The organism is Mesorhizobium sp. WSM4819 (genome assembly GCF_055811215.1).
In genome coordinates, this window is the sequence record NZ_JBVVQO010000048.1 from 1 (window position 1) to 47,088 (window position 47,088).

The 47,088-nt window shown below is 60.0% G+C and carries 40 protein-coding genes and 12 pseudogenes; 34 read left to right on the plus strand and 18 right to left on the minus strand.

Annotated features, from left to right (window positions below):
- Positions 1–22: 22 nt before the first annotated feature.
- From AC0L18_RS29050 to AC0L18_RS29070, 5 genes and pseudogenes are all read right to left on the minus strand, one after another.
- Positions 23–624: pseudogene (locus AC0L18_RS29050) on the minus strand (ATP-binding protein); the annotation flags it as partial.
- A 5-nt stretch (positions 625–629) separates the two neighbouring features.
- Positions 630–731: pseudogene (locus tag AC0L18_RS29055) on the minus strand (monooxygenase); the annotation flags it as partial.
- 119 nt (positions 732–850) lie between these two features.
- A complete protein-coding gene (locus AC0L18_RS29060; protein WP_473495243.1) occupies positions 851–2,083 on the minus strand; it encodes a sensor histidine kinase in 1,233 nt (410 codons plus the stop codon).
- 3 nt (positions 2,084–2,086) lie between these two features.
- Positions 2,087–2,779 carry a response regulator gene (locus AC0L18_RS29065; protein ID WP_473495244.1) on the minus strand — a complete coding sequence of 231 codons (693 nt, stop codon included), beginning with the start codon at positions 2,777–2,779 and terminating at the stop codon, positions 2,087–2,089.
- A 43-nt stretch (positions 2,780–2,822) separates the two neighbouring features.
- Positions 2,823–3,236 carry a Spy/CpxP family protein refolding chaperone gene (locus AC0L18_RS29070; RefSeq protein WP_473495245.1) on the minus strand — a complete coding sequence of 138 codons (414 nt, stop codon included), beginning with the start codon at positions 3,234–3,236 and terminating at the stop codon, positions 2,823–2,825.
- A gap of 397 nt (positions 3,237–3,633) precedes the next feature.
- Between AC0L18_RS29070 and AC0L18_RS29075 the strand changes: the two genes are divergently transcribed.
- From AC0L18_RS29075 to AC0L18_RS29095, 5 genes and pseudogenes are all read left to right on the plus strand, one after another.
- Positions 3,634–3,840: a helix-turn-helix domain-containing protein gene (locus AC0L18_RS29075; protein ID WP_473495246.1), complete on the plus strand. Its 207-nt coding sequence runs from the start codon at positions 3,634–3,636 to the stop codon at positions 3,838–3,840.
- A 13-nt stretch (positions 3,841–3,853) separates the two neighbouring features.
- A complete protein-coding gene (locus AC0L18_RS29080; protein ID WP_473495247.1) occupies positions 3,854–4,057 on the plus strand; it encodes a hypothetical protein in 204 nt (67 codons plus the stop codon).
- Positions 4,058–4,095: 38 nt separating this feature from the next.
- Positions 4,096–4,311 (plus strand): annotated as a pseudogene (locus tag AC0L18_RS29085) (IS3 family transposase); the annotation flags it as partial.
- A 618-nt stretch (positions 4,312–4,929) separates the two neighbouring features.
- Complete coding sequence (locus tag AC0L18_RS29090) at positions 4,930–6,177, plus strand: M16 family metallopeptidase (protein ID WP_473495277.1); 1,248 nt, start codon at positions 4,930–4,932, stop codon at positions 6,175–6,177.
- A 430-nt stretch (positions 6,178–6,607) separates the two neighbouring features.
- Positions 6,608–7,477, plus strand: a pseudogene (locus tag AC0L18_RS29095) (aldehyde dehydrogenase family protein); the annotation flags it as partial.
- Here AC0L18_RS29095 and AC0L18_RS29100 read toward each other — a convergent pair.
- Both AC0L18_RS29100 and AC0L18_RS29105 read right to left on the minus strand, forming a co-directional pair.
- Positions 7,445–7,714 carry a hypothetical protein gene (locus AC0L18_RS29100; protein ID WP_473495248.1) on the minus strand — a complete coding sequence of 90 codons (270 nt, stop codon included), beginning with the start codon at positions 7,712–7,714 and terminating at the stop codon, positions 7,445–7,447. The pseudogene AC0L18_RS29095 and the gene AC0L18_RS29100 overlap by 33 nt on opposite strands.
- Positions 7,711–7,980, minus strand: a pseudogene (locus tag AC0L18_RS29105) (conjugal transfer protein TraB); the annotation flags it as partial. The gene AC0L18_RS29100 and the pseudogene AC0L18_RS29105, both read right to left, overlap by 4 nt.
- A 433-nt stretch (positions 7,981–8,413) precedes the next feature.
- On the opposite strand from AC0L18_RS29105, the pseudogene AC0L18_RS29110 reads away from it, so the two are divergent.
- The 4 genes and pseudogenes from AC0L18_RS29110 (at position 8,414) to AC0L18_RS29125 (ending at position 9,962) form a co-directional block, all read left to right on the plus strand.
- Positions 8,414–8,869: pseudogene (locus tag AC0L18_RS29110) on the plus strand (GMC family oxidoreductase N-terminal domain-containing protein).
- Between the two features lie 85 nt (positions 8,870–8,954).
- Positions 8,955–9,191, plus strand: a complete 237-nt coding sequence (locus AC0L18_RS29115) for a GMC family oxidoreductase N-terminal domain-containing protein (RefSeq protein WP_473495249.1) — start codon at positions 8,955–8,957, stop codon at positions 9,189–9,191.
- A gap of 35 nt (positions 9,192–9,226) precedes the next feature.
- Positions 9,227–9,382: a GMC oxidoreductase gene (locus AC0L18_RS29120; protein WP_473495250.1), complete on the plus strand. Its 156-nt coding sequence runs from the start codon at positions 9,227–9,229 to the stop codon at positions 9,380–9,382.
- Positions 9,383–9,611: 229 nt separating this feature from the next.
- Positions 9,612–9,962: an aldehyde dehydrogenase family protein gene (locus AC0L18_RS29125; protein WP_473495278.1), complete on the plus strand. Its 351-nt coding sequence runs from the start codon at positions 9,612–9,614 to the stop codon at positions 9,960–9,962.
- A gap of 431 nt (positions 9,963–10,393) precedes the next feature.
- On the opposite strand, the gene AC0L18_RS29130 is transcribed toward AC0L18_RS29125, so the two are convergent.
- The 3 genes and pseudogenes from AC0L18_RS29130 to AC0L18_RS29140 all read right to left on the minus strand — a co-directional run.
- Entirely contained in the window at positions 10,394–10,633 is a 240-nt protein-coding gene (locus AC0L18_RS29130) for a hypothetical protein (RefSeq protein WP_473495251.1), read from the minus strand.
- Between the two features lie 67 nt (positions 10,634–10,700).
- Complete coding sequence (locus tag AC0L18_RS29135; RefSeq protein ID WP_473495252.1) at positions 10,701–12,860, minus strand: S46 family peptidase; 2,160 nt, start codon at positions 12,858–12,860, stop codon at positions 10,701–10,703.
- A gap of 775 nt (positions 12,861–13,635) precedes the next feature.
- A pseudogene (locus tag AC0L18_RS29140) lies at positions 13,636–14,248 on the minus strand (transposase); the annotation flags it as partial.
- Positions 14,249–14,945: 697 nt separating this feature from the next.
- Here AC0L18_RS29140 and AC0L18_RS29145 point away from each other — a divergent pair.
- From AC0L18_RS29145 to AC0L18_RS29165, 5 genes and pseudogenes are all read left to right on the plus strand, one after another.
- Positions 14,946–15,109: pseudogene (locus AC0L18_RS29145) on the plus strand (ArsA-related P-loop ATPase); the annotation flags it as partial.
- A 134-nt stretch (positions 15,110–15,243) separates the two neighbouring features.
- Entirely contained in the window at positions 15,244–15,591 is a 348-nt protein-coding gene (locus tag AC0L18_RS29150; RefSeq protein WP_473495253.1) for a hypothetical protein, read from the plus strand.
- A gap of 356 nt (positions 15,592–15,947) precedes the next feature.
- Positions 15,948–16,355, plus strand: coding sequence for a hypothetical protein (locus AC0L18_RS29155; RefSeq protein WP_473495254.1), 408 nt, complete (start codon positions 15,948–15,950; stop codon positions 16,353–16,355).
- 152 nt (positions 16,356–16,507) lie between these two features.
- Positions 16,508–17,017, plus strand: coding sequence for an NYN domain-containing protein (locus AC0L18_RS29160; protein WP_473495255.1), 510 nt, complete (start codon positions 16,508–16,510; stop codon positions 17,015–17,017).
- 174 nt (positions 17,018–17,191) lie between these two features.
- Positions 17,192–17,422 (plus strand): antitoxin Xre/MbcA/ParS toxin-binding domain-containing protein, encoded by a 231-nt coding sequence (locus tag AC0L18_RS29165; protein WP_473495256.1) that lies wholly within the window; start codon positions 17,192–17,194, stop codon positions 17,420–17,422.
- A gap of 194 nt (positions 17,423–17,616) precedes the next feature.
- Here AC0L18_RS29165 and AC0L18_RS29170 read toward each other — a convergent pair whose 3' ends face one another.
- The 3 genes from AC0L18_RS29170 to AC0L18_RS29180 form a co-directional block, all read right to left on the minus strand.
- Positions 17,617–17,745 carry a hypothetical protein gene (locus tag AC0L18_RS29170; protein WP_473495257.1) on the minus strand — a complete coding sequence of 43 codons (129 nt, stop codon included), beginning with the start codon at positions 17,743–17,745 and terminating at the stop codon, positions 17,617–17,619.
- A gap of 113 nt (positions 17,746–17,858) precedes the next feature.
- Positions 17,859–18,332 (minus strand): transposase, encoded by a 474-nt coding sequence (locus AC0L18_RS29175; RefSeq protein ID WP_473495279.1) that lies wholly within the window; start codon positions 18,330–18,332, stop codon positions 17,859–17,861.
- Positions 18,233–18,490 carry a transposase gene (locus AC0L18_RS29180; RefSeq protein WP_473495258.1) on the minus strand — a complete coding sequence of 86 codons (258 nt, stop codon included), beginning with the start codon at positions 18,488–18,490 and terminating at the stop codon, positions 18,233–18,235. Before AC0L18_RS29180 ends, AC0L18_RS29175 begins: the two co-directional genes overlap by 100 nt.
- 27 nt (positions 18,491–18,517) lie before the next feature.
- Between AC0L18_RS29180 and AC0L18_RS29185 the strand changes: the two genes are divergently transcribed.
- From AC0L18_RS29185 to AC0L18_RS29195, 3 genes and pseudogenes are all read left to right on the plus strand, one after another.
- Positions 18,518–18,781, plus strand: a complete 264-nt coding sequence (locus AC0L18_RS29185; RefSeq protein WP_473495259.1) for a hypothetical protein — start codon at positions 18,518–18,520, stop codon at positions 18,779–18,781.
- Between the two features lie 660 nt (positions 18,782–19,441).
- A pseudogene (locus tag AC0L18_RS29190) lies at positions 19,442–20,070 on the plus strand (transposase); the annotation flags it as partial.
- 168 nt (positions 20,071–20,238) lie between these two features.
- The gene (locus AC0L18_RS29195; protein WP_473495260.1) at positions 20,239–20,646 is read left to right on the plus strand and encodes a helix-turn-helix domain-containing protein; all 408 of its coding nucleotides are present in this window, start codon (positions 20,239–20,241) and stop codon (positions 20,644–20,646) included.
- An 824-nt stretch (positions 20,647–21,470) separates the two neighbouring features.
- On the opposite strand, the gene AC0L18_RS29200 is transcribed toward AC0L18_RS29195, so the two are convergent.
- A complete protein-coding gene (locus tag AC0L18_RS29200) occupies positions 21,471–22,697 on the minus strand; it encodes an MFS transporter (RefSeq protein ID WP_473495280.1) in 1,227 nt (408 codons plus the stop codon).
- Between the two features lie 624 nt (positions 22,698–23,321).
- Here AC0L18_RS29200 and nifH point away from each other — a divergent pair.
- The 9 genes from nifH to AC0L18_RS29245 all read left to right on the plus strand — a co-directional run bounded on the left by nifH (position 23,322) and on the right by AC0L18_RS29245 (position 33,152).
- Complete coding sequence (gene nifH / locus AC0L18_RS29205) at positions 23,322–24,215, plus strand: nitrogenase iron protein (RefSeq protein WP_065010720.1); 894 nt, start codon at positions 23,322–23,324, stop codon at positions 24,213–24,215.
- A gap of 92 nt (positions 24,216–24,307) precedes the next feature.
- Positions 24,308–25,810, plus strand: coding sequence for a nitrogenase molybdenum-iron protein alpha chain (nifD, locus tag AC0L18_RS29210; RefSeq protein WP_473495261.1), 1,503 nt, complete (start codon positions 24,308–24,310; stop codon positions 25,808–25,810).
- Between the two features lie 132 nt (positions 25,811–25,942).
- Positions 25,943–27,484, plus strand: coding sequence for a nitrogenase molybdenum-iron protein subunit beta (gene nifK / locus AC0L18_RS29215; RefSeq protein ID WP_473495262.1), 1,542 nt, complete (start codon positions 25,943–25,945; stop codon positions 27,482–27,484).
- 62 nt (positions 27,485–27,546) lie between these two features.
- On the plus strand, positions 27,547–29,049 hold the full coding sequence (nifE, locus tag AC0L18_RS29220) for a nitrogenase iron-molybdenum cofactor biosynthesis protein NifE (protein ID WP_473495263.1): 1,503 nt from the start codon (positions 27,547–27,549) through the stop codon (positions 29,047–29,049).
- On the plus strand, positions 29,046–30,428 hold the full coding sequence (gene nifN, locus AC0L18_RS29225) for a nitrogenase iron-molybdenum cofactor biosynthesis protein NifN (RefSeq protein WP_473495264.1): 1,383 nt from the start codon (positions 29,046–29,048) through the stop codon (positions 30,426–30,428). Before nifE ends, nifN begins: the two co-directional genes overlap by 4 nt.
- Positions 30,394–30,891, plus strand: a complete 498-nt coding sequence (gene nifX, locus AC0L18_RS29230) for a nitrogen fixation protein NifX (RefSeq protein WP_473495265.1) — start codon at positions 30,394–30,396, stop codon at positions 30,889–30,891. The genes nifN and nifX overlap by 35 nt, the downstream gene beginning before the upstream one ends.
- Positions 30,892–30,908: 17 nt before the next feature.
- Entirely contained in the window at positions 30,909–31,388 is a 480-nt protein-coding gene (locus AC0L18_RS29235; RefSeq protein ID WP_473495266.1) for a NifX-associated nitrogen fixation protein, read from the plus strand.
- Positions 31,389–31,461: 73 nt separating this feature from the next.
- Positions 31,462–32,166 carry a response regulator transcription factor gene (locus AC0L18_RS29240; RefSeq protein ID WP_473495267.1) on the plus strand — a complete coding sequence of 235 codons (705 nt, stop codon included), beginning with the start codon at positions 31,462–31,464 and terminating at the stop codon, positions 32,164–32,166.
- An 89-nt stretch (positions 32,167–32,255) separates the two neighbouring features.
- Positions 32,256–33,152, plus strand: a complete 897-nt coding sequence (locus AC0L18_RS29245; RefSeq protein ID WP_473495268.1) for a universal stress protein — start codon at positions 32,256–32,258, stop codon at positions 33,150–33,152.
- Positions 33,153–33,692: 540 nt separating this feature from the next.
- Here the strand turns inward: AC0L18_RS29245 and AC0L18_RS29250 are convergent.
- Positions 33,693–34,388 carry a hypothetical protein gene (locus tag AC0L18_RS29250; RefSeq protein WP_473495269.1) on the minus strand — a complete coding sequence of 232 codons (696 nt, stop codon included), beginning with the start codon at positions 34,386–34,388 and terminating at the stop codon, positions 33,693–33,695.
- A 160-nt stretch (positions 34,389–34,548) separates the two neighbouring features.
- Between AC0L18_RS29250 and AC0L18_RS29255 the strand changes: the two are divergent.
- The 4 genes and pseudogenes from AC0L18_RS29255 to AC0L18_RS29270 all read left to right on the plus strand — a co-directional run.
- A pseudogene (locus tag AC0L18_RS29255) lies at positions 34,549–34,887 on the plus strand (oligopeptide/dipeptide ABC transporter ATP-binding protein); the annotation flags it as partial.
- A 593-nt stretch (positions 34,888–35,480) separates the two neighbouring features.
- Positions 35,481–36,477: pseudogene (locus AC0L18_RS29260) on the plus strand (NAD(P)/FAD-dependent oxidoreductase); the annotation flags it as partial.
- A gap of 415 nt (positions 36,478–36,892) precedes the next feature.
- Entirely contained in the window at positions 36,893–38,059 is a 1,167-nt protein-coding gene (locus AC0L18_RS29265; protein WP_473495270.1) for an NAD(P)/FAD-dependent oxidoreductase, read from the plus strand.
- An 84-nt stretch (positions 38,060–38,143) separates the two neighbouring features.
- A pseudogene (locus tag AC0L18_RS29270) lies at positions 38,144–39,094 on the plus strand (IS481 family transposase).
- A gap of 255 nt (positions 39,095–39,349) precedes the next feature.
- Here the strand turns inward: AC0L18_RS29270 and AC0L18_RS29275 are convergent.
- On the minus strand, positions 39,350–39,835 hold the full coding sequence (locus tag AC0L18_RS29275) for a hypothetical protein (RefSeq protein ID WP_473495271.1): 486 nt from the start codon (positions 39,833–39,835) through the stop codon (positions 39,350–39,352).
- 169 nt (positions 39,836–40,004) lie between these two features.
- On the opposite strand from AC0L18_RS29275, the gene AC0L18_RS29280 reads away from it, so the two are divergent.
- On the plus strand, positions 40,005–40,193 hold the full coding sequence (locus AC0L18_RS29280) for a hypothetical protein (protein WP_473495281.1): 189 nt from the start codon (positions 40,005–40,007) through the stop codon (positions 40,191–40,193).
- Between the two features lie 110 nt (positions 40,194–40,303).
- Here AC0L18_RS29280 and AC0L18_RS29285 read toward each other — a convergent pair whose 3' ends face one another.
- Positions 40,304–40,591 (minus strand): GDP-mannose 4,6-dehydratase, encoded by a 288-nt coding sequence (locus AC0L18_RS29285; RefSeq protein WP_473495272.1) that lies wholly within the window; start codon positions 40,589–40,591, stop codon positions 40,304–40,306.
- 864 nt (positions 40,592–41,455) lie between these two features.
- Here AC0L18_RS29285 and AC0L18_RS29290 point away from each other — a divergent pair.
- Together AC0L18_RS29290 and AC0L18_RS29295 are read left to right on the plus strand one after the other, a co-directional pair.
- Positions 41,456–42,700: a lysine N(6)-hydroxylase/L-ornithine N(5)-oxygenase family protein gene (locus AC0L18_RS29290; RefSeq protein ID WP_473495273.1), complete on the plus strand. Its 1,245-nt coding sequence runs from the start codon at positions 41,456–41,458 to the stop codon at positions 42,698–42,700.
- Positions 42,701–43,179: 479 nt separating this feature from the next.
- Positions 43,180–45,180, plus strand: a complete 2,001-nt coding sequence (locus AC0L18_RS29295) for a class I tRNA ligase family protein (RefSeq protein ID WP_473495274.1) — start codon at positions 43,180–43,182, stop codon at positions 45,178–45,180.
- 543 nt (positions 45,181–45,723) lie between these two features.
- Here AC0L18_RS29295 and AC0L18_RS29300 read toward each other — a convergent pair.
- Positions 45,724–45,993, minus strand: coding sequence for a hypothetical protein (locus tag AC0L18_RS29300; RefSeq protein WP_473495275.1), 270 nt, complete (start codon positions 45,991–45,993; stop codon positions 45,724–45,726).
- A 38-nt stretch (positions 45,994–46,031) separates the two neighbouring features.
- Here AC0L18_RS29300 and AC0L18_RS29305 point away from each other — a divergent pair, with 38 nt between their 5' ends.
- On the plus strand, positions 46,032–46,607 hold the full coding sequence (locus AC0L18_RS29305; RefSeq protein ID WP_473495276.1) for an IS630 family transposase: 576 nt from the start codon (positions 46,032–46,034) through the stop codon (positions 46,605–46,607).
- Positions 46,608–47,088 lie beyond the last annotated feature (481 nt).

The window sequence follows — 47,088 nt, forward strand, 5'->3', positions numbered from 1 at the left end:
CCTGCCGGCAGTGGCGCGCTGATCAGTCCGGCCCTTGCCGGAGAGCACGGCGACCAATGCCGTTACCTACACCACGCGGTGGGACACGACCCTGAAGGGTGCTCTCGGTTTCAGCAAGGCTGGGTGAAGTGGCAATGACATGTCCAATCCAGTCTCGGAAGTCGCCCTTCCTGACGATCGGTGCCTTGGGTTCAACATTCAATTTGACCTCGGCGACACGTGAGTATAGCAGCTGCCTGAGTGTCGCCACCGATCCAGTCGAGGATGCCATCTTGATCAGGAAGCGGGAAGCGCGCGGCCGCAGTCTGCAAATGCTTTTTGCGCAGATTCCATTCTTCGCCCATGCAAGCTTGATGTGCTCGGTGACGAGATCGATACCGTAAGCCAACTGGACAAGTTGAGGGGCGGGCGCCCCACTAAGACGCGGTTTGACTTCAATGACGACTGGACCGCGTTTCGTGCACCGGAGTTCAATGTTCGTTGCCCCCAGCCAAGGCCCAGAGCTCGCAAACAGCTCAGCGAAACATCGGCGATGCGCTCACGCTCCTCATCAGTTAGTAGGGCCGGATAGGTCACCTCAGGATGACGGAAATGCGGGAGGGGACCAAAGTCACTGGCGCAAATCCAACCGTGACCCACCAGCCTTCGTGCCCGGACGGGAAGCGCACGCGGTGGATCGGACCGTTAGCGTGTAGCGCCAACATCTCGGGCGAGGGCTCGATGTGATCGATGCGTCACATCGGCAGCGTCGGCAAGGGTTGTTCGGACATGGTGGCACTTCACTCTCTAAGCGATTGAAGGGCGGAAGGTGACGGGGGGGCCGCTTTCACAAGGATATGCGCCCGCCGTATCAAAATATTGCCGGAAACGTGACGACAAAGCAGGCGCCGCCGCCGGATGGCGATTCGTGGTGCACGGTTGCGCTGTGACGCAATGCGATCTTGCTCACAAGCGATAGGCCGAGGCCCCAGCCGCCGGACGTCTCGCTGCGGCCCTGTGGCCGGAAGAAAGGCTCGAAGACACGCTCACCGGTTCCTTCCGGCAGGCCCGGCCCGTGATCGCACACCTTGAGCACCACCGAGCCGCCTTCGATCCCCACATGCGCGCTAACCGGCGGGCCGCCATGTCTCTGCGCGTTCTGCATGAGATTGCGAACCAGCCGCGTGAGCAGCTTCGGGTCGCCCGACACGACGCCAGGTTCGCCTGAGACGTCGATGCCGAAGCGCGCGCCTTTCTCGGCCGTTAGCGCCAGCAGATCCACCGGCTCCACCCGCTCCAGCTTCTCGATATGGTCGAGCTGGCTGGCAAACAGGATTTCATCCACCAGCTCATCGAGTTCGGCGAGGTTGCGCACGATCTCATCGCGCATCGGGCCGCTTTGTTCGTTGGCGATGAGGTCGATCGCCATGCGCAGCCGCGCAAGCGGCGAGCGCAACTCGTGATTCGCATTGGCAAGCAGCGAGCTATGCGCGGCAAGCAGCCGCTCGATCTGCTCGGCGGCGCGGTTGAAGCTCGCCGCCACCGCCGCCACCTCGTCGCTGCCGCGCACGTCGACGCGCGTGTCGAGAGCGCCTGCGCCCCAGCGATCCACGCCCTGGCGCAACGCCTCAAGGCGGCGTGTGAGATGGCGCACGACTGGAAAGGCGGCAACCCCTATCGCCGCGGCGATCAGCGCGAGATAGGCAAGAGGCGTGCGGCCGACCGGGCCGAACGGCATTCCCAGCCGCGCCGCGATCACGCTTCCGTCCGGCTGCCGGCTGATCAGCAGGTGATGCCCGCCCGGGAGCGTCCTGCGCCCGGTTCCGATCTCTTGCGGGAGAATCGGCCGGCCGATCGCTGCAAGCAGCCGCTGTTGCGGACTGTAGACGGAGATGTCGGCATTGAAGGCCGCCGAAAGCCGCTCGACCGTGTCCTGCAGCAGAGCGGGGTCGGAGTCCGCCGGCGGCATCGCCGCGGAGAAGGCGCCGCACGCGGCATTTTCGCGTTCCTGGTCCATGTGTACGAAGATCGCGCTGGTAATCGCCACTGCGGCGAGGCTGACGAGCACGGTGAGATAGATCTTGACGAAAAGGCTGTTGCGCATGGCTTATCTGTCATCGTCCTGGCAACGGGCAAAGACATAGCCCGCGCCGCGTACCGTAATGATGCGGCGAGGATGTTTCGAATCGGTCTCGATCGCGGCGCGGATGCGCGAGACATGCACGTCGATCGACCGATCGAACGCTTCGCCCTTGACCATGTCCATGAGCTGCTCGCGCGACAGCGTGCGCCCGGCATTTTCGGCGAGCGCCACCAAGAGATCGAACTGGTAGCTGGTCATCGGGCAGTCGCGCCCGTCGACGCGGGCCGAGCGCGACGCAGGGTCAATCTCCAGCCGTCCGAAGCGCAGGATGCGCGGGGAGGCGTTCGCGCCGCCGTTGCGGCGGCGCAGGATTGCCTTCAGCCGCGCCAGCAACTCGCGCGAATTGAACGGCTTCGGCAGATAATCGTCTGCGCCTATCTCCAGCCCGATGATGCGGTCGGTCTCGTCGCCTCGCGCCGTCAGCATCAGAACCGGCACGTCGGAGTTCGCGCGGATGCGCCTGAGCGCCTCGAAACCGTCCATGTCGGGCAGCATGACGTCGAGAACCACGGCATCGGGCGACAGCCGCGCGATCTCGGCAATGCCTGCGCCCGCCGTATCCGCCGTTCGCACACGAAAACCGTTGTCCGTCAGATATTCCGCGAGCATGGCGGATAGCCGCATGTCGTCATCGACGATGAGAACCTGGTCCGCCATGCTCGTTTGTTTGCTCCGATTCGAAACTGTGCCGGTACAGAGTTTACCAGCGGCGGTGCCGGCCGCGATCCTCGAAATGTTCGATCAACTTCGCGCGCTGCTCGGCCGTCAATACCTCGGCGGCATCGAGCAGGGCGGTCGTCACCTTGCGCGAAGCCTCGTTGGCCGCCGCGACAATCTCCGTGCGCAGCTTCTCCACTTCGTCTTGGTCGATTGTTGGCGCGCCGAACAGCTTGACCATATCGTCCGGCGTGGGGAAGCCCCGCTCGATAGAGTCAATGTCGTGATTGAGCTTGTCCATGATCGCTTCCAACTCGTCTTTCTGCTCGGGTGTGGCATCGATCTCGTCAAGCATGCACTCAAACTGACGCCCGCCGAACGCCAGCCCGTGGCGGAAGTTGGCCTGCATGTGCATGTCCGGTCCGCCGTGGCCCCCGCCCATGTTGAAGCGCTGCATGCGCCCATAATCCTGGCTGAGTGCGCCAGAGACGCCGACGCTGGCAAGCGCGACTATCGCAATGCCGCCTATGGCGATGCGCTTGCCCCAGCTCTTCTTCTGCGTGCAGGAGAGGCTGGCCGGCTTCTGATGGTTCGTCATATTGGTCCTTTCGCTAATGCGGCATCTCTGCCGCGACTGGGCGAAACTACGAGCGCAATGTTTCGGCTGTTGCGGGCGAATGTAAAGTTGTGTGAAGCCGGTAAGGCGATATTGCGGCGGGGAAGCGCGGGAGTTGCGTATTCCGACGATTTACCGGACGGCATTCCGATCAAAAACCGGACGCGATTGGAGTGCACCCCCAGACTGAGACAAGGCAAATCGCGGACAGTTTCCCTGCAAGAGAGGAAACTGGGGCATGGCCGGACGGCAAAGAGTTATTGATGAGGACCAAAAGCTGGAGCTTCTCCAGCGCATGGAGGCGGGCGAAACCGTCAGCAAGTTAGCCGACGAGGTTGGCATCAGTCGCCAACGACTTTACGAGTGGCGTGATCACCTCAGGCTTCGTGGTAATCTGAAGTCACGTCGGCGCGGCCCGGCCGGCCAGATCGATACCAGGAGTTGACGGGGCCGCGCAGGTGCAGAGCGCAGTCGACACGCCGGCACCTCAGGAAAAGGCTCTGACCAAGGCCAGGCGCCGGATCAAAGAATTGGAGCAGAAAGTCGGGCAGCAGCAACTCGATCTCGATTTTTTTCGCGAAGCCTTGCGGCATTTCGAGGAAGATCATCGTCGGAGCAGCGCTCCTGGCGAAACGGGATCTTCAAAGTCATCGAAAAGATGACGACCGGCCTGTCGCAAGGCGAATTCAACATCGACAGAATGTGCTGGCTCGCTGGCGTCAGCCGCGCGAGTTACTACCGTCATTGGCTGGATTCAGCGCCTCGGCGGGCCGAGACAGGTTTGCGCGATGTCATTCAGAAGATGGCTCTCGGCAGCGCGCACTACGGCTACCGCCGGATCGCAGCCCTGCTGCGGCGGGAGGGGTGGCAGGTCAATCACAAATGCGTTCTACGGATCATGCGGGAAGACAATCTGTTGTGCTTGCGCGCAAGCCCCTTTGTTCCTGTGACGAAGACGTAGGTTCTTCCATCGCACTTAGGCACGATTCCATTCGGAAAGCAGTTGTTGCGCATAGACTCAATGTTGCGCGTACGTTGGCATTCCTACAGATACGCCAAAAGACCGGACCAGTCGGCCGCCAGTGGCTCCCCGGTTCCGGGCGACGTTGAGTTGTGCTGGATGGCCGTGCAGTTCGAGAAACACAGCTGTCAGATCCCTCGACGGCCCACTTCACTGATTTGGCGCCAAAGGGCGCAGGTTCGGATTGTCGTAGAGCGACCGGCCGATCATCACGCCGCTCGCCGCTCCTAAGGAGCTAAGACGCTCTTCCGCAACGTCCTCGCTTGATACCCTTCCGCACTTGTGCCGATAGAACCGCAGTTCGCTTCATACAAAGGTATCTCGGTATCGTCCCAAGCCGCAGGCGCTTGGCGTTCGGCTATGCCCCAATGTCCGACAATGTAGGATACGCGCCACAGCAGAGGGGCTTAGTCCCGTCGACGAAATGACTTTCTCGTTTGGCACGGTACGTGCGTGGCTTCTGCGAACACGTCATGGTCCAAGGAGAAGTCGTTTCATGCCGCCCGTGCGGCGATGAGCATCCAGGAAGTTAAGTCTTCTGCAAAAGGCATCAAGGCTTGGCTGGTGGAAGACCATACGGTGCCGCTCATCGCCATCAGCTTCGTCTTCGACGGCGGCACCACCCAGGACCCGTCAGGCAAGGAGGGGCTCGCCAATCTGATGGCCCCCCTGTTCAACGAGGGGGCTGGCGATCTCGACAGCGATGCCTTCCAGACAAAGCTGGACGATGCTGGCGCCTTGATGAGCTTCGAGGCGCAACGCGACGGCATCTATGGCTCGATTGCAATGCTTTCCTGGCGGAAGGATGCCGCTTTCGACCTGCTGAGGCTCGCTGTCAACAAGCCGCGCTTCGACCAGGAGCCAACCGACCGGATCCGCGCTCAGATCCTTTCCGGCATCATCGGCAATGAGCACGAACCGAACGCAATCGCCGAGCGCGCATGGTTAAGCGCGCTCTACGGCACGCATCCCTATTCGAGGCCGAAAGAAGGCACAAAGGCGGGCCTGGCCAGCATATCACCGGCCGATCTCAGCGCCTTCCACAAGCCGGCTTTCGCCCGTGATGGGCTCCATATTGCCGTGGTCGGCGACATCGATGCAAACGCGCTGAGTGAAAGGCTCGACCAGTTGTTCGGCGAACTGCCTCAGATGCAGGCGCTCGCCCCAGTCACCGATGTCATGCCGAAGCTCGGCCAGCAGGTCGAGGTGAACTACGACCTGCCGCAGACCTCGCTGCAGCTCGCTTACCCTGGTGTCACGCGCGATGCGCCGGAGTTCTACGCCGCGGTGCTGATGAACGATATCCTCGGCGGCTCGGCCTTTACCTCTCGCCTGTGGGATCAGGTGCGCGAAAAGCGCGGCATGGCCTACGGTGTCGGCTCCGCTCTTGAAGACAAAGAGCATTCCCAGGCGCTGCTGGTTACAACGGCGACGCGCTCAGACCGCGCCGCCGAGACGCTCAGCGTTATCCGGGACGTCGTCAAGCAGATGGCAGAGCACGGACCGACGGCGACTAAGCTGGCGGCGGCTAAGAGATATCTCATCGGCGCCTTTGCCATCAACGAGCTAAATTCCTCCGCCTCAATTGCAGCCACGCTCGTCTGGCTGCAGTCCAGCAATCTCGGCATCGACTACATCCAGCGCCGAGCCGGCCTCATCGATCAGGTGACGCTCGATCAGGTCAAGGCGGCAGCGAAGAAGCTTCTTTCGAGCGAGCCCGCCATTATGGTGGTCGGACCGCCGCTGGGGGCCAAAGGATGAGTCCAGGAGCTCATTTCGCTTTCCTTCTCGTAGAGCGAAGTCCGATTTGGGACTGACGATTTTAGAGGCCCGCCGAGCGGTTTGGCGGGCCGGCGAGACTTTGCCGGTTCAGGCGGCCCGTGCGAATTGTGGCCAGCTTCTTCTCATGCCAGTCTCTCTTCGGGGATAGTTTACGCCGATCGTGGCTAGCAGATGTGGCGCATGCTGCCAAAGGGCCCGCGTGCCGGTGCGGATCCAATTTCCATTGTTCAATTTTCGCCGAACGAAACCACGAGCTTCGACTTGGAAACTCCGGGAGTTTCCCCTTTTTCGGTTGCGTACATTGGACCACCAGCTGTCCGGCCGAGGCCCTATAAGCAACCCATCGGCGTCGCGCAATACACGCCGCTCTGTGCTTCATATGCCCGCTACGTTGAGGAGGAACCCGGTATTGTCCCTGTGCCTGCCGATGATCCGTCACCTGAACTCCGCCGACCTGTTTGGGCCTATCGATCGCCTGCCTGCACCCGGAACGTCGATCGACTGGCGGACATTTGAGGTCCTCAATCTATCGACCGGCGAAGTGCTGGCAGAACTCCCCGACATGGGCGTGGAGGAGACACGTGCTGCGATAGACAAGGCCTATGTCGCGCAGCCTGGATGGGCGGCTCTGATGGCACGTGAACGCAGCGATGTTCTGTGGCGATGGCATCAGTTGATCATCGACCACACCGACGACCTTGCCGGCAGTCCCACGGCGGAGATGGGCAAGCCGCTTGCCGAAGCCAAGTCTGAGGTTTCGCATGCGGCCGCATACCTGCAATGTTATGCAGAGGAGGCCAATCGCATTTATGGCGAGACGATCTCCGCACGATCGACGGACCGTCGGATGCTGGTGATCAAGCAGCCCATCGGCGTCGTTGGCACGTCACGCCATGGAATTTTCCGGCTTCGATGGTGGCGCGCAAGATCTCGCCAGCCTGGCGGCAGGCTGCACGATCGTGCTCAAGCCCGCTAAACAGACACCGCTCGTCGCTGGCGCAATGTTCGCTCTCGCCCATCAGACTGACTTCCCCGAAGGCGTTGTCAACCTGATCTATTCCTCCGAAGGTGATGCGGTCGGCCGCGAACTCTGCTCCAATCCCGCCAGTGCTCGGACCAGATCAAGAAGGTCAGCCTCGAACTCGGCGGCAATGCCCCTTTCATCGTCTTCGACGATGCCGACATCGACTCTGCGGTTGACGGCGCGATCCAGGCAAAGTTCCGCAACGCTGGCCAGACTTGCGTTTCAGCGAACCGCCTTTACGGTCGCCAACAGATAAGTGCCGCACTTTCTCCACGAATTTCTCGATGAACTCATCGTGAACGCTCGATTGGACGTCGTCCGGCATGCTGGGACGCGGAGCAGTACCACCCGATCGCCGGATCGCACCGTGACGGCAAGTGGATCGGGCGAACCTGCCTCGGCGATGAATCTCTCGGCGATCGCCGGGTTCAGGCCGGGATCCGCGCATTGCTGGACGAGGGCAGCGTCGATTATGGGCAGCTCCATTTTCATCTGTTGAAGGCTGTGACGAGCGGCAGGCCGAAGAGCCGCGCCCAGGCGATCGTGCTCGCGTTCTGGATGGCGACGATGGTGGTGCCGGCGGTCCACCAGCCATTGCCGGTGCGACGATCGCGTCCGTGCAGCATCGGCTGCAGGATCGGCCAGACCATCAGCTGCCCGTAGCATATCAGCGGCGCGATCCGCCGGCCGGCGAGCTCGACAACGGGATTGGCGAAGAGATGCGCTCGGGCGCCGCCGCCCTGCCCCAGCCAAAGGCGTTACGATGAATATCTTCTCTCCCGCCCGGGAGGATTATCTGTACATCGCGGTCTCCTCGCCAGAAACTCAACGGGGAGCCCCGTTCCAAGCTGTCAACGGCAACTGAGCTCCCCGAATTCAACATTCCTTGCCCTCGCCGGTCAGGAACAACACAACGACCAGAAATCGAACTGCGCAGACGCTCTGGAAGGTGACGTGTGCAGCTCTGTGCGGAGGAGGAGATAATGAGGAAGAGGAGCTTCGATTATATTATCGTGGGAGGCGGAGCTGCCGGTTGTGTGCTGGCCTGTCCGCAGATTCCACCAAAACCGTAGCCTTGGTCGAAGCGGGCGGAAGCGACGAGAATCCGCTCGTTAGCATCCAGCTGGCTTCTGGCTGTCACCTGGATCTCGGCCGGTACACTGGAATTTCCATTCAGAGCCCCAGAAGCACATGAATGACCGCGTTCTTTATTGGCCGCGCGGTAAGATCATTGGCGGTTCCAGCCCAATCAATGGGTTGGTCTATATCCGTGCTGTCGAAAGCGACTATTACCATTGTGGACAACTAGGAAACAGGGGTTGGTCATAAGAGGCATGCCTGCCTTTTTTCAAGAAGTCTGAATGCTGGTTTGGCGGCAACAACAATTATCATGGAAATGACGGGCCGTTCAAAACTACGCGGTATGGCATCAAGCATCCCTTACAGTTCGCATTCGTAGCGGCCGGGACGCAGGCTGGCTATCGCTACAACAACGACTTCAATGCTGGCGATCAGGAAGGCTTTGGTCCGGTTGATTGCAACATCTACCAAGGTCGCCGTTGCAGCTCCGCGCACGCATTCCTTCGTCCGGTCGAGAATCGGCCGAATCTGACTATTATAACTGAAGCTCTGAGATCACGGATATAATCATCCGTGGAAAGCGTGCGATCGGTGTCGAGTTCTTGAAAAAGCGCGAGAAGCAGACCATCGAAGGCCACCGCCGAAGTAATTCTTGCCGCTGGCGCCGGTTAATTCGCCGCAGTTGCTTCAGATTTCAGGTGTCGGTTCGGCCCGGCCACCTCCAGAGGATCGGCGCGAAGGTCGTACAGGAGCTCCCGGGGTTGGCGAAAACCTGCAGGACCATCTTGTCGCTGGCATTAAGCAGAAGGTCACGCGCCGATTTCGTTCATGCGGGGGAACTGGTCGCTCCCGATATTCAGGTGCACATGACGAACATGATGTACACTGACAACGGGCGAACGCTTTCTCAAGGAGCACGGCTTGATGCCGTACTTCAACCTTTCGCGCCCGGAAAGCCGCGGGTACATCCGGGCGCGCACGGTAAGTTCGACAGACCATCCGGAAATCCAACCCAACTACTTCGAGAGGCAGGCTGACATCGATGTAATGCGGGCGGCGTTCCGCCTTGCAGAGAGATAGTCGATCAGCCTGCATTCGATCATTGTCGCGTGCCGACGAGCTTTCACCAGGCCGTGAAGTCAAGTCCGACGCGGATATTGATGCTTGGCTGCGCCAGAAGATCAGGACGCTTATCCAGCGTGGGATCTATGAAGGCGCTACCCTCGTTTGCGGGTGAATGGGACCGGTAACAGGCTTGGGAGAAGGCTACTACATCAACCCAACTGTATTCGCCGACGTTACGCCGTCGATGGTGGTTGCGAAGGAGGAAATCTTCGGACCTGTTCTCGTTATCATGCCCTTCGCAGACGAAGAGGACGCAATCAAAATCGCGAATTCGAGCGAGTACGGGCTCGCTGCATATGTCCAGTCGAGCGATCTGAACGCAGCCCGTCGTATCGCTGGACGGCTCCAGGCCGGACGCGTCGAGATCAACTATCCCGCTTGGGATTATGCTGCACCCTTCGGTGGGTACAAGCGTTCCGGGACTGGTCGTGAATACGGTAAGTGGGGGCCTAGAGGAATTCCTCGAGGTCAAGGCCATCGCTGGTGCTCTCGCCTGAGTCGTCTCCGGACGGTCAGAGAAATAGCAAGAGCATGAACCGGGCAATGAAACACCTGGCCTCGGTTAGCTTTTCTGCTTGGTGTAGGACTTTCGCTTTCCAACGGCGCACATGCTTTAGACAAGCGGCCCGAAGAGCTCGCGGCGAAGCACAACCTTCCTAACAGTTGGCCGTTGGCGAGCAGACATGAGGCCATGAAACCGGCGATGACATAGACGGTCTCCGCGTCGATTTCCAGCCGGCGGATGGCATTAAGCGCCCCGTTGTAGTTAGTTCTATGCGCTTCAGGAATTCCTCAAGCGCCCGTGCCTCGGTGAGATAGCTGTTGGTGCTTCCATCAACCCGACGGGCACACCCTCCGACTTGGCTTAGAATTTCTTTAGCTCGTCCTTCTTCACGCCCACCAGGCGGCCGCGGTCGGTGTAGAAGTTCTTCAGGTGAACCTGTGAAACGAAATGATCGAGTGGCATCAGCCGCCGCCTTTGTTGCACGCGATCTGAATCGCCGCGTCCCGCCAACCCCAGTTGCCCTGCAAATAGGTATCGAGTGTTTGGCCATTGGGTAATAGCAGCTCACCGCCAAGCGCGTTCAAATCTCCCCACCATATCGCCGACCCTGACGGTTCTTCATCGCCAAGCAGTTCGACAACGGCATATCCGTCGTCGTGATCCACGACGACCATGCCGCCGTTCTTGGATACGAAGATCACTGTGTGCCCGAAGTGCCGTTCTGGCTGGCTGACGCCGACGCGTTCGCCTACCGCCAGACTACCCCGCTCAGGAGCGCGACGCCGGCAGCACTCCCATCTCCTTGAGCAACCGGCTAGCGCCGTCGATCTTGTCCATGGTCCAGAGTATGAAGCGACTGTCGACATGGATGCTGCGATTGCGGTCAGCGTCGGGGGCCCAGTCCGAGATCACGCCCTCGAGCGTGCCGTCGAAGGCGAGACCCACGAACTCGCCGCGCCCGTTCAGCGTGGCCGAGCCGCTGTTGCCGTTGGTGATGTCGGCGGTGGACATGAAGTCGACAGGCAACGTGCCCAGCGCCGGCGCGACATAGGGGCCATAATCCTGGGCCCGGATCGCGGCGACGGCGGCGTCTGGCGCATCGAACTCGTCCTTGCCAGTGTGCTTGGCCAGAAGTCCCTCAGCCGTGGTGAATGGCGTCCAGATCTGCCCGTCGCGCGTTCGCCCCGACACCTTGCCCCAGGTGAGACGCAGCGAGCCATTCGCGTCGGGATAGACGGGCCGACCGATCGCCTTCCGATAGGCAAGCAGACCCTGCATATAGGTCGCGCGCGCCGCCTGCGCGCGGCCGGCGCGGTCCTTCGCCGCGCGCTCCGCAGCTATGTCGCCGGGATAGAGCGCGACCGCCAGCTTGATGAAAGGATCGTCCGACGCCTCGAAGGCAGCAGCGGGCTTGTCAAGCCAGCCGAGCCGCGTTGCCGTGCCTGCGAGTTTGGTGTCTGCATAAAGTCGGTCAAGGCCAATTTGGTCCAAAGCGCTTTCGAACGCAGTATCGCGGTCCTTTGCGTCCAGCCGGCGATATTCGTCGAGTGCGGCCTCGAAAAGCTTTCGATCGATGTCTGGCAAATAGCGGCGTTCGATCTGCGTCAGCTGATCCGAGATTTCTTTACGGTCACGATCCTGAAAGCCACTTTCACGGTCTTCATCGGCCTTCTCGTGCTCCTTTGTCCAGCGATAGAGAGTGCGTGCCGATGACAGTAGTTGCGCGCGATTGAGCAACGCCTGGCGCAGCCTCGCCAGCGAAGCCCGGCTATTCTCGCCCACCATCCCGTCCAGTTCGCGGATTGCTGCGTCAAAGCGCGTCTGCCGCACGGGATACTCAGCGACCCAGGCGCGAAAAGCTTTCTCCTCGATGGCCTTGCGCGCATCGAGGCCGATCGCGTCGGCGCCGGCTAGATCGCCCGCCAGCTTCTTCTTGTAGTTTTCCACGCCTTGCAGGATGGAAGCGTAGCGGATCTGCGCTTCGCGATTGCCTGCCGTGGCTTGGTTGATCTGAGCGGCATAATCCGAGAGCAAACGCTGGGACATTGGTTCATAGTCGGCGAAGTTGAACCGGACTTCATCCGCGGTGAGGAACCGCTGGGTTGCGCCGGGAAAGCCGGCGACCATCACGAAATCGCCTTCTTGGACGCCTTCACGGGCTATGGGCAGCCAACTCTTTGGCCGGTAAGGCACATTGTCACGCGCATAGGGCCGGGAGGAACCATCAGGAGCGACATAGGCGCGATAAAAGCCGAAGTCGCCCGTGTGGCGCGGCCACATCCAATTGTCCGTTTGACCGCCGAAGTTGCCGATGCCGAGCGCGGGCGCGTAGACGAGGCGCACGTCCTCAATTTCAAGCTTCTGCTGGAGGTAGTAGAAGGCGCCGCCATAATAGGGCCTCACGTCGCAGCGGCGATCGGGCTGTTCTTCACATGCAGCGATTAGCGCCTTGCGGTTCGTGTCGAGCTGCTCATGGCGGGCAAAGCCGCTCAGCATGTCCGAGACGCCCCTAAGCATTTCGGCGGTCACATCCCGCACATCCTCGATCACATAGATGCGGCTGGCGGGCGCGGCGGGTAATTCTTCACCCAGGCTCTTCGCCAGAAAGCCGTTGGTTAGATAGTCTTGGCTCTCCTTGCTGTTGTACTGCATGGATGGGAACACGCAGTGATGATTGGTCGCGACCAGCCCTTGCGGGCTGACGAAGGAGGCGGAGCATCCGCCCAGTGATACGATCGCGTTAAGCGGGGCAGCGTCCAGTCGGCTCAGCTGCGCGGGATCGATCTGGAGCCCATCCGCGCGCATGGCCGCGCCGACTTCCGCAGTCTGGCCCGGCATCCACATGCCTTCGTTCGCCGATGCAGCGGTGGCCGTCCAGAGCAAGGCGATGCCACTTACCCAAGCAACCATATCAAATTCGCAGTTCATACTGGTGTCTCTCCCATTCTATCTACTGTCTCCGCCGACTGGATCAATGAGCTTATCGGGCTGGCCGGCGACGCCAGCGCCTGCGCGGCTGGCTGGGTGAAGACTGAGTGGACGGTCAACGCAAACATGTCTGGGTGACGCTCCCCTCACATCGTATCGGTTCTGTGCAACGTTTGCGGATTATCCGCTGCACTAATCGTGCCAAAGGAATAAAGCTTTCCACGACCCAAATGGTAAGCTGCCTTCCATGTCCGACCTCCGACATTTCGTCGTAGACCCGACACCCTCGTCCTCGCTAGCGACAAGCCCGCTGCCGAACGGCCGTCGCCTGTCCATAATCTTGAGAGTGCGTGCTATCGTTTCTGTTAAGCATGCGGTGTTGCGCGAGGGCGAGGGTGCGAGGAGTGCCCGGACTTCACCTGGCCGCAAATCCGCTCGGCCGACTATGCCGGAGCAGTGCGTTCGTAGCCGAGCGGCGTCTCAAGCTCCTCACGCGGGGGGCTCGCTGCTGTTTGAGGTCAAGCTCCTCCTGATATTTTTCCGGACCATGTCGCCCCGCGGGTCACTCGCTTCTCTTCGCGGTCGACGTTAGGCCGCCGCATGATGGGGTCAGTAGAGCGAGGCCTCTCAATCTGTTGAACGACCTTGGGAGAGTTCGTCCCAGGATCGTGCCTGCTAACGAGATCGCCTTGCCCATCGTCCCCACGGGAACGATCCGGATCACGCCCCTTCGGGCGGAATCAACTCCTTCTTCGTTGGTCCGTTATCCCGTATTTCATGCCGATACGGGGACGGGTACCTTGCCGAAGCGGAATTCTGTCGCGTCGCTCCACATGCGATGCAGGATGACAGCGAGCTTGCGGGCAACAGCAACTCGGGCTCGAGCCATACCGCGCCGCTTGGCCACGTTCATACCCCACGCCCTGAGGCTCGACCATTTCTTGCTGAGCACAAGCAGCGAATGAGCCGCCTCATAGAGGGCCGTGCGGGCGAGCTCGTCACCGCATCGGCTTTCCTTACCCTGAATGTCCGTCTCGCCAAATTGATAGCGTGCCGGGCCAGACCCAGATGCGCTCCGACATCCCTCGATCGGCGAAAGCGGTCCGGCTGATCGATCGTGGCACGATAGGCGAGCGCGGTAATGGGTCCCACACCTGGAACGCTCATGAATCGCCGGCAGACTTGCTCCCTGTGGGCGATATTGAGGACCTGGTTTGTCAGTCGCACGAACTCGCGCAAGATCGCGGCCACGATCGCCAGAAGCGGCTCGACAAGCGCCATGATGACCGTATCTGCGCCAATCAGTTCGCGCACGCGATCGGGGAAGGCTGCACGCTTGGAGTGCCGAGCTTTATGCCGGTCTCCCGCAGAATCGCCCTGACGACATGGAAACGGTGGCTGCCGAAAAGCACCGCCACCTTGCCAGGCCGTTTAGCTGCCCTGCAAAACATCCAACCTGCCGTCCGCCCGACCTTGCTGTTGTCGAGGCCGATATAGCCTTCGCGCACGCCGGCCGCGAAGTCAGAAAGCAGCGAGAAAACTGAATGCCTTTTGCCTTGAGCTCCTGTACTGCAGACGTGATCTTCGGATGGTCGGGCGCGACCATGGCGATCGCGTGGCAGCGGCTGCCAAGGTCCTTAAGAAGCCCGTTTAGGTCCGAGGGCGAGTCCGAACGCGTAAATTCGATGAGCGGAATGCCATGAAAGGACTTGGCCAAGCTGCCCGAGTGGCCCGATCAATGACAGGCTGAGACGGCATAGACGGACGTCTTCCATCGGTCTCACGATCAAAATAGTTCAGACCCGCCCCCATTTTCTGGCCTCCGGAGGTCAAGACAGATCGGTCTCGGTCCCCATCCGACATCTCCTGTCGCCTTTGTCGGGTCGGCCACACAAGTTTATTCAGCCAATTTAATATTTTTGCCAAATGTTAAATAGCTGAAAAGCAATCATAAGATTTCCTTTTCGATCCACCCGGCCAAATTGGCACGAGTTTTGAAACGATGGGTGCGAGGCGCCGGGATCTGCCGACCGGACTTCAAGTCGCGGGTAGCCGCTATGGATGGAAAGAAGGAAGGAAAGGAACATGTCAGGTCTGCGTCAGATCGCATTCTACGGAAAGGGAGGCATCGGCAAGTCCACCGCCTCAAAATTACGCTCGCTGCCCTGGTCGACCTCGGACAGAAGATCCTCATCGTCGGCTGCGACCCGAAAGCCGACTCCACCCGCCTGATCCTGAACGCAAAGGCAGGATACGGTTCCCTCCCTGACAGGGAGGCCGATAAAGGCTTGGGGCGAGCTCGATCCGCGGGAGGCTCTTTAACGCGCCAATCTTTGCTTCAGTCTTCTGATTGTCAAAATGTCGCGCTTTGAGTTTGGGCCCGATGACCGCAAAGACGAAGCTTTACGAGATCGCGGCAGGGCGATTCAAGGGCGCGCTGCTCGGCGTCTCCTCCGACGTTCCCGGTATGGGTGAAGCGTTGAAGGAGTGGAGGGCATCAGGCGTGTCCGATATTGTCAGTTCTGGCCGCTATACAAGTTCCGTTCGACTTGACGATCGCGAAACGGATGCGATGGCGGACAATTCACAAACTAGCACAAGGAAATCCTTACATGAGATCCTCACCGAAAGAGACCGCCACCGCGGCCATCCCGATTCATCGAGTGCATCCCCCGTCTTTCTGGAAGGGGATGATCCTTGCTGCGACCGTGGTCGTCCTCGTACCGAGTAGTCAGGTTTCGGCTGAGGACAAGGGGGCATGCCTTGCTTATAAGAATGGGAAGATTGAGTGCGCGGATACAGAACTTGAACCGCACGAAGTGTGGGGAGAATACCACACATGTGCCTATTATCACGGCGAAATATCTAACGAATGCATGCAAATAATGAGAGAGCGGCACCGGGAGAGTCGCCGCGAGAATCCACCGCGCCGAGCTTTGAGGGCAGTCGTTGACGAGGTCAGGAGCCCGGTAAGACCCGCGACAGCCGGGCAAACCGTTCACCACATACATCTAGCAGCCTTAGTTGGTTGGGAGAGCAAGGAGATGGAAGAACTTGCAGCCTCAGTTGGCTGGGGAGAGCAAGGAGATGGAAGAACTTGCAGCCTCAGTTGGCTGGGAGAGGAAGAAGATGGAAGAACTTCCAGCGGGAACAAAGTTCAACCACGCTAATAGGGACGGGGTGTGGGGCGGTTCGGGGCAAAGCGGGCACACGGGTGAAGCAATTTGGATGACCTCAGAAAACGATGTAAACGCGGCACGCGGCTATGCAGGTAGTTCTGGAAAGTACTTTGTTATCGAGGCGCAAAAGCCCCTCAAATTAGCGGTCATGGATGAGCAGGGTACTCAAGTGCATTCTGACGAACTAGGCGCATGGGCTACCTTGGCGCAGAGACACGGCTTGGATGGAGTGAAGACGGAATATGGAAGCTCGTACGAGGTGATTTTATTTGACAGAAGCAAGATTGCACCTGTGGAAGAACGTGGTTTCGATTAGCACAGACGCCAGCGCACGACGCCATCGAGATAGGTGCCGTCTTCGTTGAAGCGGATGAAGTTTGTGAGTTCGGTCATTTTCTGTCTCCTGAGTTTGCGTTTCCGGAAGGGAAAGCCCCTTTCGGGCGAAGCCTCCCCGGTCTTTCCGGGGGAATGGCCTCTGACATTCCCCCGGACAGAGGGGGAGGGCGAGAGCCCGCCCCACGGCGGCGGGCGGGACTGTCAAGTGGCGTGGCGCGGAAAGTGGGGGATCTTCTCGGGTCCGCTCGCGGACTGGCGCGGAAGATTTTCCACCTTCACGGGCCGCTTGACCGGCCTGGCCGGCGACGGCCCGGGGAGGGCCTCAGTGCCGGATGCGTGAGCAGCCGCTGGACAAGCGATCGTTACCGGGGTCGGCGGAGACGCAGGCCGGCTTCGTGCCCTCGGCATAGAGCGCGGCCTGTTCCAGCCGACGATCCGAAGCGCTGGCCACGCGATTGCGACAAGATCCAGGTCTGGAAGCTCGAGGAGAAGCAATCGGATGTGAATCTGGCGCTTCATCTCTATGACGACGCCCTGAGCGGCGACGTCGACCAGGTGGTCCTCGTCACCAACGATACCGACCTTACGCCGGCGTTGGAGATGTTGCAGGCCGTTGCCCGCACATCGTCCGCGGCTTGGTGATCCCGACGCGCAAAGTCGGCGCGGACGGGGATCTCGAGCGCGAGGCAAATGTTTCGCTGTCGAAGCTGGCCCATTGGGTCAGGCGGCATATCTCCGATGATGAGTTGCGGAGGTCGCAATTACCGGATGTCGTCCGCGGGCGTCGGCGGGCCAGCGTCAAACCGTATTCATGGTATGCGAAACCGCATCACCTCGCGAAGATGTTGGAGGCATCCGGTTCTGCGCACCGAAGGCGAGGTCCTGAAATGGGCGCGCAGAGAGAACGCGCATCTCGGCGGCCGTCGGCCGATCGATCTGATCGAGACGGATGCCGGCGCGGTCGAGGTCTTCGACTACATCGAAGCCTATATACGCGAACAGCTCGACAAGGCTGGCGATCAGGACGATTTGTCCTCAAAATCCTGAATTTCACGGGTGGGAAGGGAGTGCGAGGAATGAGGCTTCGGGGCATCCCTCGTCCGGCACGCGCCGCTTGGATAGCGGTGAGGGACAGGCAAACGGCAAGCATCGGTGGCCAAGGCTCTTCATCTTGCAAACACAAAGGGACCGAGCGCGGGGGCGTTGCGCGGCCTCTTGCGGCGGCGCATGTGCTTGCCTGCTCACGGCTTCAGCGCCGCCATCCTTTCGCCGAGGAGCCAAAGGGCTTTGTTGAGCTTGATATCCTGATCGATGCCGTTCACGGCGCGGGACTTCACACGGCGCGGCCTGCCAAGATCGTCGCGGCCCACGCCACGCAACCCACCTTTGATGAGCACTGTTGCATGGATCAGACTTTGGGCGAGGCAACCCTATCCACTGCATTTTCATGCAACGCGCTCGAACTTGGGCCGGCCTAGTTCTGTCATCCAGTTAAGAACACGGACGCCAATCTTTGCTTCAGTCTTCTGATTGTCAAAATGTCGCGCTTTGAGTTTGGGCCCGATGACAGCCTTCCATCAACCCATCTGGGTCTCAGCGCGACTGCGCTTGTTGCAGCCGGTGGATTTCTGCCATGCCATCCGCCCTTTGGTCTGGATTTCTGCAATATGGCGATCGTGGCAACGGCAGTATTGGGAGGTGGGATAATGACCTCCACGATCTCACCAAAGCGTGTCGCCAGAAGATCTCGGGTTGGCGTTCCATCATAGGCGCCGTCGGCAATGAACTTCTCGACGGGGCCACCGATCTGGTCCAGAAGTCCTGGTAACGCTGTCGGATCGCCGACATCATCCGCGGTCAGATCGGAACAAACAATCTCACCACTGACAAGATTGAGACCAAGGTGCAGTTTGCGCGATCTTTTGCATTTGGCCTTGGTTTTCTGCTTGTTTTCCAGCCACTCGCCCTCGCCGGGAAGACCTTCAAGCCGGTGCTGTCGACAACCAGATGGACCGGACCTGATGTTGTGGCTCGGGACTTTGTCGACGGCAACGCCAGCCCTTTGCTCCGGCGAGACAGGGTGGAGAAGTCAGGCACGGCAATATCGAACCCCATCAGCGCCGCGACACTGCAAAGAGTGCTATGGGGTTCGCAAAGCGCGTCGGTCAGCCGAAAGATAGAGGCAGTACGATTCTTTTCGCCGTCGATGTGGACTATCCAGCTAAGCAGATCGATGCTCCATTGTCGCCTACTTCCACGCGATTTAAAGACGAGATCAACGGCACTTTCGTCATCGGCGCGTATGGGAGCGGTGCCGCGCTCTCAAAATTATCGGCGGAGGGACTGATCACGGTTCCATGGACATCTATGTCGCGACTGTTTCTTGGAACCGAGCAGTTTTTCTAATCCAACCGATGGTCTAATCGGTAGGGATCTCCAGAGGTTGCCCATGGCCCTTGGGGTGCGCTATGATCGCAATATCATTCGGGTTCGTCGGAGGGAGATCGGGTCCTTCCAAGTTGAGGCGGGCGAAGGCTCGCCGGCCTAGGATGGCGATCGATAACCGGCTCGTAGACGCGGCAAGCTGGAAACGTTGTCGTATTTTATGTTCGTAGAGGTCTCTGACGTCGATTTCCGGACCATGTAGTGTCTTCCTCGAAATCGGCGAGGGTAAAGTTGTCGCGATATCTCGGGAATCGTTTCTCCACGCTGATGCCTGAGCAAAATCGACTTACTCCGGGTCATAGCCGGTTGCCTCGAAATAGTGCCTGCATTCCTCGGCTGTGAAGTCCGGTTATCGCGGCCATAAAACACGAACCTCTCATTCTGCGGAATCTTGGAAACTCCTTGCTCCAGCCTTCCGGATGGAAGCGGCAAATCACCGAGCGTCTGTTGTCAGGTTCAGGCCAGAATAGTAGGCATGTCCCGCACGGAACGTGATCGAGTGCATATTCTGCAAGTTCGACAATTGGCGTCTGAATTGCCCCCCCGTTTCGATCGGACACCTGGCATAAGCAGAAGGCTCAACAGGCTTGAGGACAGGCTTATGTCCGGGACTATCAGCGCATCGAGGTGATCACCGGCGTCGCCCGCCGTCGGCATTGGTCGACGCAAGCAAAGCTGCGGATCATCGAGGAGAGTTTCGAGCCGGGCGAGACGGTGTCATCCGTTGCCCGGCGCAACGGTGTGGCGCCCAATCTTCTCTACCGCTGGCTCCGTCTGTTGAGCGAGGGAGGTGCGGCAGCAGTGCGTTCGGATGAACCCGTCGTCGGCAGTTCAGAGGTTCGGCGTCTCGAGGAGCGGGTGCGCGAGCTGGAACGCCTGCTCGGCCGCAAGACCATGGAGAACGAGATCCTTCGGGAAGCGCTCGCCAAATCGCAGGCAAGAAAACCGACCTTGCGGCCGCTCTCGCTTCCGAAGGGAGGTTTGCGGTGAAGCGGATCGCCGAGGTGCTCGGCGTGTCACGCTCCAACCTCCTTGTCAGGCGCAGCGGAAGAACCAGGCCGCGTGGGGCCTATCGCAAGGCCGACGACGAGGGCTTGCTGCCGCTCATCCGCCGCTTCGTTGACGAGCGGCCGACCTATGGCTACCGGCGCATCACCGCACTGGTGAACCGGGAACTGACGCGAAAAGGACTGCGTATCGTCAACCGCAAGCGGGTGCATCGGATCATGCAGCAGTCGGCCTTGCTTCTGGAGCCTCATGTCACTTGGCACTTAATTATGAGAATGCCATATAAACGATTCCAAATGCTTAGGCCGGCACTTAATTTGAGAATTAGCAGTTAATTTGATAATCGCTCTTGGCGCTTACCACTTAATTTGAGAATAGGGCTCTCGGAGTTTTTTCACTGGTGAGCCTCCATGAGCGACCCATTTCCCGACGAAATTGATGAGGCGCTTTGGGATGAAGCGTGCCGGCGTGCGGATGCGATCCGCGGCATTCTAAGGCGCCACTCCGGCCGCACTACGGCCGGAAATGTTGCGGGGCTAGCGGCCGAGCTCGGCCTTAGCCAAGCTACAGCTTACCGCCTGGTCAAGCTGTTCCGCGCCGGCGGAACCGTCCTGTCGCTTGTGGACCGCAAACGCGGGCGGCCGGAGGGTCATCGCACACTGGATGAGAAACGTGAGGAAATCGTCCGGAGGACCATCAACGCGTTCTACCTGAAGCGGACACGACCGACGTCTCGCAGCTGGTCCGGGACGTGCAGACGAACTGCATGTCCCGGGACTGAAGCCGCCGCATCGCAGAACGATCGTCGCTCGCCTTGAGGACATAGACCTCCAGAAGCTGCCAGGCGACGCGGCGAACAGAAGATCGTGAAGGCGACAACGGCCGTTCCCGGAGCGTTCGGTGCCTCCCGCCCCCCTCGAGGTGGTCCAGATCGACCATACCAAAGCCGATGTATTCGTTGTTGACGAGGAGACCCGGCAGCCGATCGGCCGGCCGTGGCTGACCTTGGCGATGGACATCTGCAGTCGGATGGTCACCGGGTTCTATCTCACCATGGACGCCCCATCGCGGTTGTCGACCAGCCTGTGCCTCTTGCATTCCGTCTTCGAGGCGGGCCACGCGCATTCTGCGTGCGTTTTTCTGTCGGGGCCTGCTCGAATTCTGGGCGTTCGGCACTGGCGCAGCACATCGCGGGCTGGAATGACTTTCGGATCATGCAGGCGTGCTGTCTGGAATGCCGCCCTCTCAGCGACTATTGCGCACGATCATGGTGTTGGGCGCAACGGTCGACCCACAGGCCGGCCCGGCGTTTCTCGTGGCGCCAAATCGAGGTCAGATCGAGTCGTCGCCTCAAGAACGGCGCCCGGTCGTCCATCTGACAAGCACCACCGCGCTCGCCCGGGCTGCGTAACCTGACCAACTCCGCCCGGGCGAACGCTGATGCACTTCCTGTAGCCGCGAACGGTGAAGCCGGCTTGGCGCCCGGCACTGGTCGGGCCCCGCGCGGAGGCAGTAGCCGCGACCTCCATGCGGCCCATCCGATAGGCGAGACGAAGCCCTGAACCGGCAAAGTAGTCGTGGGCAGGATCGCGCCGCGCGGCTGGTGCGATTGCATCGAGCGCTGAGCTGAAGGTCTCTCCCGTCAGGAGGTGTAAGTTGCGCCTTTTGGGCCGAATAGGAACACTGTGACGGCGGCGAGGAACGTGGCTACTGCGCTGTAGGCAAACACACTTGCGACGCCGGCATTAGTCACTAGCAGTCCGCCGAAGATCGCGCCCGCTGCGATGGCAAATTGGAACGTTGAGGTCATCAGCACACCGGCGCTTTCGGCTTGCTCGGGAACGGCGCGCAGCACCATCCAAGTCTGTACCCCCACCGGCACCGCACCGAAGCCAAAACTCCATACAGCAACCGCAATGGCCGAGGCGGGGGCCGATGCTCCAGGCATCAGCAACGAGACAGCGGCTAGCGCCATGAGCAGGGGCGGCAGCCCCGCGACTGCCTTGAGGCTGTGTTTCGCCAGGAATGCGCCGGCTAAATTGCCGAAGAAGCCGCATACGCCAGAAACGAGCAACAGCAGCGAGATCGTCTCGATATGGAGCGCAGGGATCTTTTCGAGGTAAACCCGGACATAGGTGAAGCTGGCGAAGTGCCCAGAACCGACCAGCAGTACAACCAAAAGCGCGACCTTGATGGTTGGCTTCTTGACCACATTCAGCAGGCCGCGCAATCCAGACGTTTCAACCGGCGGCAACGTCGGATTGGTTACGAGTTGCACCAGCAGTGTAACGGCATTGACGGCTGCGGCGATCATGAAGGTGGCTCGCCATCCCCAGATGTCGCCGACATAGGCGCCGATTGGAGGCGTGCAAACGATGGCGACCGAAACGCCGGTGAGGATTATTGACATGGCGCGCGGCAGGAGGTGATTTGGAACGAGCCGCATCGCCAGCGATGCCGAAATCGACCAGAAGCCTCCAAGCGCAATGCCGAGCACGACGCGTGCCGCCAGGAAAACCGGCAGCGACCACGCGACCCCCGCCAGAACGTTGGACAGGATCTGAAGCAGCATCATCGTCCACAGGACGACCCTGCGGTCCAGGCGCCTTGTTATGAAAGCGATCGTCGGCGCAGAGATCGCCGCGGCAATCGCCGTCGCTGTCATCGTCTGTCCAGCCGCACCCTCTGTGACTTGCAGTTCATGCGCGAGCGGCGTCAGCACGCTGGCAGGTAAGAGCTCTGCAGCCACCAGCCCGAAGGTGCCCAGGGCAAGCGATATGACCGCGCCCCATGCGGGACGAGTCCGTTGATCCGGCTTTTCTGGGCCGTGCAGAAAAGTCTCCATGAAGCCTCTCGCGGATTCGGTCATGAATAGGCTCGCCAGCTTGGGTGCAACTGCAACGTGGGTTTCCTGCATTGACCCGCATTCATGCCAGGACGCCGTTGCCGGCCACGTCTCACGAAGGGAATGTTCATCGCTGCCCGACATGTTTTGACAGCGCCGCGTGCAATATCAGTGCCGGTTTGTCCCAGCCGGACGACAATGTGATCGTCGGCAGGCGTCGCATCAGGCATGTTCCATGCCGACTTCGCGGGCCAGTCTCGAACCAGCCACGCAACCAGCTACCGAGCACGCACGTCTGATGTCCCGCAGCGGGGCACGCAGCCGGTCGCTTTGCCGCCGCCTGTATGCAGCCAAAAGTCGGCTCTAGCTCCAAGGCCCAAGTTCTTCCGGTGTCGGTCTCGAATCTGACGCCTTGTGTCGGGCAGTGTCGGGTCCGCTACAGGTCTTGTTCCGACAATCACTTGTTTGGCAGCAAACACTTGTTGGAGCTCAGGCTAAGTCGCGGGAGACAAAGGAAAAAATCCCTGTTCGTTATCAGCCAGTCTACTTGGCACGAGTCTTGAGACCGTTTCGGTGTGAGGCAAGAGCTGCCCATCGGCATTCATATTGCGGCCAGCCGCGACGGATGAAAAAGGAAGGAAATCTATAATGTCAGGTCTGCGTCAGATCGCCTTTTACGGAAAGGGCGGCATCGGCAAGTCCACCACCTCCCAAAACACGCTCGCCGCCCTGGTCGACCTCGGCCAGAGGATCCTCATCGTCGGCTGCGACCCCAAGGCCGACTCCACCCGCCTGATCCTGAACTCGAAGGCTCAGGATACTGTCCTGCATCTCGCGGCACAGGAAGGTTCGGTGGAAGATCTCGAGCTGCAGGACGTGCTCAAGATTGGCTACAGAGGCATCAAGTGCGTGGAGTCCGGCGGCCCGGAGCCGGGTGTTGGCTGTGCCGGCCGAGGCGTCATCACATCAATCAACTTCCTCGAAGAGAACGGCGCCTATGACGATGTTGACTATGTCTCATATGACGTGCTCGGCGACGTGGTTTGCGGCGGTTTCGCGATGCCAATCCGCGAGGGCAAGGCGCAGGAAATCTACATCGTTATGTCCGGGGAGATGATGGCGCTCTATGCCGCCAACAACATCGCCAAGGGCATCCTGAAATATGCCCATTCGGGGGGCGTGCGGCTCGGAGGCCTGATCTGCAACGAACGTCAAACCGACCGTGAGCTCGACCTCGCTGAAGCCCTGGCTTCCAGGCTCAATTCCAAGCTCATCCATTTCGTGCCGCGCGACAACATCGTCCAGCACGCCGAGCTCAGGAAGATGTCAGTTATCCAGTATGCGCCGGATTCCAAGCAGGCCGGAGAGTACCGCGCGCTGGCCGAGAAGATCCATGCCAATTCTGGCCAGGGTACCATCCCGACGCCGATCACCATGGAGGAGCTCGAGGACATGCTGCTCGACTTCGGCATCATGAAAACCGACGAGCAGATGCTTGCCGAGCTTCAGGCCAAGGAAGCGGCCAAGGCGGCCGCCCAGTAACGACCGATATTGGTCGCCTCTCGAGTTGGAGCGCCTTGCAAAGAACGGCGCCTCATCGGTGAGGCGTCATCAGACACCTTGAAAGGGGTCCCATGAGCCTGGAATACGAGAATGATGGTGCTCTCCATGCGAAGCTTATCGAGGAGGTGCTATCGCAATATCCCGACAAAGCGGCGAAGCGCCGCAAAAAACACCTGAGCATCGCAAAGAGCGGGGATGAGGCTGGCGGGGAAAGTGAGATCCTTTCCGAATGCGACGTCAAATCGAACATCAAGTCCATCCCCGGGGTGATGACAATCCGCGGCTGCGCCTATGCCGGCTCAAAGGGCGTGGTCTGGGGCCCAGTCAAGGATATGATCCATATCTCGCACGGCCCCGTCGGTTGCGGCCAATATTCCTGGTCACAGCGACGCAATTACTATGTGGGCACAACGGGCATCGACACGTTCGGGACAATGCAGTTCACCTCCGATTTCCAGGAGAAAGACATTGTCTTCGGCGGTGACAAGAAACTGGAACAGATCATCGACGAGATCGAGGTGCTGTTTCCGCTGAACAACGGCATCACCGTGCAATCAGAATGTCCGATCGGTCTCATTGGTGATGACACCGAGGCAGTTTCTCGCAAGAAGGCCAAGGAGTACGAAAAGACCATCGTGCCGGTGCGCTGCGAGGGCTTCCGCGGCGTCTCGCAATCACTCGGCCACCACATCGCCAATGACGCGATCCGCGACTGGGTCTTCGACAAGAAGGACGTCGAGTTCGAGGTCGGTGCTTACGACGTCAACGTGATCGGCGACTACAATATTGGCGGCGACGCCTGGGCCTCGCGCATCTTGCTCGAGGAGATAGGATTGCGCGTGGTCGGCAACTGGTCGGGCGACGCAACACTCGCCGAAATTGAGCGCGCACCAAAGGCCAAGCTCAATCTCATCCACTGCTATCGCTCGATGAACTACATCTGCCGGCATATGGAGGAGAAGTATGGCGTGGCCTGGATGGAGTACAATTTCTTCGGGCCTTCCCAGATCGAAGCTTCTCTACGCAAGATCGCCAAGCATTTCGGGCCGGAAATCGAGGAAAAAGCCGAGAAGGTCATCGCCAAGTACAGGCCGCTTGTTGACGCCATTATCTCAAAGTACCGGCCGCGCCTCGAAGGCAATACCGTCATGCTCTACGTCGGTGGCCTGCGCCCCCGCCACGTCATCACAGCCTACGAGGACCTCGGCATGGTCATCGTCGGCACCGGCTACGAGTTCGCTCACAATGATGACTATCAGCGCACCGGTCATTACGTAAAGAACGGCACGCTGATCTATGACGACGTGACCGGGTACGAGTTGGAGAAGTTCATCGAGGGAGTTCGCCCCAACCTCGTGGGCTCTGGCATCAAGGAAAAATACCCGGTGCAGAAGATGGGCATTCCGTTCCGTCAGATGCACTCCTGGGACTATTCGGGACCTTATCACGGCTATGACGGCTTTGCCATTTTCGCACGTGACGTGGACCTTGCCATCAACAATCCGGTCTGGGGTCTCTACCAGGCCCCTTGGAAAGAACGCCCGCCTAGTGGGCGGGCGATAGCTGCCGAATAGACGCCCTATCCTGGCCTAGTCTCCCCAGAGAGACCATGAACCCCGCGAGCTTGTGAGCCTCGGGATTACCGGAAACGTCTCGACCTATCTGAGCTGCCGAATGGCGCGGCCAGATTACAAAGAGGAATACCAATGCCGCAGTCGGCCGAAAAGATTCTCGACCACGCTCCGCTGTTCCGCGAGCCGGAATACAGGCAAATGCTCGCCGAGAAGAAGCTGAATTTCGAATGTCCGCACCCGGATCAGATCGTTACCGATCAAGGCGAATTTACCAAGACCTGGGAATACCGCGAAAAGAACCTCGCCCGGGAAGCTCTGGTAATAAATCCCGCCAAGGCCTGCCAGCCGCTCGGCGCGGTGTTCGCGGCCGCGGGCTTCGAGCGGACCATGTCCTTCGTCCACGGCAGCCAGGGCTGCGTGGCCTATTACCGCTCGCACCTGTCGCGCCATTTCAAGGAACCTGCTTCGGCGGTTTCCTCCTCGATGACCGAGGACGCGGCAGTGTTCGGAGGCCTGAAGAACCTGGTGGACGGGCTTGCCAACACCTACCAACTCTACGATCCGAAGATGATCGCAGTGTCGACGACTTGTATGGCGGAGGTCATAGGGGACGACCTGCACAGCTTCATCGAGAACGCCAAAGACGAAAACTCAGTCCCGCGCGACTTTGACGTGCCCTTTGCCCACACGCCCGCCTTCGTCGGTAGCCATGTCGACGGCTATGATGGCATGCTGAAAGGCATTCTGGAGCACTTCTGGAAAGGCCAGGAGCGCACGGAAGCCAAGGGAACCATCAACGTCATTCCGGGCTTCGACGGCTTCTGCGTTGGCAACAACCGGGAACTCAAACGCCTGCTCGATGTGATGGGTGTGTCCTACACCTTCATCCAGGACGCATCTGACCAGTTCGACACGCCATCGGACGGGGAATACCGCATGTATGACGGCGGCACGAAGATCGAAGAGGTGAAGGGGGCACTCGACGCCGAGGCGACGGTTTCACTGCAGTACTACAACACCCGAAAAACCCTCGACTACTGCGGGCAAGTCGGGCAGGCCACGGCTTCATTCCATTATCCGCTCGGCGTCCAGGCGACTGACGAATTGCTGATGAAGATCTCGGCGCTTTCCGGGAAGGAAATCCCCGAAGCAATTCGGCTGGAGCGCGGCCGACTGATTGATGCCCTGGCGGACAGCCAGTCCTGGCTGCACGGCAAGAAATACGCGATCTACGGCGACCCGGACTTCGTGTACGCCATGGCCCGCTTCGTCATGGAAACGGGCGGCGAGCCGACACACTGCCTCGCCACCAACGGCACCTCGGCGTGGGAAGCCGAGTTGAAGGAACTGCTTGCATCCTCGCCCTTCGGCAAGGACGCTCAGGTCTGGGCGGGCAAAGACCTTTGGGCTATGCGGTCGCTGCTCTTCACCGAGCCAGTGGACCTGCTGATCGGCAATTCCTATGGCAAGTATCTGGAGCGCGACACCGGCACGCCGCTGATCAGGTTGACGTTTCCAATCTTCGACCGGCACCACCACCATCGCTTTGCGCTCATGGGCTACCAAGGCGGATTACGCGTGCTGACGACGATCCTCGACAAGATCTTCGACAAGCTCGATCGCGAGACGAGCCAGACGGGCGTGACGGACTATTCCTATGACCTCACCCGTTAGAACACACGGCCGGCTTTTCGCACAGGCGGTTCGTTGCCGAATTGACTTTGGAGACTGACGCAATGACCTCGCTCAGTGCCAAGATCCAGGACGTTTTCGACGAGCCTGCCTGCGACAAGAACCGTGGCAAGGACGCCAAGGCCCGCAAGGAAGGCTGCGCACGGCCGCTGACGCCGGGAGCGGCAGCGGGCGGTTGCGCCTTTGACGGGGCCAAGATCGTCCTGCAGCCGATCACTGACGTTGCCCATCTGGTTCATGCGCCGCTCGCCTGCGAGGGCAATTCCTGGGACAACCGCGGTGCAGCTTCGTCTGGGCCCAGCTTATGGCGCACAAGCTTCACGACGGACCTTACCGAACTCGATGTGGTGATGGGGCAGGGCGAGCGGAAGCTCTTCAAGGCGATCCGCGAAATCAAGGAAGCGTATGCGCCGCCCGCAGTCTTTGTCTATTCGACCTGCGTGACGGCGCTCATCGGCGATGATATCGAGGCCGTCTGCAAACGCGCCGCCGAAAAATTCGGCTTGGCCGTAGTCCCGATCAATGCGCCCGGATTGGCCGGCTCCAAGAACCTCGGCAACAAGCTCGCCGCCGAGGCGTTGCTCGACCATGTCATCGGCACGGTGGAACCCGACGACGCCGGGCCGTACGACATCAACATCCTTGGTGAATTCAACCTTTCCGGCGAATTCTGGCTGATAAAGCCGCTCCTTGATCGGCTGGGCATCCGGGTTCGCGCCTGCATTCCGGGCGACGCGCGCTATCTCGACATTGCCTCTGCGCACCGCGCCCGGGCGGCTATGGTGGTGTGCTCGACGGCCCTCATCAATCTGGCCCGCAAGATGGAGGAGCGCTGGGACATCCCCTTCTTCGAGGGCTCCTTTTACGGCATCTCCGACACATCGGAAGCACTTCGCAAGATCGCTGAGCGGCTGGTGAGGAAGGGCGCCGATCCGGAAATCCTCGATCGCACAGAGACACTGGTCGCTGAGCAGGAGGCGATCGCATGGAGGAAGCTCGAGGCTTACCGGCGGCGGCTCCAAGGCAAACGCGTGCTGCTGAATACGGGTGGTGTGAAGTCCTGGTCGGTTCTTCATGCGCTGACGGAAATCGGCATGGAGATCGTGGGCACCTCGGTCAAGAAATCCACGGTCGAAGACAAAGAGCGCATCAAACAGATCCTCAAGGACGACAACCACATGTTCGAGCAGATGGCAACGCGCGACCTTTACGCCCTGCTCTCAGAAGGCAAGGCCGATATCATGCTGTCGGGCGGGCGCACACAATTCGTCGCCCTCAAGGCCAAGACGCCCTGGCTCGACATTAACCAGGAGCGCCAGCACCCCTACGCCGGCTACGACGGCATGGTGGAACTGGTACGCCAGATCGACCTCGCCATTCACAACCCGATCTGGTGCCAGGTGCGCGAGCGGGCCCCGTGGGATTGCCAGCCAGATGCGAAGGATGAATTGCCGAGCACCAAGAACGGCACGGCGACCGTGCACGCTGTCCAGGAATTCGCCGGCACGACGCGGACTATTTCGGCTGGTGTTGAGGAAATCCGATGACCCGCATCTTTTCCCAGACCAAATCAGCTTCGGTCAACCCACTGAAATCGTCACAGCCGCTCGGTGCCGCCCTGGCCTTTCTCGGGGTTGAGGGCGCAATGCCGCTGCTCCACGGCAGCCAGGGCTGCACCAGCTTCGCGCTCGTGCTCTTAGTGCGGCATTTCAAGGAAACGATCTCCCTACAGACCACCGCGATGGATGAAGTGGCGACCATCCTCGGCGGGGCGGACAATCTAGAAGTGGCGATCCTCAATCTTAAGAATCGCACGAAGCCAAAGCTGATCGGCGTCTGCACGACGGCCCTGGTGGAAACCCGTGGCGAGGATTCCGCAGGCGACATCGCGGACATCAGGCTGAAACGGGCGGAAGAACTCGCGGGTACGGAGATCGTGCTGGCCAACACGCCGGATTTCGGCGGCGCCCTGGAAGAGGGCTGGGCCAACGCTGTCACCGCGATGATCGAAGGCATTACGCGGCCTGGCGAGCGGGTGCGGCAGTCAAAAAAGATCGCGATCCTGCCCGGTTGGAATCTCACCGTGGCTGACATCGAGCATTTGCGTGAGATGGTTGAAGGCTTTGGGCTGCAGCCGGTGATTTTGCCGGACGTCTCAAGCTCGCTCGACGGCACTGTGCCCGATCATTGGGTCACGACTACCTATGGCGGTACGCGCGTGGAGGATATCCGCGAGCTCGGCGCGGTCGAGCACTGCATCGCCATCGGCGAGCATATGCGCCGGACGGCCGAGGTGCTGCACAAGGTGACCGGCGTCCCCTACGCGCTGTTCGAGTCGCTGACCGGATTGAAGGGCGCCGATCAGTTCGTTTCCCTGCTTTCCACGATTTCTGGCGAACCTGTTCCGGCAGGCGTTTGCCGTCGGCGGACGCAATTGCAGGATGCGTTGCTCGATGGACATTTCCATTTCGGAGGCAAGAAAATTGCGATCGCTGCTGAACCAGACCAACTCTACCAATTCGCAACCTTCTTCGTGGACATGGGCTCCGAAATCGCGGCGGCGGTCACGACGACCGATATGTCGAAAATTCTGGAAAAGGTACCGGCGGAGTCGATTCAGATCGGCGATCTCGGCGATTTGGAAGCGCTTGCCGGCGGCGCTGATCTTCTGGTCACCCATTCACATGGACGCCAAGCATCGCAACGTCTTGGCATTCCGCTCATGCGCGTCGGCTTCCCCGTCTTCGACCGGCTCGGCAGTCAGCACAAGCTCACTATCCTCTATCAGGGAACCCGCGATTTGGTTTTCGAAATTGCGAACATTTTCCAGGCCAACCGGCATGCGCCGACGCCGCAAGAACTTGAACCATTCCGCAAGCGGGAAACGCCAGGTGGGCCCCGTTCGTCGCCTCTCACTCGTCACTGACGGGGTTCAAGGTCGGATGCGTGAACGAGAAGCAGGCGCTTTGCGCGTGGCAATCGCTAGCCAAGACATGAAGGAGCTCAATGCGCATTTCGGGTCGGCCAAGCGCTTTGCCATCTACGATGTGACGCGCGAGGAGTGGAACCTCGTGGAAGCCGTGGCCTTCGACGACGTCTCCGACGAAAGCGGGAAACATCGGTCCGAGGGCGATGACCGTATCAGACCGAAGGTGGAAGCGCTGAAGGGCTGCCATCTGCTGTTTTGTCTGGCCATCGGCGGACCTTCGGCAGCCAAGCTTGTCTCGGCAAAAATCCATCCAATCAAGGTTCTGCAGCCTCAGAGTATCCAAGAGGTGCTGTTGCGCACGCAGATGATGCTCAGGACAAGTCCTCCCCCCTGGCTGCGCAAGGTGCTGGTTGAGGCAGGCGTCGCGGAGAAGAAACCTTCCTTTGAGGACGACGACTGAAACGAGGAAAGAGCGAAATGTTTGAAGTCGCGGTTAGCCCTGCTGTCAACGAGGACGAGGCGGCCCTTGCCAGCCCGTTCGTCAAATGCCTCGTGCGGTTGATCCGTGCTCAAGATTCCCACGGGTCATGGGACGGCAAAGCGGACGCCGAGTTGCTGGCCGACTTCATCGTCAGCAAGGAACAGCGCCGTACGATTCCAATAATCGGCGATCCCGATCCGGACGTGCTGTGGAGGCTCGACAAGTTTTACACTGCCGTCGCCCTTGCGATCGAAGAGCGCTCCGGCCTGATGGCATCGCCGATGATCGAAATGAGCCATGAGGGCTTCGGGCGCGTGCTTTTCACCGCCGGGCGTCTGGTCGTTCTGTCCAAGACCCTGCGCGATGTGCATCGGTTCGGCTTCGAGACCCTCCGCAAGCTCGCCGAGGCCGGCACGAAACTGGTCGGCGACGCAATCGCAGCCATCGACACCTATCCCGAGATAGCACGCGCGTGATGGAAGCAGGCGTCGATGGCCACCTTACGCCGCCGACCCGGTCCGGGCCGATGGGGCTCTTGGGGTAGTGCCGATGAAGCCGCTGGTGCTGATCTGTTCGGACGATGCGGAGTTCTATCTGATGTATAGCCACATTCTGGAGGCGGACGGCTTCGCGAGTGAGCCGGCAGGCGGCGCTAAGGAAGCGCTTGCATTGGCCGATGAACGGGAATTCAAGGCCGTGGTGCTGGACTGCGGGCCAGCGAGCAAAACCGGGTCTGCAATCTGCGCCCGGCTCAAGCGCGAGCCCCGGACCGGCGGGCTGCCGATTATTGCCCTGATCGCGCCCGGCGCCGAGAATCAGCACCTCGATCTCCTGAAGGCTGGCATTGACGAGAGCTTTGTGCGGCCGTTCGCCCCGGCCAAGCTGCTCGACTGTCTACGGGAGAGGCTAGCGCTGACCAAGCGGGGTGCAAATGGTCTTGAAAACGGCGGTTGGCTCTCTTGTGGCGGCCTCGAGATAAAGCTCGACGCCCACCGGGTTCGCGGCAATGGCCACGACATCCACCTCGGACCCATCGAGTTCAACGTGCTGCGGGTTATGATTGAAGCTCCCGGGAAGGTCTTCAGCCGGGACGAACTTATCGGCGCGGCCTGGCCGTCCAACATCCATGTCGGTCCACGCACCGTCGATGTCCATATCAGCCGGATCAGAAAAGCCCTGAAAACGGCTTCGCCCGGCAGCGTCATTCGCACCACCAGGTCGGCCGGCTATTCGCTCGAGAAGCCGGACGACTGAACCAGTTGCCAAGTGGTGTCCCTTTCCCTCGCGCTGTGAGCCGGTCTTGCGGCCTGAATCGCCCCTAAACGAATACTTCAGGAAGAAGCATGCAAATGAGATTTAAAAGCGTACTCTGTGTGACCGGCGCTGACCATTCCGATCAGGACGTCAGAATTGCTGGCGGCTTGTGTGCCGAAGTCGGCGCGCACCTTTCCGTACGGATTATACTGCCTCCGACGCTCCTTATGTCGTATCCGTCGATCGGAGATGGTGTCCCCGAGTGGCCTGGAGGACGTGTTCAGGCTATTGCCAGATGGAATGACCGGTTTCGGCAAATCGATCGATTTACACAGGACGTGCCCAGAGGGGAAAAACGCTCCAAAGATACCCAGAAACTGCTGAGAGCTATGTCGCTCGCCGCCTATGACGTTGACACCGACTATTGCGATCCGGCAAGCCTCGGCGAAGTGGCACGACAGTGGGCGCTCTGCACCGACCTCGCGGTCATCGGTCCGAGTCTCCTCAACGACGAGAATCTCGGACCTCCTGTTGTCAACGGCTGCTTGTTCGATACGGGAAGGCCGGTGCTCGTTGTGCCGAAGGGCACTGAGGCGACTCTGTGGCCACGGCGCGTCCTGGTCAGTTGGGATCCGCGAGTCGAGGCGTACCGTGCGGTTCGGGAAGCGCTGGGTGTCTTATGCGCTGCTGAGGAAGTTCGAGTTGCCCTGGTCGATCCGAAGGCGAACAATAGCGGGAACGGCGAGGAGCCTGGAGCCGACATTGTTGCCTATCTCACTCGGCACGGTGTTCGGGTGTCGGTTGACCTACTGCCAAGTGCCGGCAAACCGGCGGCCACTGTGCTTGCGCAGCACGCAAAAGACACGTCTGCCGAGATGATAGTCATGGGCGCTTATGGCAGCCGTCGGCTGCGTGAGCGGCTGTTTGGCGGCGTCACGAGATGGATCTTGGAGAAACCGACATTGCCGCTGTTTTTGGCGCGCTGACTGGTTCCGGAGCCGCACCGATGCTGTTCGAAGCTCTACGGTGATGCATGGATTCATACCGTAGATGCGCTCCATCGAAACAATCGAGTTTACGGAGAGTAACGATGCTCGGGAGGCGACGCCCGCCGGAAATCTCTCCAGTCATGCGCAAGGCGGAAAGCGGAACGGAGTCCTCCCAGTTCTGATGCCCAGGGTGCACCACTCAATTTAACCGCTGCTTTCCTGGCGCATCCTGCAGCACCACGAGCCTGACGATTGTGCTCGCGAACGCGAGACGCTTTCCGTCCGCAGCTTTGTCGAGGCTGCCTTCAGGCGTGTCGGGAGGGAGATCGTCTGGAAGGGGAACGCATTGACGAGGTAGGCCGCGAACACAGGAGTAACCAGGCGCTGATCCGGATAGAAGCGGCTATTTCGGTCCCCGCCGAGGTGGACCTGCCGATTGGCGAGGCCTACTAAGCCGGCCACCAAGCACGGTTGGAAGCCAAAGACGACTTTTGATGAGCTCGTCTAATGGTCGAGATCGATTGTCACGCTTCGGAATCACGCTCGTTTAAAGGGAAAGGTAATGATCTCGCTGGAGGGCAAGCGCGTCTGGTCTCCGGCCACGGCCGGCATCGTTGGGGTGCGCAGTGGTGCGCCGCTGTCCGGCGCGCCCGAGGCCAAGGCCCTAGGTGGCTTGCCGTTGTAAAACCAGCTCGCCGGATAGCCGGACACTACGCTGGCGTTGTCAACGGAGTTCGGGCCAAAACCGTCTCTGTAGAACCCCACAGTATGAAAGATAAAGGTATCTAGTTCGATATCGACGAGAGCGATGATGTGCGGCTTCCACCCGAACCTCGGGTCGAAGCCGCTCATCCGATCCTGGAGCCGTGAGTCAACGCCCGCGGTCAGATAATCCTTGCTGCTTCCAGCGTAGAGAACATCTGCGCCGGATCCGCAGAGCTTGTCATTGTCCCTCCCGAAAATGCGCGGTTCGTCGCGGCCATTGTCACCGGAGAGTTCGTCCCATGCCTTCTCGCCGCAGGATCCGTGATCGCTTTCCCGGGTCAAAGATTGGTCGTCGCCTCCGCGATCGGCGATCCGGTCGATGCCACTAGAACCTAAGCTAACATCGTGACGCTCGTTGCCGAAGGCTTCGGAAGCTGGTTGACCGCTAAGAAACCGTTTCAGCTGTAGGATGAGTTTTTTGATTTCAATTCTCACAGATGCAGCCACCACGCGACGAAGCGCCTCCATATATCGCTCGTCGAGTCATCGCTCTAATCGATTGCCATTATGCTCTCATTTGCACGATGAATGTTCCCGCCTGCATTTCGCGTTTCCGCCGAGCAGTGCGCATGGCATTGCGGCGGCCCCACTGGTGGCCAATCATCCTGAACATTCGAGATGCCAAACCGCCGACCGTGTGGTGGTCACGTATCTCGGTCGCATCGTCGAGCAGATATTTTCGCCGCGCTACCACCCCTATACCGATGCACTTTTGTCGGCGATTGCCGACACCTGTGTCGTCAAGAAACACATTGTGCTCGAAAGCGACATTTCCTCGGCGATGGATCCGCCGAGCGGCTGCCCCTTCCCAGACGCGCTGTCCGCGCAAGGATCCGGTTCCCAGAGAAATTTGTTAGCGCGAGGTTCCGCCCATGCAAAAGCTGCCCGGTAGCCATAATATCAAGTCCCACCTACGGACGACGCGGTCTTCGCAGTGATGGAGCCGGTCATCAAACTCAAGCCTTAGCCCGAAGAGGAGGCGGGGGTGAGACAGGCGGCATCGGGATAGGATCAATTCGCGGTCGTGTGTGCGCCAGCTGCTGTGCGGCCGTGTCGACGTCTCTACAGCCTCCATCGCTGTTAGGTCGCCATCGGGGTCCCGACTTAGGCGCGGCGCGCCCTGCCGGTGCCCCTCCTCACCGGCAGGGCCCCTACTTTCAACCAAACCAATGACCGAGACGAATTTCCCGAAGGCCCCCCCACGGGATCTTCTTGGGTAGAGATCGCCGAAGACAACGGCGTCGGCAACGCACGCCGACGTCAGGAACAATGGATTGAGCGGGAACGGCAAAAAATTCAGACATCCGTTCGATCACTTTTCTCCAATGGTGCTGATCCGGGACATCCCGTCCCGTTGCACATCATCGGCAATCCCTCCGAACAATAGGGACAGGCTAACCCTTGGCACAGGAAATGCTAATTTTCGCATTTGGGTCCATTCAGTAAGTCGAGAATCAGGCCGCCGCCGCATTCGCAGAAAACTGGGTAGGAAGAAAAGGACGATAGGACTCTTGAAAAGTGGACACGCTTGTCGTTGGCGGCGGCCAAGCGGGAGTGGCTATGAGAGAGCACCTGAGCAAGTGCGGGGGTGCCTCATCTCATCCTTGAACGCGGCCGGATTGCCGAACGCTGGCGCTCGCAGCGGTGGGACTCCCTCGTTGCCAATGGCCCGGCCTGGTATGACCGGTTCCCGGGCATGGAGTTTCCGGGGACCGGTCCCGATGACTTTGCCTCCAAAGGAGGAGGTCGCCGACTATTTTGTCGCTTTTGCAAAGCAAATCAATGCGCGATCCGCTGCGGCGTGGAGGTCAAGCTCGGGCGGCCCGGATTCCGCGTCGAGACGTCGGACGGCGTGATCGAAGCCAACAGCATTATCGCCGCGACCGGACCTTCCATATCCCCGTCACGATCGCCCGCCGCGGGCCTATCGCGGGCGCGACTTCTAATGGTGGCTGGGCGTCCTCGGCAAGTGGGACGCCGAGACCCCGGGACCCGGCACCGAACACGTCACGGTCGCGGTGAGCGGCGCGCGCGGCGGCGAGACGATCGACTTCGGTCGTCTGGCCGAGCAGGGGCTTACGCTCCTCGGTATGACAAGCAAGTACCAGGACCGCGTGATGAGCTTCACGCCCGATCTGGCGAAAAACATTGCCCGCGGCGACGCAAGCTTGATGTCGCTGCTGGATGAAGCCGACGCCTATGTCGCTCGCAACTGTCTCGACCTCTCGGAAGAGCCCGCGGCCGAATGCGTGACCAAACCGTCCGCGAGCTCGACCTGGCCGAGGCCGGGATAGCGGCGATCGTCTGGGCGACAGGCTTTGCTGTCGACTACAGCTGGCTGAAGGTCGACGCCTTCGACGAGAAGGCCGGGCCAAGGCACCACCGTGGCGTCTCGAGCCAGCCCGGCTCTATTTCCTGGGTTTACCTTGGCAGTCCAAAGAGGGTCCAGCTTCTTCTGGGGCATCTGGCATGATGCCAAACACGTGGCCGACCGTATTCGACGCAGTGAAAATATCTGGCCTACCATGCTGCCGCGAAGGGCCAGCCCCTGGATGCCTGCCTGACCCTGCCCGGCCTGCGGTGTGGAAGAGTCACTGCCGCACTCATCCATCTGCCCGCATCGTCGGTATCCGACAATGTCGGTTTCCGGACGAGCTGGAATTCGAGAACTCATTGCTTGGGCAGACTTCTTTTCCGGCACGCTTCATGCATGGGAGTTTTCGAACGCATTTGTGAGACATCATCCCATGGTAGCCCTCGAGGAACGAGCCGCGCCCGTTTGAAAAAACCAAATCCGGCATGGGCCTCGGCATCGTACTGGCCCTTCTGAAAGCGCAGGATGGCACGATCCGCCTGATTGACTCCGAGCGCGGCACGCGCTTCGGGATCATCCTACTGGCTGTATAGATTGGAGCACGATCTTTTCCGAAACCGTCTTTCGGGATCATGCTCTGGAACTGGAGAAGTGAAAAGTGCGCTACGAGGTCGTCATCATCGGCGGAGCCATCGTCGGCTCCTCGATCGCCTATTATCTGCGCGAGGAAGGGTATTCAGGCTCGATCGCGCTGGTCGAGCGCGACCCGCAGTTCGCCCATTCGGCGACGACGCTGTCCTGCGCTTCGATCCGCCAGCAGTTTTCGATTCCGGAAAACATCCGGCTGTCGCAGTTCACGCTGAAACTGTTCCGGCGGCTGACGGAAGAGTTTGGAGCCGACGCCGATATCGGCTTTCGCGAAGGCGGCTACCTCATCCTTGCCGGCGAGAACGGGTTGCCGATCCTCAAGACCAACCACGAGGCGCAGATGGCCGAGGGCGCCGACATCGTGCTTGAAGATTCGGAGGCGCTCGTCCGCCGGTTTGCATGGCTGTCGGCCGAGGGCATCACCGCCGGAGCTTATGGCCGCACGGGCGAGGGCTGGTTCGACGCGCATGCCATGCTGATGCTGTTCCGCAAGGCGCTGCGCGACAAAAACATCGATTTCATCACCGCCGACGTGACCGGCATCGAACGGCAGGGCGAGCGTGTCACCAGCGTCAGCCTTGACAATGGCGAAAGGCTCGACGCCGGCATCGTCGTCAACGCCGCCGGGCCGAATGCCGGCAAGGTTTCGGCAATGGCCGGACTGGTGCTGCCGGTGGAGCCGCGCAAGCGCAATGTCTTCATCTTCGAGGCGCGCGAGAAATATGACGACATGCCGCTGCTGGTCGATCCCTCAGGCATCTATGTCCGACCCGAAGGCTCGGTCTACATCACCGGCGGCGCAGAGCCGGAAGAGGGCGACGGCCCCGCCGACCCCAACGATTTCGAGCCCGACTGGCCGCTGTTCAAAGAGGTGATCTGGCCGGTGCTGGCGACCCGCATTCCCGCCTTCGAAGCCATCAAGCCGACGCGCGCCTGGGCCGGTCATTATGATTACAACACGCTCGATCAGAACGCGGTGATCGGCCCGCATCCGCAAGTGCAAAATTTTCTCTTCGCCAATGGTTTTTCCGGCCACGGCCTGCAGCAGGCGCCGGCGGTCGGCAAGGCGCTGACCGAGCTGATCGTGCATGGCGGCTACCGCACGGTGGACTGCTCGGCGTTTGGGTACAGCCGTGTCGCTGAAGGGCGGGCATTCAGGGAATTGAACGTGATCTAACTGTGAGCTTTCAGTAGGTTGTCCATCCGGTCCGGACCGAGGATGCTGAGGTTGTCAAAGCTTCAGAGTCCAAGGAGGGACCGGATGAACGTCCACAAGAATGCCCGTTTGACGTCGTGGGGTCGAGAGCGTCTTGCACGAGCGGGTGCAGAGCGGGCAGACGCCGGAGGCCGCCGCACGAGCCGCAGGCGTCTGCCCGCGGACGGCACGCAAGTGGGTTGCGCGGTTCGAGGCTGAAGGCATTGAGGGACTGAAGGATCGCTCGTCGCGGCCGCATCGGCTGCACCGGCCGACCCCGATGGCCGTGGTCGACAGGTCGAGGCCTTGCGCCGGCAGCGCTTCACCGGCAAGCAGATCGCCGCCGAGCTGGGCGTATCGCCGGCCACCGTCAGCCGGATTCTCAGCCGCCTCGGCCTCAATCGCATTCAGGCGCTCGAACCGGCAGAACCGATCCGCCGCTACGAGCGCGAGCATCCGGGCGAACTGATCCACTTCGACATCAAGAAGCTCGGCCGCTTCGACAGGGCCGGCCACCGCATCACCAGCGATCGCCAGGCCGGCCGCTCGCGAGCCGTCGGCTGGGAGTTCGTCCACGTCTCAATCGACGATGCCTCCCGCGTCGGCTTCTCCCAGATCCTACCCGACGAGAAAAAGGAGAGCGCCGTCGCTTTCCTCAGGGCAGCCGTCGCCTACTACCTCAGCCTGGGCATAGCTGTTGCGCGGGTGATGACCGACAACGGCTCATGCTATCGCTCAAAAGCCTTCCGCGATGCTTGCCGCGATCTCGGGCTCAAGCACATCCGCACCCGACCCTACACCCCCAAAACCAATGGCAAAGCCGAACGCTTCATCCAGACGGCGCTCCGGGAATGGGCCTATGCCCAAGCCTATCCGACCTCAGACCACCGCGCTCACGAGCTGCCGATCTGGCTGCACAGATACAACTGGCATCGTCCGCACGGCAGTCTAAAATCCAAGCCGCCCATCAGCCGCCTCGCGCTGGATCGGGACAACCTGTTGAGGCTCCACATCTAACGCTGGCGGGACAGCGCCCCCCTCTGGCCTGCCGGCCATCTCCCCGCAAGGGGAGATCGGCAGCTTCACTGGCGGCTCCAAACTTCAGCCTTGGAGATTGGCGAAAGCAGCGATGACGGCCAATCTCCCCCCAGACGGGGGCAGGGCTATCGCATTGACCGTCGATGTCATGAAGCCAAAGACACCATGTTGGACGTTATGCATAACCAGACGAGTGGGAGTCATAACGAATGATTTTACCGGAACTGCGCTCCGCTATCCCAGCCGGCAGAGTTTTGGAGATAACGACGACCACAGGATGCATCGTGGGATGTTCATATTGTCCGAAGGACAAGGTTCGCTGACCGGCAAAGAAAAGTATCTGATACGAAGCATCTTAGTCTTGGAGATTTCAAGCGCTGTCTGGCGCGCGTACCAACCTTCGTCGACATTAGTTTTGCCGGGTATTCTGAGCCATGGCTCAATCCGGATTGCACCGAAATGGTCGAGCACGCTTCCGCCAAAGGCCATGGCATCAGGATTTTCACGACGCTTGTGGGAATGAAGGGGCGGGATCGGCAACGCTTGCAGGCGCTGCGGTTGGGGGTATTCGTGGTTCATGTTTTTGATGATGGCGCCCACATGAATAGCCGCCTTGTTGGAGACAAGTATCGCGATTTGGTTGGTCCAACTCGTCGACGCCGACATCCCATCAATTCGATTCGTGGTTTTGGGCGAGGCCCATCCCCATATCGCCGACATTATCCCTGCCGAAGCCCTAGTTCGCGCGCGACCGGTGAGCAGCAGGGGTGGAAGCGTAGATCCTAAGATTGTAGAACCACGGCAGCCAGTCGTCGGAGCGCTGATATGCGTGGACGAACGACAGTATCGGAATGTTCTCCTTCCAAACGGCGAGGTTACTCTCTGCTCCATGGATTTTGAGCGGCGTCACGTACTGGGCAACCTTCTATGCGACGAATACGGCGATCTCTTTAAAAGCCCAGTTTTTTGCGAAATCGTCGATCGCATGAACGGAGCGGATGGTTTTCTGCTCTGTAGGATGTGTGAATTTGCCGATCCAAACGACCGGGTGCTGACTGGGTGCCGGCCGACCGCCTGAGAGAGGCGGGCCGACGAATGCTGCTTGGACTGCAAATGCCCGGCGAAATCATTGCGTTTTTCGCGTCGCGCGAGCGTGATCCCGTACGCGCGGGAGTCGGCCTCGATCATTTACGAGGCGAGCTCATCGAAAGTAGTTGTCGGCTTCCAATCGAGCTTGATGGCCGCCTTGGGGGCATCACCGATCAGCAGGTCAACCTCGATTGGCCCGAAACAACGTTTGTCCAGCGCCTGGTTATGGTTCGCGGCCCAACTCGTCAACACCTTCGCCTCCCCAGAATATCTCCTTCCCGGCCCGCCTGGAGGCAGCCTCGACAAAGCTGCGGACGAATGCGTCTCACTGGTCGCGAGCACCGTCAGGCTCGTGGTGCTGCAGGATGGGGCACACGGCCTCGACATAGCTGTGTGACCGTCTTTAGCTGGATTCTGCGTCTCAAAAATCCGGATCTCGCATCCAATCTTCCAGCAAGAGGGAGAGACCTCCTGGGACCCTCGGCTTCCGAAGGCGCCTTTTCAGGTTCCCGCCGCGAGAAGTGGCAAGAGCCTTTTTCCGCGCCACAGTCCATGAACCTGGGTTGCTGGCCGCCCTAAGAGAAAATTCCGATGCGGAGCTGCCCTATTAGCTACCGGGCTCCTGGCAAGAGGACGGCGACGCGGCAAATCGGCCACCGGCGCAAGTTTCCCCCTCATTGTCGGATACCCGACAGGATCACAAACCCGCTAACCGTTGTTTCATGAAAGTTTCCTTCTGGCACGTTTGATGCAGGGGATCTTCCGAACACATCAGCGGATGCCCTCCTATGAGCAGGCTCAGGGAAAAATGCTGTCGCCGCATTCAAGATCGCGCCCTCGCTGACAGCCAAGTCGGTCGAAGGTCGGCGCATCATGGTGGAGGCGGCGACTTCGCCCGATTAAAACACGGAATAAGGTTGGAAAGCATCTCGCTGACTGAGACGCGATCATCGAAGCGGGCGGAGATAGGTCGATCCCGTCCCCGCTCACAAGTCGTGGACATGAGTGTCGATCTCATCACTTGGCCGGGATCCATGGGCTTCATACCCGACCATACGAAAGCGGGGACAAAATCTAGCAAATCCAGCGGCACCGAAGTCGAGAATGCCCGCGTGGAGACTGAAGCCGATGGCCAGAGCCGATATTCCTCCAACGTCGCCTAATTGGGAAGCACCTAGAGGAGCAAGACAAGTGGTGCTCTCTTGCATTGGAGTGGGAGCTGGGCCGTCTAATTTGAGCCTTGCGTGCCAGATGCACGAACAAATTGGGCAAGGGGCACTGTTCTTGGATCGGCAAGTCGACTTCCGCTGGCACCCAGGCAGCGCATCCGATTCCTCGGAGCTCCAGGTCAGCCACTTCAAGGATTTGGTCACGCTGGTGAACCCGCGATCAGCCTACACTTTCGTGAACTACCTGCATGAGAACGGGCGTCTGTACCACTTCCTGAATGCACAGTTCGAAGCCGTGCTCAGAGCTGAGTTCGAGCAATACCTGAACTGGGCCTTCTACAGGAACCCGCTTGTCCGCGGCGGCGAGACGGTGCGCGAAATCCGCTTTGACGGCGAGTTTCGGGTGCGCACCGATAAGGCGGTTCTCGGCGCCAGAAACGTCGTGGTCGGCATCGGCAAGCAGGCGCATATTCCGCCGCAGTTTCAGGGCTGGACTGGACGCAATCTGTTCCACTCATCTGAATTGCTGCACATTCATCCTGAGGTGCACAAAAAGCATGTCTGCGTGGTCGGCGGGGGACAGTCCGGAGCCGAGGTGCTGTTGCACCTTGTTGGTCTGCCAAAAGAACGGCGGCCTGTCTCGATAACCTGGGTCTCGCAGCGCGAAAACTACCTGCCCATCGACAACAGCCCGTTTACAAACGAGTTGTTCATGCCCTGCTTTTCGGATCGTTTCGCGGCAATGAGCGAGCCGCAGCGCAAGCTGTTCCTGCGGCGCTTCGTGCTTGCTTCGGACGGCATTTCGGAAAGCATGTTGCGCGCGATCTATCAGGCGCTATACCGCCACGCGTTTCTAGAGCCAAACCGATGCGAAATCACACTGCGGCCGGGCTGCACTGTCTCGCACTGCATCAACGCCGGCGCGGGCCACAGACTCACCCTGCAGCACGGCATGGAGGAGGTCGAAGAAGTCACGGCCGACATCGTCATCCTGGCCACCGGTTACGAGAACGCGGTGCCAGGCTTCTTGGAACCGATGGCGAACCGGCTGGAAAAGATCGACAACGAATTGGCTATTCGCGAAGATTTTTCGGTGTGCTGGGACGGACCGCGTGGCAGGCGCATCTTCGTACAGAACGCGAGCCTAGGACAGCGTGGGCTGGCTGATCCGAATCTAAGCCTGCTGGCCTGGAGAGCGCGTCGCATCCTCGACAGCCTTCTGGGGCGCGCGCCGCGAGCCAACCCCGAGTATCCCGGCTTCATCAGCCCTACCTCTGTCGAGAGCTGGTCCGACACCGTCGCAGAAGAAATGGGCAGCGGGATATGACCGGCCGACTGCGGATCATCGGCGATGGCATCCAAGGAATGATTCCGCCTTCACTGCAGCGGAGGCTGGAGAGCGAGACGCACTTAGCGTCGCCCATATGCCGTGGAGTACTGTTTCCGTCGACCCATAACCTGACCAGCGCCCGATTGCCCTAACCGAAATATTCGACCAACCAGTCTTTCCAACAGGAGGCTTTTTCGCATGTTGACTGATGCACAAAGAGAAAAGTGGCAGAAACACGGATATGTCAGGCTCGAAAGATTTTTCGATCCCGCAGCTCTGGAACGCAGGGCTGGTCGCCGGGCGTCCTACGCCTACAGCCCTACTGGCGCACCCGCGTAGCCCGCCTGGGAGGCCAGAGCCGGATTATTCTGGCGGGGGCGCCAATGGGTCAGGTTACCGCCTCTCTCCGCAACTTGCAGCAGAGGCTGCTGCTTTGGCAGCCGAACATACCGCTGCTTCAACAGCTGAGATTCGTCATGCGCAAATACACGTTTTCTCGAACGGAACTGTTGCGGGCGTTCGGTATCGACATGGCCACGCTTGGAACGGGAAGCGCTGGCACGGGGTTTTCATTCGGAAAGGTTGGACCGGGCGTCACATCCGAGCCCCATCGGCACGACGAAATCGAGGCCTTCGTGGTCCTGTCTGGCGCTGGCAAGGTCAGGACCGACCTTGGGGAAATCCCGGTCGAGGCCGGCGATGTCGTTCTGTTCCACCCTTTTGAAGCGCATGTGCTGCACAACGATGGGGACGAAGACCTAAATTTCGTCGATGTCTACTGGCGCGACGGCAAGGCCGCCCTCGAAGCTGCTGCACAGATTGCAACTCCCCGCCGGCCGATCTTCGTCTTCTCAACGCCCCCGACGCCTAATGGCGATCTGCATCTGGGGCATCTTTCTGGCCCTTATTTTGGCGCCGATGTCTACACGCGTTTCCTGCGCATGAAAGGCGTCGAAGCCTATCACCTGACTGGAAGCAAAGATTACCAGAGCTACGTCGCAACGCGTGCCGATGCCGATGAATCGACACCTGCAGAGGTGGCGCGCCACTATGCGAACGAGATTCGCACCACGCTTGCACTTTTTGATTGTGAGGTCCACAGCTTCCTACCCACGTTGGGCGATGACGCTTATGTTGAGTTTCAAGCCGCGTGTTTCCGTAGTCTTCTGAGCAGCACGGCAGTAGATCTGCGCCAGAGCCCTGCGCTTTTTGATGGAGTGACAGGCGATTACCTTTACGAACCGGATGTAAGCGGCCTCTGCCCCGATTGCGGCGGCTCCACTAGCGGTAACATCTGCGAGGAATGCGGCTCGCCGAACCTATGCCACGACTTACGTGCAGTCCGGTCCCGTCAATCGGCCGAGGCGCCGGTGGTCGGCTCCGTGAGCCGTCCCGAACTTGCGCTGGAACGATGCTACGACAATATCGACCGGCATTTAAGGGCGTCGGGAGCCCCCGTTCGGATCATGGACCTGTTCGCGCGTGTACGCCAACGCGGCGATTTTTCCGTGCCCATTACCCACCCCTCGGACTGGGGCCTGTCGGCCGAAGGGCTCCCGGGGCAGGTGATCTGGGTGTGGCCGGAGATGGCCTTCGGTTTTCTTTACAGGATCCAGGCGCTAGCTCGCTTGCTTGGTCGCGACTGGAATGCGGCGACGCCCAGCAATGATTGGCAGATTGTCCATTTCTTCGGTTTCGACAATTCCTTCTACCACGCGCTACTCTACCCCGCTCTTTATGCCGAAGTGTTCTCCCACTGGACGCCGCGCATCCGCTATCATGTGAACGAGTTCTACCTGCTCGACGGCCAGAAGTTCTCAACCAGCCGCGGCCATGCAATCTGGGGCAAGGAGGTTCTGAGCCCAAAGACAGTCGACATCGTGCGTCTTCATTTGGGCCTGACACGCCCGGAAGGTGAGCGGACGAATTTCACGCGGGACGCGCTACGCCGCACTGAGAACGAGATATTCCAGATATGGCTGAGTTGGCTTGATGGGCTGGACCAGGAAATCAAGCAGGACTTTGGTGGCCGTGTGCCCGACGCAGGCGACTGGGCTCCGGCCGACCGCGCCTTCTTTGCTCGGATAGAGATCCATCGCGCGGCGATCGAACGCGCCTATTCGGACGATGGCTTCTCGGTCCGGCGCGCGGCCGCGCAGGCATGCGATTTCGTGCGCGATTGCGTGATCTACCGACAGTCGCAAGACTATGCAGCGGCGCGACGTCTTTATCCCGCCCGCACCCGGACTTCGCTCGCGCTTCAAGCCACGGCCGCTGCGATCCTGGCGCAGACACTCGCACCGCTAATGCCTCGATTTGCCAGCACGCTGGCGCGAGGCATCGATGGCCTCTCAACTGAAACATGGCCCACGTCTGTCCGGCGCCTTGCGCCGGGGACGATCTTTGATCTCGGAACTGTGCTAGGCTTCTACGTCAGATCCAGCAATTCTGTTCTCAATCAACAGAAATTGATATGAGGACACTTGGCATCCGGCTGCTGAACTATGTCAATGAGGCTCGCAAGCAGCGCCCGGGCTTCTGGACAGCTTTGACCTAGGCGACAAGGTTTACGCCCGCTCGGGCCGATGACTGGGGCAAGCGCGGCTCTTTGGGAACGTCGGAAATCCATGGTGCGTTTAGGGTTGAACCCGATCCTATGCGTGACCGGCCTCCATGCGTCCGAGACCCGCTGCCGGTTCAAGGAACGGAAAGTCAGTTACGTGAGCGAGGAGATGCGAGCGCTGCTCGCGCGCGAAGCAATCATAGATATTATGCCCGGACGGGAAAGCTTGCTTTATTCAGCTGAAACTTGAGCCGGAGGCTCTATGAGTCCGCAGACGGGACAAGCTCTTATTCAGCGGACTGGCTGGAGGGCTAAAGCGTGTCGCGATTCAAGGGATTCGGGATTCCCGTTGATCTGAGTTTGTGATTCATTGCGGTTGAAGGGAGACCGCGATGGGCAAGCCGCTACCAATTGAGTTGCGTAGGCGTGTTGCTGCGTATGTCGATGAGGGGCATGGTCACCGTGAGGCTGCGCGCCATTTCCGCGTTTCCCCTCGCTTTGTAAACAATCTGATCAAGCTGCGCCAGCAGACCGGTTCCTTGAGCCGCGCCGGCAGGGCCATGTGGGCGGCGGGAAGCTTGATGCTCATGCCGAGTTTGTTCGTTTGCGGTTGGCCGAGACCGGCGAGCTGACGCTGGACGAGCTTTGCGTTGAACTGGAGGGGCGCGGTGTGAGCGTGCACCGCTCCAATGTCGGGCGTCTGCTCAATCGCCTGGGGCTCAGTCATAAAAAACTCTACAGGTCAGCGAGCAGCAGCGAGCCGACGTGCGCCAGGCGCGTGAACTGTGGATCGGGCGGCGAAAGCCCTTCTTCAACAAGGCTTGGGCGCCGCTGATCTTCATCGATGAGACGTCGACCAACCCCAAGCTGACCAAACGCACCGGCTGGACGCCGAAGGGCGAGCGCTACAGGACGCATGCGCCATTCGGCAAATGGCAGACGCAGACCTTCATCGCCGGGCTGCGATGCCACGGTCTCGTCGCGCCGTGGATCGTCAACGCGCCGAAGAATGCCGCCATCTTCGAGCGCTACGTCGAAACTCAACTCGCTCCCGAACTGTCGCCCGGCGACGTCGTCATTCTCGACAATGTCGGCTTCCACAAGAACGAGCGCGCCGCCCAACTGGTTCGCCAAAGGGGCGCCTGGCTCCTGTTCCTGCCGCTATACTCGCCCGATCTCAACCCCATCGAGATGGCCTACTCAAAACTCAAGGCGCGGCTGCGAAAGAAGACGGCCAGAACTTTCGACGCTCTCTGCGAGGCTCTCGGCGATATCTGCCACCTGTTCGAGCCAAATGAATGCAGAAACTTCTTCAAGGCTGCCGGATATGAGGCCAATTAATTGCGACACGCTTTAGGCGGCAGCTGAGACAGTCGCGTTGGACGGAGACGCAGGCCCTGCGCAGTGCGAGCCGCTAGGCTCGACGAGGTCACGTCGGCAGATGGAGCAAAGCTCTCCACAAAAGCATCCGTCTTTGGCATGAGGAAAGCAGTTGATCGTTCCGCGCAAGGGACCCCGGCCGAGGGTGGCAGCGGAAACTCGCAAACTTCGATGCCCTGTAATCGCTGCCATCGAACCGGCTCGTTGCATGTCTGACCACCGGCACTGCTTCTTGCGAGCCGCGCACTTTTTGATTCCTAATCACATAGGTCGACAGGCTGAAAGCTTACTTGGCAAGCATTTGTGCGAGGCAGTGTTGTCATGGATAGGATTGCCATTGACTTAGCGCAGGATCGTGCCCCATGGCGTGGTGTAGGTAACGGCATTGGTCGCCGTGCTCTCCGGCAAGGGCCGGACTGATCAGCGCGCCACTGCCGGCAGG

What these genes read in the sequence shown, in the direction of transcription:
- AC0L18_RS29100 (WP_473495248.1), bottom strand. Translation starts at nt 7,714, where the DNA reads ATGAAAATGGAGCTGCCCATAATCGACGCTGCCCTCGTCCAGCAATGC.
- AC0L18_RS29290 (WP_473495273.1), top strand. Translation starts at nt 41,456, where the DNA reads ATGCACGAACAAATTGGGCAAGGGGCACTGTTCTTGGATCGGCAAGTC.
- AC0L18_RS29120 (WP_473495250.1), top strand. Translation starts at nt 9,227, where the DNA reads ATGCCGTACTTCAACCTTTCGCGCCCGGAAAGCCGCGGGTACATCCGG.
- AC0L18_RS29160 (WP_473495255.1), top strand. Translation starts at nt 16,508, where the DNA reads ATGGCCTCTGACATTCCCCCGGACAGAGGGGGAGGGCGAGAGCCCGCC.
- AC0L18_RS29090 (WP_473495277.1), top strand. Translation starts at nt 4,930, where the DNA reads ATGAGCATCCAGGAAGTTAAGTCTTCTGCAAAAGGCATCAAGGCTTGG.
- AC0L18_RS29070 (WP_473495245.1), bottom strand. Translation starts at nt 3,236, where the DNA reads ATGCAGCGCTTCAACATGGGCGGGGGCCACGGCGGACCGGACATGCAC.
- AC0L18_RS29275 (WP_473495271.1), bottom strand. Translation starts at nt 39,835, where the DNA reads ATGTCGGCGATATGGGGATGGGCCTCGCCCAAAACCACGAATCGAATT.
- AC0L18_RS29135 (WP_473495252.1), bottom strand. Translation starts at nt 12,860, where the DNA reads ATGAACTGCGAATTTGATATGGTTGCTTGGGTAAGTGGCATCGCCTTG.
- AC0L18_RS29075 (WP_473495246.1), top strand. Translation starts at nt 3,634, where the DNA reads ATGGCCGGACGGCAAAGAGTTATTGATGAGGACCAAAAGCTGGAGCTT.
- AC0L18_RS29060 (WP_473495243.1), bottom strand. Translation starts at nt 2,083, where the DNA reads ATGCGCAACAGCCTTTTCGTCAAGATCTATCTCACCGTGCTCGTCAGC.
- AC0L18_RS29165 (WP_473495256.1), top strand. Translation starts at nt 17,192, where the DNA reads ATGCGAAACCGCATCACCTCGCGAAGATGTTGGAGGCATCCGGTTCTG.
- AC0L18_RS29185 (WP_473495259.1), top strand. Translation starts at nt 18,518, where the DNA reads ATGGGGTTCGCAAAGCGCGTCGGTCAGCCGAAAGATAGAGGCAGTACG.
- nifH (WP_065010720.1), top strand. Translation starts at nt 23,322, where the DNA reads ATGTCAGGTCTGCGTCAGATCGCCTTTTACGGAAAGGGCGGCATCGGC.
- AC0L18_RS29280 (WP_473495281.1), top strand. Translation starts at nt 40,005, where the DNA reads ATGGATTTTGAGCGGCGTCACGTACTGGGCAACCTTCTATGCGACGAA.
- AC0L18_RS29200 (WP_473495280.1), bottom strand. Translation starts at nt 22,697, where the DNA reads ATGACCGAATCCGCGAGAGGCTTCATGGAGACTTTTCTGCACGGCCCA.
- AC0L18_RS29295 (WP_473495274.1), top strand. Translation starts at nt 43,180, where the DNA reads ATGCGCAAATACACGTTTTCTCGAACGGAACTGTTGCGGGCGTTCGGT.
- nifE (WP_473495263.1), top strand. Translation starts at nt 27,547, where the DNA reads ATGACCTCGCTCAGTGCCAAGATCCAGGACGTTTTCGACGAGCCTGCC.
- AC0L18_RS29065 (WP_473495244.1), bottom strand. Translation starts at nt 2,779, where the DNA reads ATGGCGGACCAGGTTCTCATCGTCGATGACGACATGCGGCTATCCGCC.
- AC0L18_RS29245 (WP_473495268.1), top strand. Translation starts at nt 32,256, where the DNA reads ATGCAAATGAGATTTAAAAGCGTACTCTGTGTGACCGGCGCTGACCAT.
- AC0L18_RS29235 (WP_473495266.1), top strand. Translation starts at nt 30,909, where the DNA reads ATGTTTGAAGTCGCGGTTAGCCCTGCTGTCAACGAGGACGAGGCGGCC.
- nifD (WP_473495261.1), top strand. Translation starts at nt 24,308, where the DNA reads ATGAGCCTGGAATACGAGAATGATGGTGCTCTCCATGCGAAGCTTATC.
- AC0L18_RS29155 (WP_473495254.1), top strand. Translation starts at nt 15,948, where the DNA reads ATGGAAGAACTTGCAGCCTCAGTTGGCTGGGAGAGGAAGAAGATGGAA.
- AC0L18_RS29250 (WP_473495269.1), bottom strand. Translation starts at nt 34,388, where the DNA reads ATGGAGGCGCTTCGTCGCGTGGTGGCTGCATCTGTGAGAATTGAAATC.
- AC0L18_RS29180 (WP_473495258.1), bottom strand. Translation starts at nt 18,490, where the DNA reads ATGGGGTTCGATATTGCCGTGCCTGACTTCTCCACCCTGTCTCGCCGG.
- nifN (WP_473495264.1), top strand. Translation starts at nt 29,046, where the DNA reads ATGACCCGCATCTTTTCCCAGACCAAATCAGCTTCGGTCAACCCACTG.
- AC0L18_RS29285 (WP_473495272.1), bottom strand. Translation starts at nt 40,591, where the DNA reads ATGTCGAGGCCGTGTGCCCCATCCTGCAGCACCACGAGCCTGACGGTG.
- nifK (WP_473495262.1), top strand. Translation starts at nt 25,943, where the DNA reads ATGCCGCAGTCGGCCGAAAAGATTCTCGACCACGCTCCGCTGTTCCGC.
- AC0L18_RS29300 (WP_473495275.1), bottom strand. Translation starts at nt 45,993, where the DNA reads ATGACTGAGCCCCAGGCGATTGAGCAGACGCCCGACATTGGAGCGGTG.
- AC0L18_RS29240 (WP_473495267.1), top strand. Translation starts at nt 31,462, where the DNA reads ATGAAGCCGCTGGTGCTGATCTGTTCGGACGATGCGGAGTTCTATCTG.
- AC0L18_RS29125 (WP_473495278.1), top strand. Translation starts at nt 9,612, where the DNA reads ATGGTGGTTGCGAAGGAGGAAATCTTCGGACCTGTTCTCGTTATCATG.
- AC0L18_RS29195 (WP_473495260.1), top strand. Translation starts at nt 20,239, where the DNA reads ATGAGCGACCCATTTCCCGACGAAATTGATGAGGCGCTTTGGGATGAA.
- AC0L18_RS29150 (WP_473495253.1), top strand. Translation starts at nt 15,244, where the DNA reads ATGACCGCAAAGACGAAGCTTTACGAGATCGCGGCAGGGCGATTCAAG.